The sequence below is a fragment of the Pedobacter sp. Bi126 genome, assembly GCF_918698245.1.
In the GTDB taxonomy this organism is placed as follows: Bacteria; Bacteroidota; Bacteroidia; order Sphingobacteriales; family Sphingobacteriaceae; genus Pedobacter.
The window spans coordinates 864,387-912,039 of record NZ_CAKKMS010000004.1 but is presented as its reverse complement, the minus strand read 5'-3'; the positions used below and the strand labels follow the sequence as shown (position 1 = coordinate 912,039).

Genomic DNA, 47,653 nt, shown 5'->3' with positions numbered 1-47,653 from the left:
GCTAATAGAGCAAATTTCTAAAACTGTAGTTGCGGTAAAGCCAACAAGAAGCTTTCCCAGAATTAAAGTTCGGCAAAATAAAAGCAGGTTGCACCAAGCATATAAATAGCTTAACTTAATAGCATTGGGGATGCTAAGACCAGATTGTGATAGTATGCGACATATCATCATTTCGAGCGAAGTGCAACGCAGCTGAGAACCACGAAGTGCTCAGCTAAGCTAAATCTACCTGGAGGGCAATTTGATTAGATCTCTCCGCTCCGCCATGCTCCGGTCGAGATGACGAACCTGTTATTAAAGACTTTTCTATTTAAAGTGCAGCTTTTACTAAAAATGGCAATATTTCTTTCTGGAAACTTACAAAGTTCTTACGAACGTCAGAATCGCTAACAGAGGTAAATGCAAATGAAAATACGATGCTCTTACTGGCTTTTAACAGAAAGGCCAATCCTTCCCTTCTGGCAGGGTTATTCTTAAAGTTATCCAATTGCAGGTAAGCAGCTAACAACAAAGCCTCTAGCTGATCTGATAAGTGTTTTAAGAATTCCTGAGAGTTTGCATTTTCACGAACAAAATCCCACCCGATAAATTCGTTACACGCAGTAAAAGATAAACGGCTGGTTTTCATCACCAATGCTTTTAAATGTTCTTCTTCTGATGCATAGCTTAATTTATTATGCAGGATTTCGTGAAGATTCTGATCAAGGTAATCCATCAGGATACTATCCAGCACCTGTTCTTTACTTTCGAAATATTTGTAAATTGTTGCTTTGGCAATGCGTGCCTTTTTGGCAATTTCGTTTACACTGGTTTTATGATAACCGTATTTTCTAAATAGTTCTTTGGCAGCCTTTTTTACTGTTTCTTTTATTTTTTCAGCTTCCATTTTAATTGCTTACGTGTAATAGTGTATTGCCCTGCAACGAAATATTATATGCTTTCAAACTTCTTTCTGCGGGTGCTTTTTGTGGACTTCCATCAAGCAGTGAAAATTTTGCGCCAGAACACGGATCGGTTGCGGTAAATCCACTATCATCGGGCACTACTTTACAAATTTTCTCTGGATTTACAGTACTACAACGATCAAATACGACATAACTGTTAGATGATATTCTCACAATAATTAAACCGCCAACACCCCGATCAGCAACTAGCATAACATTATCTTTTTGCTTAATGGAAAACTCTTGAAGTGTTACATTATAATTTACCGGCACATCAGGAATGTAACCTTCATCTTTACCACAGCCTGTGGCAATCAAGAGTACAAACAATATGCTATATAAATACTTCATCATTAAATTAAAGCAGATTTAAATTGCTTCAAGAAACGTACGTCGTTTTCAGAGAATAAACGCAGATCTTTAATTTCGTATTTCAGATTGGTAATGCGTTCTATTCCCATTCCAAATGCAAAACCGCTATATTTTTTCGAATCGATACCACAGTTTTCCAAAACATTGGGATCTACCATACCGCAGCCCAAAATTTCTACCCAACCACTGTATTTACAAAACTGGCAGCCTACTCCTTTACAAATGGTACATGAAATATCCATCTCTGCAGATGGCTCAGTAAAAGGGAAATATGATGGGCGGAAACGCACTTTTGTACCTTCTCCGTATAATTCCTGAACGAAATAAAATAAAGTTTGCTTTAAATCGGCGAATGAAACATTTTCATCAACATACAAACCTTCTACCTGATGAAAAAAGCAGTGTGCACGTGCAGAAATGGCCTCATTACGGTAAACACGGCCTGGCATAATTGCCCTGAATGGTGGCTGGCCCTGTTCCATCATGCGCACCTGCACGGAAGAAGTATGCGTACGCAGTGCAATATCGCCTTTTTCTCCACCTTTTTTAATGAAGAAAGTATCTTGCATATCTCTTGCAGGATGCTCTTCAGGGAAGTTCAGTGCAGAGAAGTTATGCCAATCATCTTCAATTTCAGGACCTTCTGCTACTGTAAAACCAAGCTTAGCAAAAATCTCTACAATTTCTCTACGCACTAAGGCTAAAGGGTGGCGCGAACCAATCTCGAAACCTTCACCCGGTAAAGTTAAGTCTTGTTGTGAACTTTCCGTTTTTACATCAGCACTTTCTGTAGATTCTTTTAAGGTGAGGTATTTTGATTCGGCAAGTTGCTTAAACTCATTTAAAACTTTACCTAACGATCTTTTTTCTTCAACAGAAACAGATTTGAATTCGTCGAAAATCTCTTTAATGATGCCTTTGCTTCCTAAATACTTGATGCGGAATTGCTCCAACTCGTCTGCTTTTTCAGTTACGAAAGCATTAATTTTATCGGTATATTGTGTTATTTTGTCCTGTAACATGGCTTCAAATATACGTCAAATTATCCAATAATTTTAGGGTTGATGGGTTCAAATAATCTGTTTACAATACCATTATAAAAGAAAATGAACCCATAAACTATAAAAGCCGCTTAAGCGGCTTTTATAGTTATCGTAGATATATAGGTTTTAAATTACACCCAATTCTTTCCCTACCTTAGTAAATGCGGCAATCGCTTTATCTAAGTGATGTTGCTCATGTCCTGCTGATAACTGTACACGGATCCTCGCTTTGCCCTGAGGCACAACCGGATAAAAGAACCCGATTACATAAATACCTTCTTCTAACATTTTAGCAGCAAATTGTTGTGCAATTTTTGCATCGTACAACATTACCGGAACAATTGGATGGAAACCTGGTTTAATATCGAAACCAGCCTCAGTCATTTTCTCACGGAAATACTTCGTATTGTTTTCTAGTTTATCTCTTAATGATGTGGTTTCGCTTAACATATCTAATACTGCGATAGATGCACCTGCAATTGCTGGTGCTAAAGTATTAGAGAACAAATAAGGACGTGAACGCTGACGCAACATATCGATAATTTCTTTTTTACCTGAGGTAAAACCGCCAGATGCACCACCTAAAGCTTTACCTAAAGTACCGGTAATGATATCGATACGGTCCATTACATTGAAGTGCTCATGTGTTCCGCGGCCATTTTTACCGATAAAACCTGTACAGTGCGATTCATCGATCATAATCAAGGCCTCGTATTTATCAGCCAGATCTGCAATTTTATCCAGCGGAGCAACTGATCCGTCCATCGAGAAAGCACCATCGGTAACAATAATTCTATGTCTGCAATCTTTAGCCGCGATTAACTGTTTTTCCAAATCTTCCATATCTGCATTTTTATAACGGAAACGTTGTGCTTTACACAATCTAACACCGTCGATAATTGATGCATGATTTAATTCATCAGAAATAATGGCATCTTCTGCATTAAATAATGGTTCAAAAACACCACCATTGGCATCAAATGCAGCAGCATACAAAATGGTATCTTCTGTGCCTAAAAATTTAGAAATTTTAGCCTCCAATTCTTTGTGTACATCTTGTGTACCACAGATAAAACGTACCGAAGACATTCCATAACCATGATCGTCGATCGCTTTTTTAGCCGCTTCTATCACCTTTGGATGAGAAGAGAGCCCTAAATAATTATTTGCGCAAAAGTTAACTACTTCAGCACCGCCACTTACTTTAATGTCGGCACCCTGAGGGGTAATAATAATTCTTTCGCGTTTAAATAATCCAGCGTTTTCGATTTCTTCAAGTTCTTTCTGAAGAACAGGTTGTAATGTTTTATACATGGCCTTTTGATATGGTTGATTTTACGCCCAAAGTTATAAAAAAAAGTCTTTACAGACCTAAAAAGGCAATTTTATACCTATATATTGCAGACAAACGTTTGATCAATTAATTAATTAACACAAGATTTATAGATTTTAAAAAAATTAGCACTACTATTATTTCCAAATCCGACAAAACCCATATCTTATCGAATGGTGCTACTAGTTATGGTCGCAAAAACTAATTACTATCCAATATGAAATTTGATGAATTATACTGGCACGACTCAGTAATAAAGAGAGTCGAAATAGATAGAACTAAACCAGGAAAACAAGATACTATCAGCTTTGAAATTGATTGGTACGACAGTGGAATAGGAAAACTTTTGTTTGAAGATGTATATTGGATGCGCATTGATATGAATTTTGGGATAGTAGCGGATGATTGTATTGATGATGCATTTATATCTTCGGCGGAAGATGTCGATCTTATCAGATTTAAGGGAAAATGGCGTGGATTAATTGATACCGATTTATCCTGTTATGTGATTAAAACTTCATCCACGGGAAGTGAATTCAAAATTATTTCTAAGGGATACCGATTAGAATAGCTTTTAAATAAATGAAAACAACTTCTTATAATAATCAACTGTTATTATTTTTTTCAATCTTAACAAACTTTAACACCCCCCTGTATGTATAGTCTTAAAAGTTATTCGATATTTATAGCTTACTAATCCAATTTATGATAAGAATTTGCGCGCTCCTATTTTTTTGTGGCCTCACCAATTTTGTTTTTGCTCAACAATTTACCATTACAGGTGTAGTTAAAGATACCAACGGACAGCCTGTTCCTTTTGCATCAGTTTATTTAAAAAACACCACTACCGGCACGTCTGCAAATGTTGACGGAAGATATTCGATGAAGCTAAAAACGGGAGAATACACGTTAAATTTCAGGGCAGTGGGCTATAAACAGCAGGAACACATCATCAACCTTACCGACGATATTTCGCTCAATGTAACCCTAACATCTGAAAGTTATACTTTAGAAAATGTAAACATCAGGGCAAATGCCGAAGATCCGGCTTATGCCATTATCCGCAAAACCATCAAACAGAGAAAAACCCATCTAGATGAAGTTAAGGAATTTAGTTGTGATGTTTACATTAAAGGCGTACAACGTTTAAGGGGTGCCCCTAAAAAGTTTTTCGGTCGGGATATCCAAAAAGTTCTGGAGCTCGATACCAATCGAAAAGGCATCATTTATTTATCAGAATCGCAGAGTAAGTTTAATTTCAGAAGGCCTAATGATGTGCACGAAGAAATGATTTCATCAAAAGTTGCCGGAAGAAACAATGCTTTCAGTTTTAATAAAGCATCTGATCTCATTATTAATTTTTATGATAATTACCTGCTCGAAAACAAATTAAGCACCAGGGGCTTCATTTCACCAATTGCAGACAATGCCCTGTTTTACTATAAATACAAGTTGCTTGGCGAAACCAAAGAGAATGGAGAACTGATCCACAAAATCGAGGTCATCCCCCGTCGTGAAAATGACCCTGTGTTTAGGGGAATTATTTACATTATTGATGGCAGCTGGAGAATTTACAATACCGATGTTTATTTAACTAAAAAATCGGGGATCAACTTTATCGATACCTTAAACATCAGCCAACAATTTACCAAGGTTAAGGAGGTTTATATGCCTACCGCCATCAATTTTCAATTTGCGGGTAATGTATTGGGCTTTAAAATCGCAGGCTATTTTGTTGGTATTTATAGCAATTACAATGTTGACCCTAAGTTTCCTAAAAACTTTTTCAATGGCGAAATATTGAAAATAACTGAAATGGTGAACAAAAAAGACTCTACCTACTGGACAAACAACAGGCCGATTCCTTTAACAGGTGATGAAAAGCTTAATTACGTCAAAAAAGATAGTATTGCTAAATTAAAGGAATCGAAAAAGTATCTCGACTCACTAGAAAAAGACAACAATAAATTTGGCATTGGCAAATTGCTGCTTAGAGGATATAGTGTTAACGATCGCTATGATAAGGAATATTGGTCTTTCGATCCGGTACTTAAAGCTATATTTTACAATACCGTAGAAGGTTTTGCAGTAAAATATGGGGTTACCTACAGAAAGGATTTCGAGAATAGAAGATCTTACTCTATCCGGCCTGAACTGAGGTATGGTTTTGCCAACCAAAAACTTACCGGAAGTTTAACCGGAAGTTACTATTACAATCCGCTTAAAAGGGCCAGTATAGGTGCATCGTTCGGAAATGGCATTTTTGACCTAAATAATCTGGGCTCAATGACTGCGTTAGGCAATACCATTAACTCATTGCTTTACGAAAAAAACTTCTCGAAATTTTACGAGAAAAGCTTCATTAACATTAACACAACCAGAGAACTGGCAACAGGATTGCAGGGAAGTGCAAGTGTAGATTACAGCAGGAACAAAAATTTAATCAATAACTCCACATTTAAGTTTATCGATGCCAAGGATAGGGAATTTACATCGAACAATCCTTTCAGTCCAACTGTAGAAACGCCACTTTTCCCTACGTACAACTCCCTAAGTGCAACTGTAAGTTTAACCTACACCATTGGCCAGAAATACATTACCCGTCCAGATGGCAAGTTTTATACCGAATCTCACTTTCCTAGAATTACGATATTATATAAAAAAGGATTTAACAACGTTTTAAATAGCGATGTTGATTACGATTTTGTAAAAGCAGAAGTTTATCAGGACAGAATTAGCTTAGGGTTATTGGGTTATAGTTCATTTTTGGTTGGGGCAGGAAAGTTTCTTAATAATGCAAAGATGTACTATCCTGACTTCAAACATTTTTCAGGTAATATATCTACCATCTTCCCTCCTAACATAAGGAAGTTTCAATTTTTAGATTTTTATCAGTTTAGCACCAACCAGCAATACTTCGAAGCGCATTTAGAGCATAACTTTGCAGGCTTTTTCACAAATAAAGTGCCGTTACTGCGTAAAGCTAAATTGGAAGAATTTATTGGAGGTGGTTATTTGTCTTCTCCAGAAAAAAGAAATTATAAAGAATTTTATTTCGGCTTCCAGCGTCTGGTACTAAGGGCCAGTTATGGCTTTGCTTACGACGGTGCCCGCAAATTAACACAAGGATTTAGAATAGCTTACACCTTGTAATATGGTTTAAGGAGGAGGGTATTAGGCGTAAGGTTTACTGAAACCAATTTTAGATGTTTTTCCTAAAAAAAGGAAGATTCTGAAATCGGGAGTTAAAAACCTTCCACCCTGCCTTCTACGTTCTACCTTTTTTTATTATCTTTGCCCCGCTTTAAACGCCGTTTGCAACGGTATCAACAGCGTTATGGAAAAATATCAAACACTACTTTACTATTGCTATAGTTACATAGCAGAGGCAGAACAATTTGCTGCCGATCACCTTAAATTTTGTAAATCATTAGGTTTAGTTGGCCGTATTATCGTTGCCGATGAAGGTTTAAACGGCACTGTTTCTGGTACGGTTGAGGCTTGCGACGCTTACATGAAAGCCGTACATGCCGATGAAAGGTTTGCAAAAACAGAGTTTAAAATAGATGATGTTGAGGAGCCCTCGTTCCTGAAAATGCACTGCCGTTATAAATCCGAAATTGTTCATTCTGGTTTAAGAGATACCTCGATCATTAATCCGAACGAAAAAACGGGTAAACATTTAGAGCCTGTAGATTTCATGAAAATGAAAGATGATGAGGATGTAATTATTCTGGATGTCCGCTCCAATTATGAGCACAATCTTGGTAAATTTAAAAATGCATTAACACTCGATATCGAGAATTTCCGCGATTTCCCTGAACAGATTAATCAACTTGCCCAATATAAAGACAAGAAAATATTAACCTATTGTACCGGAGGTATTAAATGCGAAAAAGCTTCTGCTTTGCTTTTACACCATGGCTTTAACGATGTTTACCAATTACATGGTGGCATTATTAAATATGGAAAAGAAGCGGGTGGAAAGGATTTTGAAGGTAAGTGTTATGTTTTCGACAACCGCATTGCTGTTGATGTAAATAAGGTAAACCCTACCATTGTTTCAGTTTGTTATAACTGTGGTAAAACTACCCCTAAAATGATCAACTGCGCCAACCCAGAATGTAATGAGCACATTACGCAATGCGATGAATGCGGCGATCAGCTTCAGGGCTGTTGCTCGGTGGAGTGCACTACCAATCCACGCAAGCGCCCTTACGATGGCACAGGCTATTATGTGAAGGTTCCGCAGCCGGTAGCAGTGAAAAGTTAAACCGTGCTTATTGCCTATTAGTTGATGGTTAGTAGTCTAATGGTCAATAGCCATATTTCGCAGCATATTCGTTAATAGTCAAAGAGTTAATAACTATAAAATTAAAGACATAAAGTTGAGAGAGATAATTATATTTATTTCAAATTTAACATTATGGCTTTCAAATTTGAAGAATTAAAGGTTGGCAGGTTTCATTTAAACTCAGTAACGAAATAGATATTATAGCAAAAAGCTTTCCTAGGATAGAACTTTTCAGTTTAGCTAATCAAATTAAGAAAGCAGCTGATTCAGTCAACCTTAATATTGCCGAAGGTTGCATGGGACAATCAAAAGCTGAATTTTCAAGATTCTTAACTTATTCTGTCCGTTCTGGATTGGAGGTGGTGAGTTGCCTATTTATGGCTTTCTCCAGAGATTACATTACAGAGACTGAGTTTAAAAGACTTTATGCTGAATACGAACAACTTTGTAAGATGATTTCGAAGTTAAAAAATTCATTGTGAGATTAAGTCAATATCTAACGGAAATGGCAAACAGCCATTAACTATGAACCATTGACTATCAACAAACAGATCTCGATCATTACCTATTAACCACCTTATTAAACAATTTTTCATTTACTTTGTGTATTAATGGCTTTACCTATTAACCATTTTATGCTAAACTATTTCCGGCTCGTATTATTATTATTATCCTGCTTCGCAATAAATGCCCATGCATCAGAAATTAAAAGCATAGGCGTTCCATATATAGAAAATTATCCAAAATCTGTTTATTCGTCAGGAAACCAGAACTGGAGTATAGCAAAAGATAAAAATGGTGTGATGTACTTTGGCAATGCTGAAGGACTTTTAACTTTTGATGGCCGCTACTGGCAGAAATATCAGATGCCCAACAGGCAAATTGTTAGATCGGTCGCAACAGATGATAAAGGAAGAATTTATACCGGTAGCTTTGGTGAATTTGGCTTTTGGTCGATTAAAAGCAACAGGTTAACCTATAGCTCACTTACCAATCTTTTGCCAAAAGGAATAAAAATCAATGATGAAGTCTGGAAAATCTATGTAGATCAGGATAGGGTAATCTTTCAATCCTTTTCGAAAATATTTCTCTATAAAAACAACAAAATCGAGGTTGTAAAATCGCCATCTTCCTTTCTGTTTCTTCATAAGGTGAACAAAAGGTACATAATTGAAGTGCTGGAAAAAGGTTTGTTCGAGCTCATTGGCAACAAGTTAATCCATATCCCAAGCAGTGAAAAACTTGGCAAAGAGGGAATTCTTTCTATCCTTCCTTATAAAACCAATGGCCTCATTATTGGCACCAGTAAAAACGGATTATTTACTTATGACGGAAAAGATTTTACGCCGCTAAACACACCAGCAAATGGCTATCTTAAAACCTACCAACTTAATAATGGAGTAAGTTTATTGGGTAAATATTTTGCTTACGGCACTATTCTTAATGGCCTCATCATTATTGATGAAAATGGAAGGGTCGTGCAACGGATCAATAAATCGAGCGGTTTACAGAACAATACTGTTTTAAGTTTATATGCCGATAATGAACAAAATCTTTGGACAGGTCTTGATAATGGGATCGACCGTATAGAACTTAACTCTCCCTTATATTTTTATTTTGATAAAACAGGTCAGTTTGGTACTGTTTACTCCAGCATTATCTTTAATAATAAAATTTATCTTGGCACCAATCAGGGCTTATTTTATAGCGAGTGGTCGCCAGATAACCTCTTACCCTTTAATTTTCGGTTAATCTCTAATTCGCAAGGGCAGGTATGGGAACTCACCATTATTGATAATGAGTTGATCTGTGGACACAATAGCGGCACATTTAAAGTAAACGGCGATAAAATCGATTGGTTATCGAGATCATCTGGTGGCTGGACAATTAAAAAGCTAAACTCAAATCCGAATTACCTTGTTCAGGGTACTTATACCGGTCTTTCGCTTTTTACAGGATCTCCGGCAGCAGGATTAAAGTTTGCTACAAAAATTGCAGGCTTTGATGCTCCGTCCAGATATGTAGAACAGGATAACAAGGGGGATATTTGGGTAGCACATGCTTATAAGGGGCTGTATAAACTAAGCTTAAGCCCTAACTACACGAGTGTAACCAGCACCAAATATTTTGATGAAAGAAACGGTCTGCCCGGCAATTACAACATCAATATATTTAACTTAGAAAACAAAATTGTCTTTTCTTCTGATGCAGGTTTTTATACTTATGATGAATTGAGCAATAAGTTTACCAAGTACGAAGCACTGAATAAAGAACTCGGTTCTTTCGAATCCTCCAATAAAATTATTAGCGCTGGTGGCAAAAAATATTGGTTTATTAATCACGGCAAAACAGCACTGGTTAACTTTAGCGAACCTGGTAAAGTAGAAATAGATTCGAATCAATTCAGCATTTTAGATGGCCGGATGGTGCAATATTATGAGAATATCAGCCGAATCAGCAATTCCATTTACCTGATCAGCGTTGATGATGGGTTTGTAATCTACAATCCTACGGCTCAACTGAGTTTGCAGAAACAAAAATTGCCCGCCGTACTGATCAGGCGTGTAGAAGATATTACCGATAAATTTTCGCTCATTAGCGAAGCTGGAAATGGTGAAGAAGCAACCGAGATTGAAAATAGCCGCAACAATATCCGCATTTCTTATGCATTACCCTATTACCGACAGGCTAAGGTTAAATATCAGTTTTATTTAGAAGGATACTCTAAGGCCTGGTCTGATTGGAGTTATGCTACACAAAAAGATTTTACCAATTTAAGTGCCGGGAACTATGTTTTTAAAGTTAGGGCAAAAATCGATGATACTTCAGTAAGCGGGGAAACCGTTTATTCGTTTACTATTTTGCGTCCATGGTATTTAAATAATTGGGCCATTTTGTGTTATGTAATTCTATTTGTGGTGGTATTGATTCTGGGTAAGAAAATCTACGAAAGAAAACTACAGCGGGACAGTCAAAAAATCAGCGACCGATTACAGGCCGAGCAAGAAGAGATCCTGAAACAGGAAACGGAGATCAACGAAAAGCAGATCATCAAGCTGCAAACAGAAAAATTACAGGCAGAACTCGCCTCGAAAAATAGAGAACTGGCCAACTCAGCCATGACCCTTGTTTATAAAAACGAACTGCTCCAAAAGCTGAGTGATGAGATCACCAAATTAAAGGATGAGAATGGAAAAAAACTCTCAGATGATCAAACACGAAAAATCCAGAAAGTAATTAATGATGGTATGAATGATGAGCGTGATTGGCATTTATTTGAGAATAGTTTTAATGAGGCACACGAAAGTTTCTTTAAAAAATTAAAGGCACAACATCCCGATCTTGTTCCGAATGATTTGAAACTCTGCGCCTACCTCAGGATGAACATGAGTAGCAAAGAAATGTCATCACTGTTGAACATTAGTTTAAGGGGGGTTGAAATACGCAGGTATCGCTTGCGCAAAAAACTCGAAGTACCCCACGATAAAAACCTGACAGAGTTTTTAATGGAACTTTAAAATCAAACCTTCTTCAAAATATTTCAACTTACCACAGTAAAAACCGGAGGCAAATAGTTTCGGGAACGATTGCATAAAAACCGAATTTTAAGATTATTTTCTATTCAAACTCAAATCGGGCACTACATCATTACCTCTCATAGCCTCTTTCTACGCCCCACAAAACACTTAGTGTATTTTCTACACTTTTGTATCTGTTAATATGATGTTAAAATCTCAAAAACTGCGTTTTTAGCCTAAAATAGCATTTGGTTTATTCAATAATTAAACCAAATGGTCTTTCATGATGTATTAATGTAGAGGTAAAAACGCTTGCACATCAGCAAAAACAACCTCACATTTAACTAACAATTAAACTAAATTTATAATAAAGCATGAAAAGAATCTTTACAAGAATTTCTGTTCTCGCTGCATTTTGTTTGCTAACAATTAACGTAGCATTAGCGCAAAACATTACCGTAAAAGGTAAAGTAATTGATGGAGGTGACAAAACACCTTTACCTGGCGTAACTATCTTAATTAAAGGAACACAAAATGGTACGCAAACAGATGAGAACGGCAACTACTCCATTAGTGCGCCGGCAAATGCCACATTAGTATTTAACTTTGTAGGCTACACAGCATTAGAGCAAGCTGTAAATAATCAAACTACACTTAATGTATCCTTAGCTTCATCAACACAACAACTAGAGCAGGTTGTGGTTGTGGGGTATGGTACGCAAAGGAAAATTGATGTAACGGGATCGGTAGGAACAGTAAAAGGTGAAGATATTTCAAAACAGGCCTCAGTAAACCCGGTAAGTGCATTACAGGGCAAAGTTGCCGGGGTATCGATTACCAATAATGGTACTCCAGGTTCTTCTCCACAAATTACTATACGTGGTACAAGTACAATATATGGAAAAACAGGACCATTATACGTAGTAGATGGTGTGTGGTATGATGACATCAATTTTTTAAATCCGGCAGACATTGCTAATATCAGTATTCTAAAAGATGCATCGTCACAATCGATCTATGGTATCCGTGCAGCAAATGGTGTTGTTCTGGTAACTACCGTAAAAGGTAAAAAGGGAAATGCAGTAATCAATTACAATGGATCTGTGGGCGTTCAAAAAGTAACCAATCAGGTAGAAATGGCCAATGCAAGTGAATATGCAACTGCTGTAAATGAGGCATACAGTCTTCAAACCCCTCCTGCAGCACCCTTATTTGCCAATACAAATTTAGGTGCCGGAACCGACTGGTACAATCAGGTACTTAGAACCGCGATGGTAAATAATCACCAGTTATCTATAAGTGGAGGTGCAGAAAAATCAACGTACAATTTCTCTTTGGGCTATCTTGATCAGGATGGAATTGTTAAAAACAATAATTATAAACGGTATACCGCAAGGTTGGCTAATGATTTCCAAATTTTTGAGCCATTAAAAATCGGCTATAATGTTGCAGGAACATATAGTAAGTCAAAAGATGCTCCTACAACTATTTTCAGGGCCATGTATGCGGCATCGCCTGTTGTGCCTGTATTTAATACAGATGGCAGCTATGGTGATCCAAATGCCTTTAATTTGGGGAATGGCAGCAATATGAATCCCCAGGCCACATTAGATTTCTTTAATCAAAACACCACCAAATATAAAATTAACGGTAATGTATATGCAGAGTTAAAATTCCTAAAAAACTTTACCTTCAAAACCAGTATTGGTGGAGATTTTGGGCAGGAAGAAGTAAGGGGTTATGTACCAAAGTATAAAGCTACAAACACGCAGCTGAGCACTATAAGTAAACTTGATATAGACCGGATTGAGAATAGAAACTGGCTTGTTGAGAATACGTTAACGTTTGATAAAAAGTGGAATGACCATAGTTTAACCGTATTAGCAGGCCAAACTGCACAACGGAATAAGATGTACACTATAAATGCTGACGCACAAAACGTTCCTTACACTTCAGAGGGAGACCTTTACCTGGCTTTAGGTGATGCAGCAAGTAGAAGTATTATCGACAAAGGGGAATTAAGTACATTTTCATCTTACTTTGCAAGGGTTAATTATGGTTACAAAAACAAATATTTATTAAATGCTTCAATCAGAAGAGACGGTGCATCTCAATTTTTTGGATCTGATAATGTTTGGGGTAACTTCCCTTCAATCGGAGCAGGCTGGGTAATCAGCAACGAAGAATTCATGAAAAACCAGAACATTTTCAGTAATTTAAAACTAAGAGGAAGCTGGGGTAAAGTGGGTAATGCGGGAGTTCCATTTAATCCGTCAACCCAAACTGTTGATCAAACTGCCGCTTTAATCGCAATTTTTGGAGGTATTCCTTACACAGGTGCGAGTATTAGAACCCTTGTACCTCCAACCTTATTTTGGGAAAGAAGTGCAGGAACTGACATTGGCCTTGAAATGGGTTTCTTAAAAAACAGGTTAAATGTTGAATTGGATTATTACAACAGAAAAACAGAACAGGCGATATTTGATATCCCGGTTCTAGGAAGTTTAGGAACAGTAAACAGTTCTATCATTGCAAATCAGGCCGACATTCAAAATCGTGGTTTCGAGTTTTTAGCAACATGGGCTGATAAAACATCAGGTGGGTTAACCTATTCGATAAGTGGAAACTTAGGAATAAATGACAATAAAGTATTAAACGTTACTTCTGGAGCAAATCCTATTTATAAAGGTGGTGCTGGCTTAACCAGTGGATATGTATCTACGAGAACTGTTAACAATAGACCTATTGGGGAATTCTATGGCTATCAGGTTGCCGGTATATTCCAAACGGATGCAGAGGCCGCAGCATGGCCTGGATTTAAAAAAGGTGATTTTAAATATGCAGATATTAACGGTGATGGATTGATCGATTTAAGAGACAGGGTTGTTCTTGGTAATCCAAATCCTAAATTCACTTATGGATTAAATACCAACTTCGCTTACAAAAACTTCGATTTAACATTAGATATTCAAGGTGTAGCCGATGTAGATGTATTTAATGCTAATCTAAGTAGCAGATTTGGTAACGAAAACTACACTAAGGATTTCTTTGATCACCGTTGGACCGGTCCTGGTACTTCAAATACCTATCCTTCTGCAGATTTAGCTGGAGGCCTTAACAATGCGCCAAACTCATTTTATGTAGAAAAAGGCGATTATATCAGATTAAGAAATATCCAGCTCGGCTATAGCTTACCATCAGCAATTGTTAATAAATGGAAAATGCAACGCTTAAGAGTATTCTTAAACGCACAAAATGCGGTTAACATTTTTGGATACAAAGGATTTAGCCCAGAGGTAGGTGGAACACCAACTAATGCAGGTATTGATACTAATGTATACCCTTTGTTCGCTACCTACAACTTTGGAGTTAACGTAACTTTCTAATCGACTTAAAATGAAAAAATATATAAATACACAATCATTTTTTGCTGCAGCTGCAATTAGTGCAGTACTTTTAACTGCATCGTGCAAAAAAGATTTTCTAAATGTTCCGCCTCAAGCTCAGCAACCATCAGTAACCTTTTGGAAAACTCCAGAAGATGCTTTAAAAGGTGTAAACGCAATTTATGCTAACTTGCGCAGCTGGAACAATGTTGCTTTTAATGCAATAGCCATTGAAAGTACGGGTTCTGATGAGGCAGATAAAGGGAGTACACCTACAGATGCTACCTTCTTCAATCTTTACGATCAATTCACGGTTACATCCACTCATGGCACACTTCTAGATTTCTGGACAGGTCAATATCAAAATATCAACCTTTGTAATCAGGTTCTTGATAATATCCCTAATATCAGTATGGATGAGAGTCTTAGAAACAGATACCTTGCAGAGGCCAAATTTGTTAGGGCATATTCTTATTTCAGGTTGGTTCGTGCCTATGGCAACGTGGTACTAAGGTTACACGTACCTAAAGATAATAGCGAATATAATCTACCTCAATCGGATAAAGCTACTGTTTATGCCCAAATCGAAAAAGATTTGAATGAAGCTGCTGCAGTTTTACCTCAATCTTATGGCGCAGCAGATCTAGGTAGAGCAACTAAAGGTGCTGCTATTGGCCTACACGCTAAAGTTGCCATGTATCAAAACAAATGGGCAGATGTACTCTCATTAACCAATCAGGTAATGACAATGGGATATGATTTATTCCCAGACTTTGAAAAAGGTTTCAGAACTCAGAATGAAAATAACATCGAATCTTTATTTGAAGTACAGGCAGAGTTAGTTCCTGGTAATCCTGATGCCTCAACATCGCAATACAGCCAGGTTCAAGGCGTAGCCGGGATAATGGGCTGGGGCTTTAACACACCATCAGAGGTATTAGCTAATGCTTTTGAGGCCGGAGATCCACGTAAAGATGCTACAATTTTGTTTAAAGGTGAAACTACTCCACAAGGCGATTTAATTCCTAATAGTGTACCAAACGAAAGATACAATCAAAAATCTTATGTCCCATTTGCAATGCGGGTATCTGGATTTAACGAAGGTGCGCAGCAGAATTTTAGGGTGTTAAGGTTTGCTGATATTCTTTTAATGAACGCAGAAGCTGCTAACGAATTGGGCAATCCTTCGCAAGCATTAACCTCACTAAATAGGGTTCGTGCACGTGCAAGAGGTGGAAATAATAATATCCTTCCAAATGTTATCACCACAGATAAGGATGCATTACGTCAAGCGATCTGGAAAGAAAGACAAGTAGAACTTGCTATGGAAAATGATCGTTACTTCGACGTTATCCGTCAAGGAAGAGCCGCAACAGTTTTTGGTCCTAAAGGTTGGAAAGCCAACAAAAATGAAGTTTGGCCAATTCCTCAGAATGAAATTGAGTTAAGTGGAAATCTGTTAAAACAAAATCCAGGTTACTAAAATTTAAATCTTTTAATAAAGGTTGTCGGTTAATACTGACAACCTTTCTTTCCTTTGCTCCGTACTATGTTGAAAACAGATCTAAAGAAAATTACACTTATACTGGTAGCCACACTCTGCTCCTTTTTGCTTGTTAGCGCTTGTACAAAAAATAAAAACGGCAAGTATAACCCCGATCTCTCCATTAAAAAGAACCTATCAGATATTGAACTATTAGATCTGGTTCAAAAGCAAACCTTTCAATATTTTTGGGATGGTGCCGAACCTACCTCAGGCGCAGGTAGAGAACGCTTTCATGTGGATAACGTATACCCAGAAAATGATAAGAACACAGTGGCAACTGGTGCAACTGGTTTTGGCTTGATGGCCATTTTAAGTGGTATTGATAGAGGTTATGTAACAAAAAAAGAGGGATTAGACAGATTAAACAAAATATTGGATTTTCTATCCAAAGCCGATCGTTTTCATGGCGCATGGTCGCATTGGATAAATGGTGAAACAGGGAAAGTACGTCCATTTGGGCAAAAAGATAACGGAGGCGATCTCGTAGAAACTTCTTTTGTTGCACAGGCCTTAATCTGTATTAACGAATATTATAAAAATGGAACGGGTGGTGAAAAAGCATTAGCTAAAAAAGCTGATGAACTTTGGAAAGGAATTGATTTTAACTGGTACCGCAATGGCCAAAATGTATTGTACTGGCATTGGTCGCCAGCATATAAATGGGAAATGAATTTTCCGGTTAAAGGTTATAATGAATGTTTGGTTATGTATGTAATGGCCGCTTCATCCCCTACGCATGGTGTCCCTGCAGAGGTGTATCACGAAGGTTGGGCAAGAAACGGGCAGATTAAAACCAATTTCAAATTTTACGGACATCCTTTTACACTTGATTATCAAGGCCAGAAAAATTCAGTAGGACCATTATTTTGGGCACATTACTCCTATTTAGGTCTAAATCCGAAAGGATTAAAAGACCGTTATGCCGATTATTGGGAAAATAACGTAAACCACACACTTGCCATACACGATTACTGTGTAGCCAATCCAAAGAAATTTAAAGGTTATGGAGAAAACAACTGGGGTTTAACAGCCAGTTATTCGGTAAAAGGTTATGCAGCACACAATCCTCAGGAAGATTTTGGCGTAATCTCTCCTACTGCAGCTATATCATCAATCCCATACACGCCAAAAGAATCGATGAAAGTAATCAGACATCTTTATGAGGATCTAGGCGATAAAGTTTGGGGCAAATATGGTTTCTATGATGCTTTTTCTGAAACCGATAACTGGTATCCGAAAAGATATTTGGGCATCGACCAAGGACCAATGGTAGTGATGATCGAAAATTATAGATCAGGCCTACTTTGGAAGCTTTTTATGGGAAACAAAGATGTTCAAGATGGATTAAAAAAACTGGATTTCCAATTTAAGCCATAGTATTCAGTAGTATATAAATGTTTAGCCATCATATATTTCAAATTAAATCTACAGAACCATGAAAAGAATAATTTTAATATTAACAGCAATGATAGGGCTTGTAATCCTAAATTCGAGCTTCACTACCGTACCGGGCGCAAAACATAAAACCATAAAATCAAAGTTTGCAACCGTAAATGTAACCGCAACAAATTCTACCAGCGATGGCGTGTATGTTACACTAGAAAACAATACCAGTGGTGGTGTTTATTCTTTCTTTATCCCGCCAAACTCGCCAAGCGGAACAGTAATCGGGCAAATACCAGAAAACGGAGACATTTACACTGTAAAATTAACTTCAACAGGTGGCGCACATGATATGTGGGTTTACTGGGAGCATCAATCGCACGTTACCGGATTAAGCGTTAGCGGAATGGCAATTGGCTGTTCGAGCTGCGCACGAATAAACATTTTTAATTAACCCCATAAGAATAATGGCTAAACATTTATTCAAAATATTTCTAATTTCATTGCTATTCTGCGGTACTTATGCTGCATACGCTCAGCAAAAAACGTATTGCAACCCAATCAATATAGATTATGGTTATACACCATTCGAATCTTTTACCGAATGGGGGAAACACCGTGCCACCGCCGATCCGGTGATTGTAAATTATAAGGGCGATTTCTATCTTTTCAGCACCAACCAATGGGGTTATTGGCATAGTGCCGATATGCTGAACTGGAAATTCCATGAGAGAAAATTTCTCCGTCCATGGAACAAAACAAAAGATGAACTCTGTGCACCTGGGGTAGGCATTGTTGGCGATACCATGGTCGTTTTCGGGAGTACTTATACTAAAAACTTCACTTTATGGGGAAGTACCGATCCCAAAGGGAACAAATGGTTTCCATTGGTGGATTCGCTAGAAATTGGTGGCTGGGATCCGGCCTTTTTTACCGATGACGATGGCAAATTTTACATGTATAACGGAAGCAGTAATAATTACCCCATGTATGGCGTAGAATTAGACCGCAAAACTTTTCAACCTAAAGGCACCCGCACACCAATGTACCTGCTTGAAAGCTGGCGGTATGGCTGGCAGCGTTTTGGCGAATATATGGACAATACATTTCTTGATCCTTTTGCCGAAGGTGCATGGATGACCAAACATAATGGTAAATATTACTTTCAATACGGAGCACCAGGAACCGAATTTAGTGGTTATTCTGATGGAGTGGTGGTTGGAACCAAACCTTTGTTTTACGATAGTCCATTCACTCCTCAATCTGATCCTTTAAGTTATAAAGGCGGTGGATTTTCGCGTGGTGCAGGGCATGGTGCAACCTTTCAGGATAACAGTAAAAATTACTGGCACATTTCTACGAGCATTATCTGTGTAAAAAACACCTGGGAGCGCAGAATGGGTATCTGGCCAACCGGTTTTGATAAAGACGATGTGATGTGGACCAATACTGCTTTTGGAGACTATCCCCTCTATCTACCTTCTGAAAGAAAAGAAGATGGTCCGGCAGGTCCAGGTTGGATGCTCATTAACTATAAAAAACCCGTTACGGTTTCTTCAACTTTAGGAAGCTTTAATGCCAATAATGCTGTTGATGAAAGCATTAAGACTTATTGGAGTGCAAAAACCGCAAACAATGGAGAATGGATCCAGACCGATCTGGGCAGCCTGGCAACCGTTAATGCCATCCAGATTAATTATGCTGATCAGGATGCAGAATTTATTGGTAAACAGATCGGAATTTACCATCAATATAAGATTCTATCATCAACAGACGGTAAAAAATGGACTATCCTGGTTGATAAAAGCCAGAACAAAACCGATGTACCGCACGATTATATTGAACTGCAGAAACCGGTAAAAACCAGGTTCATCAAAATGGTAAACATCCACATGCCAACCGGAAAATTTGCCATTAGCGGCTTACGTGTTTTCGGCAATGGAAATGGAGAAAAACCAACAAATGTTAAAAACTTGATTGTATTGAGGACAGAAAAAGATAAACGCAGCGCCTATATTAAATGGGAGCCTGTTGATAATGCATTTGCCTATAATCTTTACTACGGTACCGCGCCAGATAAGCTATACAATTGCATCATGATCCATGATTTTAACGAGTACTGGTTCAAAGCAATGGACAGCCAAAAAGCCTATTATTTTGCCATTGAAGCGATAAATGAGAATGGTGTATCCACAAAAACGGAAATAAAGAAAGTTGATTAGAATAATGTTCGTGCTCGTTTGTGACGAGTGTGAAAATAAACCAATCGCTTTTAGCGATTAATGTTAAAACACGATAAAATCGTAAAGCTATTTAGCACTCGTTGCGAACGAGCGCCAGCTAATAAAAAGAATAAAACACACATATAATGAAGAGAGCGAATATCCTGGTTGTTTTTTTAACCTTGCTTGTACTGAACGGATCAGCACAAACAAAAAAAACTGTTTCGGCAGCAGATGCAAAGATGAATACCTTCATCAGCAATCTGATGGCGAAAATGACAGTTGAGGAAAAAATTGGTCAATTGAACCTGCCAAGTTCTGGCGATATCACCACGGGACAGGCTAACAGCAGCGACATTTCTAAAAAAATTAGAGATGGGCAAGTTGGTGGTTTATTTAACATTAAAGGAGTAGATAAGATAAAGGCAGTTCAAAAGATTGCAGTAGAAAACAGCCGCATGAAAATCCCATTGCTTTTTGGAATGGATGTAATCCATGGCTACAATACCGTTTTCCCCATTCCTTTGGGAATGAGTTGCGTTTGGGACATGAATGCAGTACAAAAATCGGCAAGGGTTGCTGCAATAGAAGCCAGTGCAAGTGGAATTAACTGGACCTTCTCTCCTATGGTTGATATTTCCAGAGACCCGCGTTGGGGCCGCATTTCGGAAGGAAGTGGCGAAGATGCTTATTTAGGGTCGCAGATTGCCGCAGCCATGGTGAAAGGTTATCAAGGTAAACTTCAGGCCAATAACGAAATTTTAGCCTGTGTAAAACATTATGCACTTTATGGCGCTGCTGAAGCTGGCAGAGACTATAATACTACCGATATGAGCAAAGTGCGCATGTACAATGAATATTTCCCTCCTTACAAAGCCGCTGTTGATGCAGGAGCAGCCAGTATTATGGCCTCTTTTAACGAAGTTGATGGCATTCCGGCTACAGGAAGTAAATGGTTAATGACCGATGTTTTACGTAACCAATGGGGCTTTAAAGGGTTCGTGGTAACTGATTATACGGGCATCCCTGAAATGATTGCCCACGGCATGGGCGATTTACAAACTGTTTCTGCCCTGGCTTTAAATGCTGGCATTGATATGGATATGGTGGGCGAAGGCTTTTTAGGTACTTTAAAAAAATCATTGGCAGAGAAAAAAGTTGGCATGGCACAAATAGACAGGGCATGCCGATTAGTGCTTCAGGCAAAATATAAATTGGGTTTATTTGCTGATCCTTATAAATTCTGTAATGCAGAAAGAGCAGAAAAAGAGGTTTTTAGTCCAGCTAACCGTCAGGTTGCACGTGAAATTGCAGCTGAAAGCTTCGTGTTACTAAAAAACAACAATAATATACTTCCATTAAAAAAATCAGGTACTATCGGCTTAATCGGCCCACTGGCAGATAATACCGCCAACATGTACGGTACCTGGAGTGTTGCTGCACTTTTTGATAAATCGGTAACAGTACTTCAAGGTTTAAAAAATGTTTTGGGTGATAAAGCAAAAATTTTAACCGCACGCGGCGCTAATTTTTTAGCAGATTCTGCTATGGAGCACCGTTATGTAAACATTCACAATCCTACTTACAAACGCGATCCACGAACCGAAGCAGAAATGATCAGGGAAGCACTAGAGGTTGCTAAAAAATCGGACGTTATTGTGGCTACCATTGGCGAAGGTTCTGAATTTACAGGCGAAAGCAGCAGTGTAACCGATATCCAGATTCCTAAAACGCAAAAAAACCTGCTAAAAGCACTGGCTAAAACTGGCAAACCAGTGGTACTGGTGTTGTTTACAGGCCGTCCGTTGGCATTAAACTGGGAGCAGGAAAATATTCCTTCCATTTTAAATGTTTGGTTTCCGGGTAGTGAAGCAGGAAATGCAATTGCCGATGTACTTTTTGGCGATGTTAATCCTTCAGGTAAACTGAGTGCAACTTTCCCTCAAAATGTAGGTCAGGTGCCTTTGTATTATGCACATAAAAACACTGGTCGACCGTTGGCAGAGGGTAAGTGGTTCGAAAAATTCCGTTCCAACTATTTAGATGTAAGCAACGATCCTTTATATCCATTCGGTTTTGGCCTGAGCTATACCACGTTTAATTACAGCGATGTTAAATTAAGTTCAAACACCTTAACCAAAGGAAAATCGATCACCGCATCGGTTACGCTAAGCAATACGGGCAAATATGATGGCAAAGAGGTTGTTCAATTGTATATCCAGGATCTTGTGGGAAGTATTACCCGTCCGGTTAAAGAGCTAAAAGGTTTCCAAAAGATTAATTTAAAAGCCGGAGAAAGTAAAACCGTCACTTTCAACATTTCCGAAAATGATCTTAAGTTTTACAATGCTGATCTAAAATTCGTGGCTGAACCTGGCGATTTTAAAGTATTCATTGGCACAAACTCACGCGATGTAAAAGAAGCATCTTTTACACTGAAATAAAGACAATTAGGTTTGGTTATGAACCCTGTGCTATTGTAAAGTAGCCAGGGTTTTCTATTTTTGTTAAATGAAACCATCATAATTTATCAAAACACACCTTGAAATAACAAATCATGATAGCTCCATCAACTTTAAAATAATATAAAACGGATGAAAAAGATTTTTTTTACCATCTGCATTCTTTTTTCTGTACTCTTTTTAAACGCTCAAGACTTTAAAAAATACGACAAGGGAAGCTATATCAAAGGGAAGGACTCTATTTATTACAGAATCCTGTTTCCCGAGAATTTTAATCCCGACCAAAAATATCCGATCATCTTCTTCCTCCATGGAAGCGGCGAAAGGGGGAATGACAATACCAGTCAATTGGTACATGGTGGAAAATTGTTTTTAAAAAATGATTTACGCAAAAATTTCCCTGCTATTGTTGTTTTCCCACAATGCCCATCAAACGACTTTTGGGCAAATGCCAATTTTGAGAAAGATGCAAAAGGTAAAAGGAGAATCAGTTTTGTGGAAGGTGGCAAGCCAACCAAAATTATGCATGCGTTACAAGGCATGGTTAAAAACTTCCTTAATAAACCTTATATAAACAAAGATCAGGTGTATGTGGGCGGTTTATCAATGGGGGCAATGGGTACTTATGAGCTGTTAAGAAGGGAACGCCACAAATTTGCCGCTGCCATTGCCATCTGTGGTGGCGATAACACCAACAATATTAAAAAATATCAAAAAATACCGCTTTGGATTTTCCATGGTGCAAAAGATGATGTAGTTGATCCGGCTTTTTCGATTGCCATTGCCGAACGTTTGAAAACGGTTGGTGATGAGGTGAAGTTTACGCTGTATCCAAATGCCAACCACAATAGCTGGGACAGCGCCTTTGCAGAGCCAGAATTGTTAACCTGGCTATTTTCACATAAGAAATAGTAGAACGATCCGCCTTACTGAACTTGTTTCAGTATCTATCTTCCTCTCGTCTTAGCGTCTCGCTAAGACGAGAGGAGTAACCTAGACCCGACAAAATGAAAAGCCCGGAGGTTGAGGAACGAGACCGAAGACTTGAAATGATGGCGGGACTGCTGTAACCGAAATACACAGGTTTTGCTCTTCAAAAAAATAAAAACCATAAAAAAGCCTGAAGAAAAAATCTTCAGGCTCTTGTAAAATATTCCAATTGATATTACTCCGCCATATTATGGTAAACAGCCTGCACATCATCATCTTCCTCTAACTTATCGATCAATTTCAAAACGTCAGCAGCTTGTTCTTCTGTAACCTCATGGTGAGACAAAGCAATACGCTCTAGTTTTGAGCTCTTTAACTCAATGCCTTTTTCTTCTAAAGCTTTTTGTAAAGAACCAAAGTTTTCGAAAGCACCTTGAGCAACAGCGATATCGTTGCCTTCTTCATCAGCCTCTACGTACAATTCTTCTAAACCAGCATCAATGAGTTCAAACTCTAACTCTTCTAAGTCTAAACCTTCAGCCGGTACAAAACGGAAAACAGATTTGCGGCTAAAAACGAAATCTAACGATCCGGTTTTACCCAAAGAACCATCCGTTTTGTTAAAATAACTACGAACGTTTGCTACGGTACGGTTGGTATTATCTGTAGCTGTTTCAATTAAAACTGCTACGCCGTGTGGTGCATAACCTTCGTATACAATTTCTTCGTAATTGGCCATCGATTTATCAGATGCACGCTTAATAGCTGCCTCTACCCTATCTTTTGGCATGTTTACCGCTTTCGCATTTTGCATCGCCGTACGTAAGCGCGAGTTGGTTTCCGGATGAGGTCCGGATTCCTTAACTGCCATTACAATATCTTTACCAATACGCGTAAACTGAACCGCCATTTTGGCCCAACGCTTAAATTTTCTCTCTTTTCTAAATTCGAATGCTCTTCCCATTTTTCGAGTATTGAGATATAAGATTTGAGATAGGAGACCTTATGCCTTCAACCTTTCAACCCTCTACCTTTATATTATTTTTTTAAATTATTCAACATATCAATTGTCAGTTTCGATAAATCGAATTCTGGTTTCCATCCCCAATCTTTTGCAGCGTAGTTATCGTCGATAGAACGTGGCCAGCTATTTGCAATTTGCTGACGGGGATCATTAGCAGCGTAAGATAATGTAAAATCTGGAATATGTTTTCTGATTTCGGCTGCTAAAACCTCAGGTGTAAAACTTACCCCACCAAAATTATAGCTGCTACGCACCGAAATCTGATCTGCCGGTGCATCCATCAGTTCAATTGTTCCGCGGATCGCATCATCCATATACATCATTGGCAACTCCGTTTCTGCATTTAAGAAACTCTGATAACTGCCTTTTTTCAATGCATCGTGAAAAATATGGATTGCATAATCTGTTGTACCACCACCTGGAGCAGCTTTCCAGCTGATTAATCCTGGATAACGGATACTCCTCACATCTAATCCGTATTTTTGGTTATAATATTCGCACCAGCGCTCGCCTGCCAGTTTACTGATTCCATAAACGGTATTCGGATCCATTACACAATATTGCGAGGTATTATCTTTTGGCGAATTCGGGCCAAATACAGCAATAGAACTTGGCCAATATACCTTAGCGGTTTTATATTCTAAAGCTAAATCTAAAACATTCAGCAAGCCGTTCATATTTAAATCCCAGGCTAATTTTGGATTCTGCTCACCTGTAGCCGATAATAAAGCTGCTAAAAGGTAAACCTGTGTTGGTTTGTATTTGTGAAAAATACCATTGATCATTTCTTTATCAAGCACATTCACAAATTCAAACGGTGCAGAGTTTTTGATATCATAATCTGGTCTGCGAATATCGCATGCAACCACATGATCATCACCATATATTTTACGTAACATGGTTACCAACTCGGTACCAATTTGCCCGTTAGAGCCTAAAACAACAATTTTTTCTTGCATAATTTTTTTGAGATTGAGCAAAGGTAAAAAAATGAGATAAAAGGCGATAAAATATTTATACTTAGTGTATAGAATAGTGGTTAATTGTATAAACTAGTTAACTGTTAACCGGATTGTTTAATTGTTGCATTGCTAACTGCAAATTGCCAACTGAAAACTGTTAACTGATATCTCAGGTATTTGAACCTTTCAACAATGAGATCATACAACAATCAAACTTGATTACATTTCAACATTAATTTTATTACATTTACTACACTTACCTGCATAACCAAATAACAAATGACTCACGCTGAGCCTGAAAAATCTGATGATTTACTTGATCGCTTACAACTGGGCGATAAGCAGGCTTACGAAAAAATATATTTCACTTATAGTAATGAGCTTTTATTGGCAGCCTACAAAAAAACAGGCGACAAGGTAATTGCTGAAGAACTGGTGCAGAACATCTTTATCTCCCTTTGGGAAAAGCGGCAGGAAGCAGTGATTAATAACCTCCAGGCTTATTTGTTCGGAGCCTTGAAGTTAAGTGTGATTAACCACATCAGGAGCCTGGTTATGGAGAATAAGTACATGGAGTACCAAAGCCTAACCTATTCAGAAAACCATCAGGATACTACGAATCTGGTCGATCTTCACGATCTATCTTCCATCATTGAAGAAGGTATCAACTCCCTTCCAGAAAAAACACAGGAGGTTTTCAGGCTGAGCCGCTACCAGCACCAATCTACTAAAGATATTTCTGCTGGTCTAAATATCTCCGAAAAAGCGGTAGAATATCACATTACCCGCTCAATTAAAAGGATTAAAGAATATATTAAAAATTTCTATATCTTTTTATAGCTGACTATCAGATAATTACAAATTATTTTAGCTTTTTTTACCTCCTACCTTTAGGGGTTTGCATTCATTGTGTTACTTGTATAGTATAAAGCCAAATATTCTTTCTTATGGACCAGAAATCATTTTACGATTTACTAAGCCGTTACGAAAACGGAAATTGTACCGAAGCCGAAAAGCTTTGGGTAGATAAATGGTATCATAACTTAAATAGCAGGAATTTTAAAGATCTATCTTCAACCGCACTGGAGGAAATGCAGGCCAATACCTGGCTAAACATCAATAATATTGAACGCAAACCAGCACCAACATTAAAGGTTAAAAGGCTTTGGCCAAAATTTGCAATCGCAGCAGCTATATTGGTTGCCTTTTTTATCGGGGGATTGTACCTAACGAACTACAACCATGCTGAACAATCTTTTATTGATGAAAACAGCAATTTAAGCTTAATCAGCAAAACCAATGATACTGATCGTCCCATCATTATAGCGCTTAGCGATGAAAGCACGGTAACACTTAAACCACAAGCCAATATTATTTATCCAAAAGTTTTTGCTGTCAACAAAAGAATGGTTTATTTAAAAGGAACAGCCTTCTTTTCGGTAAGCAAAAACCCAAAGCGGCCGTTTTATGTATATAATCAAAAACTGGTTATACGTGTTTTGGGTACCAGCTTTTGGGTAAAATCGTCAACAGATAAACTTCCCGCCCAGGTTGCCGTAAGGACTGGAAAAGTTCAGGTAGAAGAAAATCAAAAAAATTCGTTATTTACTTTCGTTAAAGAAAAACCGGCTAAACCAATTCTGCTTACGCCAAATCAAAAAGGTGTTTTTTCCAACCACAAATTAAATAAAACATTGGTAAGCAAGCCTATTCCATTGGCCGAAGCTTATAACATACCCTCAAGCTTGAGCTACAATTTTAAGGAAGAAAGCATTAAAGAAATTTTCAAAACTTTATCTGAAGCATATGGGATAGAGATAAAATCGGATAATGAGCAGATTTCGACCTATACTTTTACCGGAGATTTAAGCAAAAAAGGGCTATATGAGCAGCTCGACCTGATCTGTGGAACCATATCAAGCAAATATTACATCCAAGGAACCACCATTGTGGTTTCGAATAAAAACTAACCAAATATATAAACATGATGAAGAAGAACCACAACACCAACAGCCCGTAACCGCGGCGCCATTTTCCATAATATTTTTCTAAAAAACAAAGCCGACAATGTGGGGCATTGCCGGCGAGTTAAATACATTAGAAATGTATTCATGGTATTTCTATGTCCAATAAATCCAATCATTTAATGAACAATAACCAAATTTATGAAAAAAAATCAACTTATTTCGCTGGCGATATATGCAATGAGAGTTTCGATTTACCAAATACTTGCAATAATAATTTTTACTTGTGGTGCTTTTGCCAAAAATGTCGACGCACAAGATTTTCTGAATAAATCAATTTCGATCAAAGCTGATCAAACAGATATTAAAACCATTATAGAAAAAACAGAACACTTAGCCAATGTTAAATTTGTTTACAGCCCACAATTAATAAACTCCAACCGTAAAGTTTCTATTAATGTGGTTAACCAAAAGCTTAAATACTTTCTTGAGAATTCGCTAAAACGTTATGACGTGGGATATAGGATAGTTAAAGATCAGATTCTGCTCTATTCTATTCCCGCCAATAACAACCTCGAACTACTAAAAACCTTTGAAGGCATTGTTACTGGAAAAGTAACCGACAGTAAAGGCAATGCTATCCCTGGCGTATCAGTTACCGTTAAAGGAAAATCAATCGGGACCACAACCGACGAAAATGGTGCTTTTGCACTAAAAGGCTTAACTGTCGACAGCCGTGTAATCGTGGTAAGATACGTAGGTTTCATTTCCAAAGAAGTAAACCTATCACCTGGCAATGCCGACGAAAACCTGAGTATCAGCTTATCAGAAGATAACCTACAATTGGAAAGTGTGATGGTAACCGGCGGTAATCCTAAGAAAAAATTAGAAAGCAGTGTGGCCTTAACTTCAGTGAGTAATAAAGATATCACCAACCGGGCACCTTTAAACAGTACCGATTTATTAAAAGCCATACCAGGTTTAACGGTAGAAAGTACAGGTGGCGATGGTCCGGGAAATGTTTGGGTAAGGGGTTTTCCGCAGCAGGGCGGATATATCTTCCTGGGTATACAGGAAGATGGTTTACCACTTTTGCCAACAGGTTTCAACACCAACCCATCTGTAGATCAATATTATAAAACAGATCTGACTATCCAGAACATAGAAGCCATCAGAGGGGGTAACGCCTCAATTGTTCAGGCCAACACACCAGGTGCGGTGGTAAATAACATCAGCTATGTTGGTGCAGATAAACAATATGGTCAATTTAAGCTTACAACAGGCTTTTCGCAAGGTTTGTACCGTGTTGACGGCAACACCGGAGGCAAAATAAATGACCAGATTAAATACAATATCGGTGGTTTTTACCGTACCGATAACGGTGTGGTAGATCAGGGTTTTAAGCCAGCTAATGAGGGTGGACAGATTAAAGGGAACATGACTTTTAATTTTAAGAACAATAAAGGATTTTTTAGGGTGTATGGTAAATACCTGAATGATAAAGTTCAGTTCTTACTAACGAGTTATTACCCTTACGATGGTACCGGGAAACCAACTACTTACCGCGATTATGATATGGCTTCTCAATCGATTACGCCAACTCAAACAGAATGGAGTTATAACGATCCGGCAGCAGGAAGCCATAATTTTAGTTTAACAGATGGAATTCACACCAAATTAGGATCGGGCGGTTTTCAGTTCAACTACCTAACCGACAGTGGCTGGCAGATTGTTAACAATTTCCGTTATCAAAATACCCATACCAATTCTACCTATACTGCCCCTGCAGGAATTGTAGCGAGAACAGCAGCAACGCCTTATTACTACCCTGGTGGTTCAGTGGCACCTTTTGTAGCTGGAGATTATGTAATTACCTCTAATGCACAAGGACAAATTAATAGTGATGTTCAGATTGTTGATTACCTGGATTTAAGAAAGAAAGTAAAAAACCATAGTCTTAACATCGGATTGGGCATCCACCAGTATAACCGGGATGATTTACGTTATGCTTTCCGTTCATTTACTGAATTTAAAGAACACCCTAGCATTTTATTACAATCACCAACGGCTGCAGAGCGTACCATCCAGACCAAAAACACTTTTATTGGCGATACGAGAACCCTATCCTTGTATGCCGGAGATGAGATTAAAATATCTGAAAAATGGCGTTTAGATATTGGTGCCCGGATTGATAATCAAAATGTTAAAGGCGACAGACCTTATTATGCATTAAATGCAAATGGTACGGTTAATACAACCGCCAGTGCAAACCCGAATATCTTAGGCTACACGCATTATGATGAAACTTTAACCAACTGGGCAGCTTCAGTAGGAGCAAATTACAAAATAAACACTACATCAAGTATTTTTGCAAGGGCTACAAAAGCTTATAACGCACCAAACATTGGCGACTATAATGCATCAGCCTATAACGCCGTAAACATTAAAAAACGCCCGGTTTATTTAGGTGAAGTAGGTTTTAAATATGCTAAAAACAACTTGGCCATTTTTGCATCTGGAAGTTATTCGGCAATTAAAAACACATCATTAACCATTAATGTGCCAACAGTTGCTTCAGGTTTACAGGCATTGGTGGCATTTGGCTCTACACGTACTTGGAGTGCCGAGTATGAGGTTTCTTACAAAATCGCTAAACCACTAAGCTTACGTTTAACCGGAACATTGCAAGACTCCAAATACACCGATTACGAAGCAAACACGAGTAACAATGCTGCTGTTGCAGCCGAATTCGGCAATCGGATCTATAGCTTCACCGGCAAAAGGACCGAACGTGTTCCTGTACTCAACACCGAACTTGGCGCCAATTACGACTACAAAAACTTTAACTTATATATTGCAGCAAATTACGTAGGCAGCCGCTTCACCTCTCCTAGCGATAGCTATAAACTACCTGCTTATGTAGTAATGAAAGCTGGGGCAGGATATAATTTTACTAAAAAGATTTCAATAAGATTTTGGGCAGACAACTTGTTAAATGCAAAAGTGTTGACAGAGGGCGATGTTCGAGGAGATCAGTTCAGAGATTTCTCAACCATAACCCCTGGCACATTAATGATTGGCAGAACATTACTTCAACGTACTTTCTGGGGATCATTAGCTTATTCATTCTAACAAATAAAACCGGAGTTTACGCTCCGGTTTTTTAATTCTAAACATCATGACAACAAGAAGATCATTTTTACAAAAGGTAAGCCTTGCTGGTGCAGCAGCTTTTTTAAGTCCATCATTAGTTACAACAGCCTTAGCTGAGTCTGCTAAAGTTTCAAAAATCGGAATCGGACTTTTCACTTTAAGGGAGCAGTTAACTGCAGATGTAAAAGCCACAATAGAACAGGTGGCTAAAATCGGTTACAACCAGGTAGAAACCTATTATGGTTATCCTGGCAAATACGAAGTGAAAGGTTTTTGGGGTTTGGAACCCCAAGACTTTAATACCTTATTAAAAGCAAATGGCCTTACTTCTCCCAGCGGCCATTATAACCTAACTGAGTTTTTATCCTCAGGCGACGATAAAGTACTAAAATCGCACATCGAAACCGCAGCCACCGTTGGCCAGAAATATTTCGTTATCCCAGCTTTGCCTACCAATATCAGGGCCAATGGAACATTAGATGATTACAAGCGCATGGCCTCAAAATTTAACCAAGCGGCCGAGCTTTGCCAAAAGTCAGGATTGAAATTAGCTTACCACAACCATAACTTCGAATTTAAAGATCAGGGCAATGGAGTTACAGGCTACGAAATCCTGCTCGCCGAAACCGATGCCAAACTGGTCGGCTTTGAACTCGATATCTTTTGGGCGGTAAATGCAGGTTTAAATCCTGTTGATATGTTCAAGAAAAATCCAGGCCGCTATAAAATGTTCCATGTTAAGGATATGGATAAAACTGACAAAACAGTTTTCGTGGAGGTGGGTTCTGGCAGGATAGATTTCAAACGCATTTTTGCTGCTTCTAAATTAGCTGGAGTAGATTATATTTTCACGGAACAGGACATCATCAGGAAAGCACCTTATGAGAGTATAGCAGAAAGCTACAACTACGTCAAAAAAAACCTACTTTAAGCAGATTTTCTCCTTAAAAAACCGGTGTTTTTAGATTTATTAGTAAATAATATGCTTACCTATACTAAATGTACTTTTTACACCAAGTAAAATCGACATAAAAACATCGTTTAAGCTACAATAAAGCAATAAAAAGTAATTTATTTAGAACAATTCTACTCAGTAACAATCACATTGCATACCGATAATTTAACTTAAAAAAGTTATTCTTTCCGTTATATTTTTTCTAATATTACTAATTCAACACATAAGTAACCAATATATAAAATCATAAAGACGATGCACAGAAGAGAAGCACTCAAAAACGTTGCATTTTTGCTGGGTGGAGCAATCTCAGCAAGCACAATGGGCGTTTTATTTGAAAGTTTTACGCTACCGGAAAACGAAAAGAACTTTGTCCTCTATTCACTGGAAGACGAAAAAATTTTTGCTGAATTCGCTGATATTATTGTTCCCACTACCAAATCATCTGCTGGCGCCAAAGCTGCAGGTTTAGGGAAATTTATCCCGATGATGATGAAAGATTGTTACCCTGCCACCATGCAAACCTCATTTGCGCAAGGGTTTAAAGATCTTCAGGCTAAATCGATGAAAGATTTTGGAAAAAGTTATATCACTTTAACACCAGCCGACCGTAAAAAACTAATGATCGATTTAAGGGCAATCGCACTTGCCCAAAAAGCGAGCAAATCAGAAGAGAATAAAGATTTAGCTTACTTTTTTATTACTGCAAGAGATTTAACCCTACTTGGTTATTATTCTTCAGAAATTGGTTGTACCAAAGCACGCGAATATGTGCTTATTCCAGGCCGATATGATGGCAATGCGCCATTAAAACCAGGTCAAAAATCTTGGGCAACCTAATTTCTAAACAACAACAAAACATCATGAATTTAAATACAAATTTAAAAGCAGAAAATACTTACGATGCTATTGTTATAGGATCGGGAATTAGCGGTGGCTGGGCTGCCAAAGAACTAACAGAAAAGGGCTTACGCGTGTTGATGCTCGAAAGAGGAATGAACATTGAGCACATTACCGGTTACGAAACGGCAATGAAAAATCCATGGGATTTTAAACATGCCGGAAAACTTACCGAAGAGCAAAAACGTACGCACCCGGTACAAAAAAGAGATTATCCTTACCAAGAAGCAAATGAAAAATGGTGGGTAAACGATTTAGAATGCCCGTATACGGAAGATAAACGTTTCGATTGGTACCGTGGTTTCCACGTGGGTGGAAAATCGTTAATGTGGGGCCGCCAAAGTTATAGATTTAGCGATCATAATTTTGAAGACAATGCAAAAGATGGACACGGAGCCGATTGGCCTATTCGTTATGCAGAACTTTCTCCATGGTACGATTATGCAGAACGTTTTGCAGGGATCAGTGGTTCAAAAGAAAACTGGTCTACCTGCCCTGACGGGCAATTTTTACCGCCAATGGATTTAAATATCGTAGAAAAATCCGTTAAAGCACGTATTGAAGAGCACTATAAAAGAGAACGGATTATGATGATTGGCCGTGTTGCCAATCTAACTGTGCCACATAAAGGCCGTGGCAATTGCCAGTACAGAAATTTATGTAGCCGCGGCTGTCCGTTTGGTGCATATTTCAGTACTCAGTCTTCTACGCTGCCCGCAGCTATGGCAACTAAACGTTTAACTTTAAGGCCGTACTCTATCGTAAATCATATTATTTATGATAAAGACACTAAAAAAGCCAAAGGTGTAATGGTTATTGATGCCGAAACCAACAAAACAATGGAATTTTATGCTAAAATCGTTTTTGTAAATGGTTCTACATTAGGTTCAACCTTCGTTTTGTTAAACTCTACATCAGAAGCACATCCAAATGGATTGGGTAATGGAAGTGGTCAGCTAGGACACAATTTAATGGACCACCATTTCCGTTGCGGAGCATCTGGAGAGGCTGAAGGTTTTGATGACAAATACACTTACGGCCGCCGTGCAAACGGAATCTATGTACCTAGGTATCAGAATATCGGCAACGATAAACGCGATTATCTGCGCGGTTTCGGTTATCAGGGTGGTGCAAGCAGAGCAAATTGGCAAGATGATGTTGCTGAATTGTCTTTCGGAGCAGATTTAAAACAAAAAATGACCACTCCAGGCAAATGGTCTATGGGCTTGGGCGGTTTTGGAGAGATGTTACCTTATTACGAAAACAAGGTATACATCGATAAAACCAAAAAAGATAAATGGGGACAACCCGTACTGGCTATCGACTGTGAGTATAAAGAGAACGAGAAAAAAATGCGTGTGGATATGATGAATGATGCTGCCGAAATGTTAGAAAAGGCTGGCATGAAAAACATCAAAACATTCGATAATGGTTGTTATCCAGGTATGGCGATCCACGAAATGGGTACCGCAAGAATGGGTAACGATCCAAAAACTTCTGTACTGAATAAATGGAACCAAATGCACGAAGTAAACAATGTTTTTGTAACTGATGGATCTTGTATGCCATCAATCGCTTGCCAAAACCCATCGTTAACATTTATGGCTTTAACTGCCCGTGCCTGCGATTACGCTGTAAAAGAATTAAAGAAAAAGAACATCTAGACAAGGTAAAAGGCGTAGGGTTTAAGGTATAAGGGAAATTGCCCTAAGCCTTACACTTTACGCCTCACACCTTTTATAAAAATGAAAAGAAAATTAAGAATGGGCATGATAGGCGGTGGAAAAGACGCTTTTATCGGTGCCGTACACCGTTTGGCTGCCAATATGGATGGCCTTATTGAATTATCTGCCGGAGCTTTAAGTGTAAATCCTGAAATTGGATACGAATCTGGAAAACTACTTTTTCTTCCGGATAACAGAATCTACACCAATTACGAAGAAATGCTGACAAAGGAAAGTGAATTGCCAGCAGATGAAAGAATTGACTTTGTAACCATCGTTACCCCGAACTTTGCTCACTTTGCTCCTGCAATGATGGCTTTAGATAAGGGTTTTAACGTGGTGATTGAAAAACCAATGACTTTAACTTTGGAAGAAGCAAAACAGCTAAAAGCTAAAGTAGAAGAAACTGGCTTAACACTATGTTTAACACATACCTACTCTGGTTACCCAATGGTTAAACAGGCTAAACAAATGGTTAGCGAAGGTGCTTTAGGTGCAATCAGAAAAATCATGGTCGAATATCCTCAAGGCTGGTTAAGCACCTTATCAGAACGCGAAGGAAATGCACAGGCAGCCTGGCGTACTGATCCATCTAAAACCGGAAAAAGCGGTAGCATGGGCGATATCGGTACACATGCCGCTCATTTAGCAGAGTATATTTCTGGTTTAAAAATCACTAAAATCTGCGCTGATTTAAGTATTGTTGTTCCAGGTAGAGCTATTGATGACGATGGAAACGTATTGTTAAAATTCGATAATGGTGCCAATGGCGTTCTTGTGGCATCACAAATTGCTGCCGGAGAAGAAAATGCATTGAAGATTAAAGTATATGGCGAAAAAGGTGGCATGGAATGGCACCAGATGGAACCGAATACCTTAATTGTGAAATGGTTAAATGCTCCTGCTCAAATTTACAGAACAGGCAACGGTTATATGGGCAGTTTCGCACAGCACAATACCCGAACCCCTGGTGGTCATCCTGAAGGTTACTTAGAAGCATTTGCAAATATTTATAAAAACTTTGCATTAACAGTAGATGCGAAGTTGAATAACGAGCAACCTACTGCTGAAATGTTAGACTTTCCAAGTACTGAAGATGGAATTAGAGGAATGGCATTTATCGAAAATGTTGTGGCTTCTAGCCAATCGGACCAAAAGTGGTTAGATTATAAATTATAACAATCAAGCATGACAACGATAAAAGGACCAGCAGTATTTTTAGCACAATTTATAAGCGACGAAGCCCCATTTAACTCCCTGGACAGTATTTGTAAATGGGCAGCAGGTTTAGGTTTTAAAGGCATTCAGATGCCAACCTTAGATACAAGATTTATTGATCTTCAAAAGGCTGCCGAAAGCAAAACCTATGCCGATGAACTGAAAGGAAAAATTGCTTCTTATGGCTTAGAAATTACGGAACTTTCTACACACTTACAAGGTCAATTGGTTGCGGTACACCCTGCTTACGATGATCTGTTTGATGCTTTTGCACCAAAAGAAGTACATAAGAATCCAAAAGCAAGAACAGAATGGGCTGTACAACAAATGAAATATGCTGCTAAAGCCTCTCAAAACTTAGGTTTAAATGCGCATGCCACATTTAGCGGCTCATTATTGTGGCAATATTTCCACCCCTGGCCACAACGCCCGGCAGGATTGGTTGAAGAGGGTTTTGCAGAACTGGCAAAACGCTGGACACCCATCTTAAACGAATTCGACCAATGTGGCGTTGATGTTTGCTACGAAATACACCCTGGTGAAGATTTATTTGATGGCGAAACCTACGAAATGTTCCTCGCTGCGGTAAATAATCATCCTCGGGCATGCTTATTGTATGATCCATCGCACTTTGTGTTGCAACAATTGGATTACATTCAATACATCGATTTTTACCATGAACGCATAAAAGCGTTCCATGTTAAAGATGCAGAATTTAACCCTACAGGCAAACAAGGCACTTTTGGTGGATACCAGAGTTGGGCAAACCGAGCCGGTCGTTACCGCTCACCAGGTGATGGTCAAGTTGATTTTAAAACCATTTTTAGTAAATTGGCGCAATATGATTTTAAAGGTTGGGCCGTTATGGAATGGGAATGCTGTATCAAAAACCAGCAAGATGGTGCCCGCGAAGGCGCAGAATTTATTAAAAAGAATATCATTAACGTAACCGATAAAGCATTTGATGATTTTGCAGCATCGGGTAGTGATAGCACTTTCAATAAAAGAATATTAGGATTACAAGAATAACAAAACACAAAACACACACAAGATGAAAAAAACATTTTTAGCTTTAGGCGCAATAGTCATTTTTATGGCGTCGTTTTCAAAAGCCGATTTAGCGAAGGAGAAAACCGTGGTTGCAGCTGCAACAGTAACAAGCCATGCGGCTTTTCAATCAAATCCAGGCGAAAAACTGATCAACAAATCAGACTGCCTGGGTTGCCATAACAAGACCAACAAAATTATTGGTCCTGCATACGTAGAAATCGCAAAAAAATATCCGGCTACCGAGAAAAACATCAACATGTTAGCCGATAAGATTATTAAAGGTGGAACAGGGGTTTGGGGCAATATGCCGATGACTGCTCATGCTACCCTTAAAAAAGACGATGCAAAATTAATGGTAAAGTATATCTTATCTTTAAAGAAAAAATAATCGACCCGAGTTAGCAAATCGATTTACTTATATGAAAACAGAGCAAGAAAATAAAAACACGAGTAACCGCCGTGATTTTATTAAGACCACAGCTATTGCCGCTGCTGCGTTTATGATCGTGCCCCGCCATGTTTTAGGTGGCCCCGGTTATCTGGCACCAAGCGATCGTTTATTGGTTGCCGGTATTGGTGTTGGCGGAAAAGGCCAAAGCGATTTAAGCATGTTTTACAAAAGCGGAAAAGCAGACATTGCTTTTTTATGCGATGTAGATGATCGCCGTGCGGCAAATAGTGTTAAAGCTTTTCCTAAAGCAAAATACTATAAAGATTGGCGCGAAATGTTAGATAAGGAACATAAAAATTTTGACGCTGTGTCTGTTTCTACTCCTGATCATAATCATGCTATCCAGGCTTTAGCAGCTATGCAATTGGGCAAACACGTTTATGTGCAGAAACCTTTAACACATGATATTTATGAGGCGCGGATTCTAACTGCTGCCGCAAAAAAATATAAAGTGGTAACCCAAATGGGAAATCAAGGTGCATCAAACGATGGTCCACGCCAAATGAAAGAATGGTACGAAGCTGGTTTAATTGGCGATGTACACACGGTTTATGCATGGACTGATAGACCGGTTTGGCCACAAGGCATTCCTCGCCCAACAAAAAAAGCCGAAATCCCTGCCGAATTGGATTGGAATTTATGGCTAGGTACTGCGCCTGAAAAAGATTACATTGACAAACTGGTTCCTTTTAACTGGCGTGGCTGGTGGGATTATGGCACTGGTGCCTTGGGCGATATGGGCTGTCACTTAATCGAAGCCCCCTTTAGCGTATTAAACTTAAAATATGCAAAAGAAGTTCAGGCCAGTGTAGGTTCTGTTTATGTTGATGAATTTAAACGTGGTTATTTCCCTGAAAGCTGCCCTCCATCAAGCCATGTTACCTTGAAATTCCCTAAAACGGACAAAACCAAAGGTGATGTTACTTTACACTGGATGGACGGTGGCATCCAACCAGAACGCCCTGAAGAATTAGAAGCAAACGAAACTTTTGGCGATGGTGGTAATGGTACCTTGTTTATTGGAACTAAAGGTAAAATGATGTCTGAAACCTATAGTGCAAACCCCAAATTATTGCCTTTAAGTAAAAACAAAGACATTAAGGTAGCACCAAAATACACTCGTGTACCAGATGGCGCAAACGGGCACTATAAACAATGGGTTGAAGCCGCAATTGCGGGTTATGGCAAGCAAGAAGTAAGTTCGCCTTTCGAAATTGCCGGTCCATTAACAGAAGCTTTACTGATGGCAAATCTGGCAATCAGAAGTTTCGATATCCAAAAAACGGTAAACGGTAAAACTACTTACCCAGGCAGGTACACTAAAATGCTTTGGGATAACGACAATATGAAAGTTACCAATTTTGACGAAGCCAACCAGTTTGTAAAACGCGAATACCGCAAAGGCTGGAACAATTTAACGCTTTAATAAAAACACATCTACAAACCTCGCAGGTTTTAAAAACCTGCGAGGTTTAAATTCAAAAAAATGAAAAAAATCTTTCTTTCTGCTTGCATTTTGTTAAGCTTAACACAAATATCAAAGGCTCAAAAGGGCTTTAAGCCACTTTTTGATGGTAAAACAACAACAGGCTGGCATACTTACAACAAAACTACGGTTGGTAGCGCCTGGCAGGTTCAGGATGGTGCCCTTCATTTAGATTTGGCTACCAAAGGTAAAGACGGTGGCGGCGATTTGGTTACCGATAAGGAATACGGCGATTTCCATTTAAAATATGAATGGAAAGTGGCTCCAAAAGCAAATAGCGGTTTAATTTTTTATGTTCACGAAGAACCTAAATACCATGCCACCTATTCTACTGGCTTAGAAATGCAGGTTATTGATAATGATGGTCACCCAGATGGAAAAATCACTAAACACCGTGCCGGCGATTTATATGATCTGGTAAAAAGTTCATCAGAGCCAGTTAAAGCTGTTGGCGAATGGAACAAAGCAGAAATCATCAGTAAAAAGGGTAAACTAACACTAGTTTTAAATGGTGTTGAAGTAGTGAAAACCAGCCTTTGGGATGATAACTGGAAAAAGATTGTTGCAGGCAGCAAATTTGCAACATGGGAAAATTGGGGAACTTTTAAAACAGGCAAAATTGCCTTACAAGATCACGGAGATGAAGTTTGGTACAAAAACATCTCTATTAAAGAACTATAATAGAGGTTTAAGGCGTAAGGTAGAAGCTAAAGGTTTCTTTTCTTTCGCTTAAACCAGACATTTGAGTTAGAAAGCGGGAAAGCATAACGTTTATCCGCTTTCGCATTAACCTTATACCTTTAACCTTATACCTTAATACAACCTTATATAAGCCAAATGAATAGCACTACTCGCTTTAAACTCTCTGCCATGATGTTCCTGGAATTTTTTATCTGGGGCGCCTGGTTTGTAACCATGGGAACTTACCTTGGTAAAAATCTTTTAGCAAATGATGTACAAATTGGTTCAGCCTATAGTACACAATCACTAGGTGCTATTATTGCACCATTTATTATCGGATTAATTGCAGACAAATTTTTCTCTGCGCAAAAAGTGTTAGGCGTATTACATTTAGTTGGAGGTGTACTCTTATGGGTTGCTGGAACGTCTTTAAATTTTGATAGTTTCTTCCCTTTCATATTAGGATATATGATTGCTTACATGCCTACTTTAGCATTAGTGAATTCAATATCCTTCAAACAAATGCAAGATCCAGGGAAAGAATTTCCTTCCATCAGGGTATTCGGAACAATTGGATGGATTATTGCAGGGTTAGTAATTGGATGGTTAAACTGGGAACAGAGCGGTAACTTAGTATTTACATTCAAAATGGCATCCGTTGCTTCAATCATTTTAGGATTGTTAAGTTTCTTTTTACCAAACACTCCTCCAGTTAAAAAAGGAGAAAAAACAACTTTTGGCGAGATCATTGGCTTAGATGCTATTGGCTTGTTAAAAAACAAATCATATCTTTTATTCTTCTTAGCATCCGTTGCTATCTGTATTCCACTAGCATTTTATTACAATTTCACCAATCCCTTTCTTAATGAAGTTGGCATGAAAGGCGCGGCAGGGGTTCAATCATTAGGGCAGGTATCTGAAACCCTATTTATGTTATTAATGCCTCTATTCTTTGCTCGTCTTGGTGTAAAAAAAATGCTTGCAATTGGTATGATTGCATGGGTTGTTCGTTACCTTTTCTTTGCATTTGGAAATGCAGATTCAAACTATTGGATGCTGATCGGTGGAATTGTTCTACATGGCATTTGCTATGATTTTTTCTTTGTTACCGGACAAATTTATACTGATAGATTGGCTGGAGAAAAATTCAAAAGTGCTGCTCAAGGCTTTATTACTTTGGCAACCTATGGCGTTGGTATGTTAATTGGTTCGATCATCTCAGGTATGGTAGTTAATAAATATGTTGTAGAAGGTGGCCATATTTGGCAAAGCATATGGATTATCCCAGCAGCTATAGCAGGATTAGTTGCGCTACTATTCTTATTATTCTTCAGCGATAAAAATAAACCAGTTACTGAAGCTAACCCGATATAATTATGTCTACAAAACTGGATAGAAGAAATGCTTTAAAGAACATCATCGCAGGAACTGCTGCGATTGGTGTTTCTTCAGGATTTTCAGCATTAGCAATGGATAAATCAGAATCAGATCAGCCACTAAGGCTAAAAGGAAATATCAATCATGCCGTTTGCCGTTGGTGTTTTAGCGGTTTAGATGTAGAAAGGCTTTGTGTTGAAGCTAAAAAAATCGGCATTAAAGGCATTGATTTAGTTGGACCAAAAGATTGGCCGACTTTAAAAAAACATGGCTTAGAATCGACCATGTGTAATGGTGCGGAGATTAATTTAGTGGATGGTTTTAACGACGAAAAATTCCACGAAAAGTTAATTCAGAACTATACCGCAATGATTCCGCTTGTTGCCGAGGCAGGTTACAAAAACTTAATCTGTTTTAGTGGAAACCGCCGGGGTAAAGATGACGAAACAGGCTGGAACAATTGCGTTAAAGGGTTGAAGCAATTAATCCCATTGGCCGAAAAACACAATGTTGTGTTGGTAATGGAGTTGTTAAACAGCAAAATTAACCATAAAGATTATCAATGCGATAGAACTTCATGGGGAGCGGAACTTTGCAAACGCTTAGGATCTGAAAATTTCAAATTGTTATACGATATCTACCATATGCAGATTGATGAGGGCGATGTAATTAGAAACATTAGAGATAACCATCAATACATAGCCCACTACCACACCGCTGGTGTTCCGGGCAGAAATGAAATCGATGATACGCAGGAGTTATACTATCCTGCAATAATGAAAGCCATTGCCGAAACTGGCTTTAAAGGTTTCGTTGCACAAGAATTTATACCTAAAAATGCAGATAAAATAGCCTCGCTAAAAAAGGCAGTTTCCATTTGCGACATCTAAAAATATACCTATGTTATCAAGAAGAAGTTTTATTTTAAACAGTAGTATGGCTGCAGCTGCAGCACTTTTGGTTCCATCATTTGCTTGTGTGGCTTCCGATAAAAAATCAGTTGGTCTGCAGTTATATTCTTTAAGAGATGAACTTCCGAAAGATGTAAAAGGAACCATAGCTAAAGTGGCAAAAGCCGGCTTTAAAGAAGTTGAAACCTATGGTTTTTCGATAAAGGATCAATTTTGGGGCTTAACACCAGCCGAATTCAAAAAATTGCTTGATGATAACGGATTAACTGCACCAAGCGGTCACTATGGTTTAGGCAGCTATTTAACTGATGGAAACACTGAAGAATTAAAAGCGGCAATTGCTGCTGCTAAAGTGCTTGGAAGCGAATATGTAACCATTCCCTGGTTAGATGAAAGCATTAGAAAAAGTGCAGACGACTACAAAAAAATTGCGGTTAAAATTAATGAAGCCGGAAAATTGGCAAAAGAAGCGGGTATCAGGTTAGCTTACCACAACCACAATTTCGAATTCGACAAACAAGGTGATACCACTGGTTACGAAATCCTGCTAAAAGGAACCGATAAAAATCTTGTTGATTTTGAACTTGATTTATATTGGGTAGTACGTTCAGGAAACGATCCGATCAAACTATTTAAAGAAAATCCAGGTCGTTTTACCATGTGGCATGTTAAAGATATGGATAAAGCAAATCCAGCGTTAAATGCTGAGGTAGGAACAGGTTCTATCAACTTCAAACCTATTTTTGCTGATGCCAAACTTTCGGGCATGAAACACTTCTTTATAGAACATGAAACCAATTACAAGCCAAACCCAATGGAATCTGTTGCAGCTAGCTGTGCATACATTAAAAAAGAAATTATTTAAATTTTAAATGATGAATTCAAGAAGAACTTTCTTAAAACAGGCAGGATTAGCCGCAGGAGCGGCATTATTAGTCCCGTCGTTTGCCTTTGATAAAGCAAGTAAAAATGTTGGTTTGCAATTGTACTCCTTACGTAATGAACTACCTAAGGATGTAAAAGGTATTATCGAAAAGGTAGCACAGGCGGGATATAAAGAAGTAGAAACCTATGGTTTTTCTAATGGAAAATTTTGGGGCTTAACCCCTAAAGAATTTAAAGCCTTGTTAAATGCGAATGGTTTAAAAGCACCAAGCGGCCATTATCATATGGATGATTTTGTAAAAACCGGAAAAACAGACAGATTAAAAGCCGATGTCGAATCTTCAGCTGCCATTGGCGGTAAATATTTTACCATTGCCGGTGCGCATGTAGATATGAGCAAAGGTGTAGATGGCTTTAAGAAAACCGCTGATGATTTTAATAAGGTTGCCGAAATTGCAAAAGCATCCGGATTAAAATTCGCCTACCACAACCACGATTTCGAATTTAAAAAATTAGGTGATACCACTGGTTACGATGTTTACTTAAGCGAAACCGATAAAAATCTGGTAAATTTCGAATTGGATTTATACTGGGTGGTACGCTCAGGTAACGATCCGTTAGCTTTGTTTAAAAAATATCCTGGCCGTTTCCCAATGTGGCACGTTAAAGATATGGACAAAGCCAAACCTGAATGGAATACCGAGGTAGGTAAAGGTTCTATTGACTTTAAAAGCATTTTTGCTCAGGCAAAACTTTCAGGCATGCAACATTTCTTTGTAGAGCACGAAACCAATTACCAACCTGATCCACTTGGTTCAATCAAAACAAGCTGTGATTATATCAAAGCCAATTTGATTTAAATTCATCCAAACCTCGCAGGTTTCGAAAACTTGCGAGGTTTTCTGCACTTATCGTCATCTCGACTGAAGCATAGCGGAATGGAGAGATCTATCTCCAAAACAGCAAACCTTCAATTCTTCAACAATATATTTTAGGTTAGAACTGCTGATCTGAGTTATTTAAACCTGATAGTAACGGAAAGCCCTTAACGCAGTGGAGGCTTGAAGTGGATAGCAGGACTTTCGGAACCGATATACACAGTAACATGCTTTCCAAAACAAAAACATCAAGCAATCCGCTAACGGAGTGTTGAATAGGTTGTCGTTTACAAACGATAAAATCGTATAGCTATTAATGCACTCGTTAGGAAACGAGCGCAAACGGCATTAATACCTACGAGCCCTTCCTAAATCGAATTATGCCTAATCTTTTTAACCTTATTTTCTACTGAAAAAGTAAGATTTTAAATATTAAAAGCAAATTTAATTGGTAACAATGGGGATATAAGCTTAATTTTTAGCATATTTGGACTTATATCAAATGTTTAATAATATATAATTAAAATTTAAAATGAAAGTAGCAGTAGTAGGTGCCACCGGATTGGTAGGCACTGTCATGTTAAAAGTATTGGAGGAAAGAAATTTCCCTTTAACAGAGTTGATTCCCGTAGCATCAGAAAAGAGTGTTGGCAAGGAAATTACTTTTAAGGGTAAGAAGTTCCCAATTGTTAGCATGGATACTGCAATCAGCATGAAACCAGATATTGCTTTGTTTTCAGCAGGTGGAAATACTTCATTGGAGCATGCTCCACGCTTTAAAGAAGCTGGAACAACCGTTATCGACAACTCTTCTGCATGGAGAATGGATCCTGCAATTAAATTAATTGTACCAGAAGTTAATGCACACGAACTTTCTATCGATAATAAAATCATTGCTAACCCGAACTGTTCTACCATTCAAATGGTAGTGGTTTTAAAACCTTTGCACGATAAATACAAAATTAAACGTGTAATTGTTTCTACTTACCAATCGGTTACGGGTACAGGTGTTAAAGCCGTTGAGCAATTAATGAACGAGCGTAAAGGCATTGATGGCCCTAAAGCTTATCCATACGAAATTGATTTGAATGTTCTTCCTCATATTGATGTTTTCACAGATAACGGATATACCAAAGAAGAAATGAAAATGGTTAAGGAAACGAACAAAATCATGAGTGATGATAGCATAAAAGTTACCGCTACTACAGTTCGTATCCCGGTAATGGGTGGTCACTCAGAATCAGTAAACATCGAGTTTGAAAATGATTTCGATTTAGCTGAAGTGCGCAGTATTTTAGAAAAAGCACCCGGCATAATCGTTGTTGATGATGTTGCCAACTTAAAATACCCAATGCCAAAAGATGCTCATGAAAAAGATGAAGTTTTTGTAGGCCGTATCCGTAGAGACGAATCGGCACCTAAAGCTTTAAATCTTTGGATTGTTGCAGATAACTTGCGCAAAGGCGCTGCAACCAATGCCGTTCAGATTGCCGAATATCTAATTCAGAAAGAATTAGTTTAATCAATAACCTCAAGAGAAGTCCCCCGGTGTAAAATCGGGGGACTTTTTTTATACCCGCTCTCCACCATGATACATATTCCAATCGCTTTAATATATTCCAGGTTACTGATTGGTTTTATAATAATTCTATTAAGCTTTTTCCACGTCAATCACTATTCTTTTCTTGCAATCACATTATTATCGATCGGTTTATTAACAGATGTATTTGATGGAATAATAGCTAGAAAACTCAACATCTCCTCCGAAAAATTAAGACGTTTAGATTCCAGTATTGATCAGGTATTTTTTATCTCGGTTGCGGTTGCTACTTATATCCAATGTCCTGATTTCTTCAAAGTCAACTTGGTAAAACTGATTGTCCTTGGTGCTTTCGAAGCTTCAACCTATGCATTAAGCTATATCAAATTCAGAAAAGAAATCGCTACACATTCTATCGGCGCTAAAATCTGGACGTTGACTATATTCGCCACTTTGGTCGAAATTATAGTGCATTGCGACTCGGTTGTATTATTTGAAATTTGCTTTTGGCTCGGATTGGCAACCCGAATAGAAATACTTGCCATCGTTTTCACGCTAAAAAAATGGACCAACGATGTACCAACCATTTATCATGCAGTAAAATTGAGACAGGGGAAGGAAATTAAACGCAATAAACTGTTTAATGGCTAAAGTGTATTAACCCAAAAATATAAATTTAGAGATCGTAATCACTAAATTATATACAAAAAAGAGATTGTAATCACTAAATTATATATAAAAAAGAGATTTCGTTTAAATTTTCATTACATTTGTCATTAAATATGATATAATGAAATGATAATTAGAAGTCTGCAAACGCACATAGAATCAAAGTTTTTTAAACAAAAAGCAATTATAGTTACCGGTGCAAGGCAGGTAGGCAAAACCACCATGTTAAAGCAATTGGTAAATAAAACAGGATTGCCTTTTGTTTTTCTTAATTGTGATGAAGCCAATGTTCGAACCACATTGACAGACATCAGTATTGAGCGGCTAAAATCAATTATCGGCTCAAACAAATTTATTTTTATCGACAAAGCCCAACGGGTTACGAATATCGGCTTAACATTAAAATTGATCGTAGATAATTTTACCGATGTGCAACTTTTGGTTACAGGCTCTTCATCATTAGATCTGGCTGTTGGTATAAAAGAATCGCTAACGGGAAGAAAATTTGAATATCATCTTTTTCCTTTTTCGGTAGCAGAACTTGTTGATGATACCAATATCCTTACTGAAGAACAGGCATTGGAAAAAAGATTGATCTATGGCTCTTATCCCGATGCAATTAATTATCCAGGAGAAGAAAAAGAACTCTTAATGAACTTGGCCAATAGTTATCTTTTTAAAGATATTTTATCACTTACAGGCATCAGAAAACCTTTACAGCTCGAAAAATTAGTGCAGGCCTTAGCCTTGCAAATTGGTAATGAGGTTTCGTATACCGAGCTTGGCCAGATGATTGAAGCCGATAAACTAACAGTTGAGCGTTATATCGATTTATTAGAGCAGTGTTTTGTTGTATTCAGATTAGGTGCATACAGCAGTAATCTGCGGAATGAAATAAAAAAGAGCAAAAAAATATATTTCTATGATACCGGCATCCGCAATGCCGTGATCGAAAACTTTAGTATGCTTGCGCTGAGGCAGGATGCTGGTCAGCTCTTTGAAAATTATATTATTTCAGAATATATCAAAGCCAGTAATAACAAGAGAAAGCATGCTAAATATTATTTCTGGCGAAGCTTTCAGCAACAGGAAATTGATTTAATCGAAGAAATTGATGGAAAAACAAATGCCATAGAGATAAAGTGGAACGAGAATAAAAAAGTGAGGTTTCCATCAACGTTTTTAGATGCATACCCTACAAATAATACAAACGTTATAAACAAGTCTAACTATACGAGTTTTCTGATATAAAATAATCTTTGCCTTACATGAAATTTTTCAAAATATTAACCTTATTTCTTTTCTCAGGTATAACCGCAATTGCCCAAAACCGAATTCAGAACCTCGAAAAGGCCTTCAATAATTTATTAAATGATGAACAGGCAAAACATGCTATTGTTTCTCTTTGCGTTTTAGATGCCAATACAGGTAAAACGCTTTATGTCAAAAATGAGCAAATCGGCCTGGCTACGGCCTCAACCTTAAAAACCATAACTGCAGCCACGGCTTTCAGTATTTTAGGGAAGGATTTTCAATTCCAAACTACATTGGCCTATACCGGAACAATTACTACAGATGGAATATTAAAAGGAAACCTGATCATTATTGGCAGTGGCGACCCAACTTTGGGCTCCTGGCGCTATCAAAATAAAGAGAATGCTGTTTTAACACAATGGGTTACTGCAATAAAATCTGCCGGAATCAAAAAAATTGAAGGCACAATAATTGGCGACGATCGCATTTTTGGCACACAAACAACACCTGAGGGTTGGGTTTGGCAGGATATTGGCAATTACTATGGTGCCGGGACTTCTGGCTTAGCCTGGCGCGAAAATCAATTTGATATTCATTTGAAACCTGGAAGTAGTACAGCAGATGAAGTTAAGGTAATAAAAACAGTTCCGGCAACGCCTTATGTGCAGCTCATAAATGAACTAAAAACCGGAAGTCCGGGTTCTGGCGATAGAAGTTATGCTTTTCTTCCACCTTACAGTAATGTTGCTTACCTCCGCGGAAGCTGGGGAATAGGCATTGCCAAAACAGGCATTTCTGTAGCCCTCCCCGACCCTGCTTTTGATTGCGCTTACCGCTTACAGGATACTTTGAAAAGATTAGGTATTTCGACTGGCCAGCAAGCCACAACGGCAAGATTAATGACCTTGAACAATCAGGTCATTCCTTCGGTTACACAGAAAATAAGCATCATCAGTTCGCCTAGTTTAAGCGAGATGACTTACTGGTTTTTAAAGAAAAGCATCAATTTATATGGCGAATCACTGTTAAAAGCCATTGCGATAAAATCAGGCAAAGCAGGTACAACAAGTAAAGGAGCGGAAACCGAAGTCAATTTCTGGGCCGATAAAGGCATTGATAAAACGGCATTAAACATTAT

37 protein-coding genes (1 of these 37 running past the window's edge) are annotated in these 47,653 nt (G+C 38.2%); 31 read left to right on the top strand and 6 right to left on the bottom strand.

Translation table 11 applies throughout. The features are described from left to right. Window positions 1–310: 310 nt before the first annotated feature. The 4 genes from LQ201_RS18685 to kbl form a co-directional block, all read right to left on the bottom strand. Complete coding sequence (locus LQ201_RS18685) at window positions 311–886, bottom strand: TetR/AcrR family transcriptional regulator (protein ID WP_029274048.1); 576 nt, start codon at window positions 884–886, stop codon at window positions 311–313. A gap of 1 nt (window position 887) precedes the next feature. Beyond that, window positions 888–1,298: a hypothetical protein gene (locus LQ201_RS18680; RefSeq protein WP_230146327.1), complete on the bottom strand. Its 411-nt coding sequence runs from the start codon at window positions 1,296–1,298 to the stop codon at window positions 888–890. Further along, entirely contained in the window at window positions 1,298–2,338 is a 1,041-nt protein-coding gene (pheS, locus tag LQ201_RS18675) for a phenylalanine--tRNA ligase subunit alpha (RefSeq protein WP_230146326.1), read from the bottom strand. The genes LQ201_RS18680 and pheS overlap by 1 nt, the downstream gene beginning before the upstream one ends. A gap of 147 nt (window positions 2,339–2,485) precedes the next feature. Beyond that, window positions 2,486–3,673, bottom strand: a complete 1,188-nt coding sequence (kbl, locus tag LQ201_RS18670; protein WP_230146325.1) for a glycine C-acetyltransferase — start codon at window positions 3,671–3,673, stop codon at window positions 2,486–2,488. Between the two features lie 236 nt (window positions 3,674–3,909). Between kbl and LQ201_RS18665 the strand changes: the two genes are divergently transcribed. The 12 genes from LQ201_RS18665 (at window position 3,910) to LQ201_RS18610 (ending at window position 23,415) form a co-directional block, all read left to right on the top strand. After that, the gene (locus LQ201_RS18665) at window positions 3,910–4,263 is read left to right on the top strand and encodes a hypothetical protein (RefSeq protein WP_230146324.1); all 354 of its coding nucleotides are present in this window, start codon (window positions 3,910–3,912) and stop codon (window positions 4,261–4,263) included. A 134-nt stretch (window positions 4,264–4,397) separates the two neighbouring features. Then, window positions 4,398–6,845 (top strand): DUF5686 and carboxypeptidase regulatory-like domain-containing protein, encoded by a 2,448-nt coding sequence (locus LQ201_RS18660; protein ID WP_230146323.1) that lies wholly within the window; start codon window positions 4,398–4,400, stop codon window positions 6,843–6,845. A gap of 184 nt (window positions 6,846–7,029) precedes the next feature. After that, window positions 7,030–7,965: a rhodanese-related sulfurtransferase gene (locus LQ201_RS18655; protein WP_230146322.1), complete on the top strand. Its 936-nt coding sequence runs from the start codon at window positions 7,030–7,032 to the stop codon at window positions 7,963–7,965. A 173-nt stretch (window positions 7,966–8,138) separates the two neighbouring features. Then, window positions 8,139–8,468: a four helix bundle protein gene (locus LQ201_RS18650; protein ID WP_371823056.1), complete on the top strand. Its 330-nt coding sequence runs from the start codon at window positions 8,139–8,141 to the stop codon at window positions 8,466–8,468. 129 nt (window positions 8,469–8,597) lie between these two features. Further along, window positions 8,598–11,504, top strand: coding sequence for a triple tyrosine motif-containing protein (locus tag LQ201_RS18645; RefSeq protein WP_230146321.1), 2,907 nt, complete (start codon window positions 8,598–8,600; stop codon window positions 11,502–11,504). Window positions 11,505–11,878: 374 nt separating this feature from the next. Then, entirely contained in the window at window positions 11,879–14,890 is a 3,012-nt protein-coding gene (locus tag LQ201_RS18640) for a TonB-dependent receptor (protein WP_230146320.1), read from the top strand. A gap of 10 nt (window positions 14,891–14,900) precedes the next feature. Further along, a complete protein-coding gene (locus LQ201_RS18635; RefSeq protein WP_230146319.1) occupies window positions 14,901–16,373 on the top strand; it encodes a RagB/SusD family nutrient uptake outer membrane protein in 1,473 nt (490 codons plus the stop codon). Between the two features lie 66 nt (window positions 16,374–16,439). Next, window positions 16,440–17,813 (top strand): glucoamylase family protein, encoded by a 1,374-nt coding sequence (locus LQ201_RS18630; protein ID WP_230146318.1) that lies wholly within the window; start codon window positions 16,440–16,442, stop codon window positions 17,811–17,813. 58 nt (window positions 17,814–17,871) lie between these two features. Continuing rightward, window positions 17,872–18,273 carry a lactonase family protein gene (locus LQ201_RS18625; RefSeq protein ID WP_230146317.1) on the top strand — a complete coding sequence of 134 codons (402 nt, stop codon included), beginning with the start codon at window positions 17,872–17,874 and terminating at the stop codon, window positions 18,271–18,273. 13 nt (window positions 18,274–18,286) lie between these two features. After that, on the top strand, window positions 18,287–20,041 hold the full coding sequence (locus LQ201_RS18620) for a discoidin domain-containing protein (protein ID WP_230146316.1): 1,755 nt from the start codon (window positions 18,287–18,289) through the stop codon (window positions 20,039–20,041). A gap of 146 nt (window positions 20,042–20,187) precedes the next feature. Beyond that, on the top strand, window positions 20,188–22,485 hold the full coding sequence (gene bglX, locus LQ201_RS18615) for a beta-glucosidase BglX (protein ID WP_230146315.1): 2,298 nt from the start codon (window positions 20,188–20,190) through the stop codon (window positions 22,483–22,485). 150 nt (window positions 22,486–22,635) lie between these two features. Further along, entirely contained in the window at window positions 22,636–23,415 is a 780-nt protein-coding gene (locus LQ201_RS18610; protein ID WP_230146314.1) for a prolyl oligopeptidase family serine peptidase, read from the top strand. Window positions 23,416–23,668: 253 nt separating this feature from the next. Here LQ201_RS18610 and LQ201_RS18605 read toward each other — a convergent pair whose 3' ends face one another. Both LQ201_RS18605 and LQ201_RS18600 read right to left on the bottom strand, forming a co-directional pair. Then, entirely contained in the window at window positions 23,669–24,397 is a 729-nt protein-coding gene (locus LQ201_RS18605; protein ID WP_088299327.1) for a YebC/PmpR family DNA-binding transcriptional regulator, read from the bottom strand. 74 nt (window positions 24,398–24,471) lie between these two features. Beyond that, entirely contained in the window at window positions 24,472–25,416 is a 945-nt protein-coding gene (locus LQ201_RS18600; protein ID WP_057933983.1) for an NAD-dependent epimerase/dehydratase family protein, read from the bottom strand. 282 nt (window positions 25,417–25,698) lie between these two features. Here LQ201_RS18600 and LQ201_RS18595 point away from each other — a divergent pair, with 282 nt between their 5' ends. The 19 genes from LQ201_RS18595 to dacB form a co-directional block, all read left to right on the top strand. After that, on the top strand, window positions 25,699–26,259 hold the full coding sequence (locus tag LQ201_RS18595) for a sigma-70 family RNA polymerase sigma factor (RefSeq protein WP_230146313.1): 561 nt from the start codon (window positions 25,699–25,701) through the stop codon (window positions 26,257–26,259). Between the two features lie 107 nt (window positions 26,260–26,366). Next, window positions 26,367–27,389: a FecR family protein gene (locus tag LQ201_RS18590; RefSeq protein WP_230146312.1), complete on the top strand. Its 1,023-nt coding sequence runs from the start codon at window positions 26,367–26,369 to the stop codon at window positions 27,387–27,389. A gap of 195 nt (window positions 27,390–27,584) precedes the next feature. Then, window positions 27,585–30,515: a TonB-dependent receptor domain-containing protein gene (locus LQ201_RS18585; protein ID WP_230146311.1), complete on the top strand. Its 2,931-nt coding sequence runs from the start codon at window positions 27,585–27,587 to the stop codon at window positions 30,513–30,515. A gap of 46 nt (window positions 30,516–30,561) precedes the next feature. Beyond that, entirely contained in the window at window positions 30,562–31,467 is a 906-nt protein-coding gene (locus LQ201_RS18580; protein ID WP_230146310.1) for a TIM barrel protein, read from the top strand. 279 nt (window positions 31,468–31,746) lie between these two features. Continuing rightward, on the top strand, window positions 31,747–32,331 hold the full coding sequence (locus LQ201_RS18575; RefSeq protein WP_029274024.1) for a gluconate 2-dehydrogenase subunit 3 family protein: 585 nt from the start codon (window positions 31,747–31,749) through the stop codon (window positions 32,329–32,331). Window positions 32,332–32,354: 23 nt separating this feature from the next. Next, window positions 32,355–34,055: a GMC oxidoreductase gene (locus LQ201_RS18570; RefSeq protein ID WP_230146309.1), complete on the top strand. Its 1,701-nt coding sequence runs from the start codon at window positions 32,355–32,357 to the stop codon at window positions 34,053–34,055. Window positions 34,056–34,136: 81 nt separating this feature from the next. After that, window positions 34,137–35,294 (top strand): Gfo/Idh/MocA family protein, encoded by a 1,158-nt coding sequence (locus LQ201_RS18565; RefSeq protein ID WP_230146308.1) that lies wholly within the window; start codon window positions 34,137–34,139, stop codon window positions 35,292–35,294. A 9-nt stretch (window positions 35,295–35,303) separates the two neighbouring features. Next, complete coding sequence (locus LQ201_RS18560; RefSeq protein ID WP_230146307.1) at window positions 35,304–36,362, top strand: sugar phosphate isomerase/epimerase; 1,059 nt, start codon at window positions 35,304–35,306, stop codon at window positions 36,360–36,362. Window positions 36,363–36,384: 22 nt separating this feature from the next. After that, complete coding sequence (locus LQ201_RS18555) at window positions 36,385–36,771, top strand: c-type cytochrome (RefSeq protein WP_230146306.1); 387 nt, start codon at window positions 36,385–36,387, stop codon at window positions 36,769–36,771. Between the two features lie 31 nt (window positions 36,772–36,802). After that, a complete protein-coding gene (locus LQ201_RS18550; protein WP_230146305.1) occupies window positions 36,803–38,260 on the top strand; it encodes a Gfo/Idh/MocA family protein in 1,458 nt (485 codons plus the stop codon). Window positions 38,261–38,320: 60 nt separating this feature from the next. Further along, window positions 38,321–39,001 carry a DUF1080 domain-containing protein gene (locus LQ201_RS18545; RefSeq protein ID WP_230146304.1) on the top strand — a complete coding sequence of 227 codons (681 nt, stop codon included), beginning with the start codon at window positions 38,321–38,323 and terminating at the stop codon, window positions 38,999–39,001. Between the two features lie 156 nt (window positions 39,002–39,157). Then, window positions 39,158–40,375, top strand: a complete 1,218-nt coding sequence (locus LQ201_RS18540) for a nucleoside permease (RefSeq protein ID WP_230146303.1) — start codon at window positions 39,158–39,160, stop codon at window positions 40,373–40,375. A gap of 2 nt (window positions 40,376–40,377) precedes the next feature. Continuing rightward, complete coding sequence (locus tag LQ201_RS18535; protein WP_230146302.1) at window positions 40,378–41,268, top strand: hydroxypyruvate isomerase family protein; 891 nt, start codon at window positions 40,378–40,380, stop codon at window positions 41,266–41,268. Window positions 41,269–41,278: 10 nt separating this feature from the next. After that, window positions 41,279–42,154 carry a sugar phosphate isomerase/epimerase gene (locus LQ201_RS18530; RefSeq protein ID WP_230146301.1) on the top strand — a complete coding sequence of 292 codons (876 nt, stop codon included), beginning with the start codon at window positions 41,279–41,281 and terminating at the stop codon, window positions 42,152–42,154. A gap of 10 nt (window positions 42,155–42,164) precedes the next feature. Continuing rightward, the gene (locus LQ201_RS18525) at window positions 42,165–43,034 is read left to right on the top strand and encodes a sugar phosphate isomerase/epimerase (RefSeq protein ID WP_230146661.1); all 870 of its coding nucleotides are present in this window, start codon (window positions 42,165–42,167) and stop codon (window positions 43,032–43,034) included. A gap of 550 nt (window positions 43,035–43,584) precedes the next feature. Further along, window positions 43,585–44,574 carry an aspartate-semialdehyde dehydrogenase gene (locus LQ201_RS18520; protein ID WP_029274013.1) on the top strand — a complete coding sequence of 330 codons (990 nt, stop codon included), beginning with the start codon at window positions 43,585–43,587 and terminating at the stop codon, window positions 44,572–44,574. 66 nt (window positions 44,575–44,640) lie between these two features. Next, window positions 44,641–45,243 (top strand): CDP-alcohol phosphatidyltransferase family protein, encoded by a 603-nt coding sequence (locus tag LQ201_RS18515; protein ID WP_230146299.1) that lies wholly within the window; start codon window positions 44,641–44,643, stop codon window positions 45,241–45,243. A 144-nt stretch (window positions 45,244–45,387) separates the two neighbouring features. Continuing rightward, entirely contained in the window at window positions 45,388–46,512 is a 1,125-nt protein-coding gene (locus tag LQ201_RS18510) for an ATP-binding protein (protein WP_230146298.1), read from the top strand. Window positions 46,513–46,529: 17 nt separating this feature from the next. Further along, window positions 46,530–47,653, top strand: the 5' portion of a protein-coding gene (gene dacB, locus LQ201_RS18505) for a D-alanyl-D-alanine carboxypeptidase/D-alanyl-D-alanine-endopeptidase (RefSeq protein WP_230146297.1). It continues 283 nt past the right edge of the window; only the first 1,124 of its 1,407 coding nucleotides appear in the window; the start codon lies at window positions 46,530–46,532; the stop codon falls past the right edge of the window.

Coding starts and splice junctions, on each gene's coding strand:
- LQ201_RS18605 (WP_088299327.1), bottom strand. CDS start 24,397: ATGGGAAGAGCATTCGAATTTAGAAAAGAGAGAAAATTTAAGCGTTGG.
- LQ201_RS18645 (WP_230146321.1), top strand. CDS start 8,598: ATGGCTTTACCTATTAACCATTTTATGCTAAACTATTTCCGGCTCGTA.
- LQ201_RS18685 (WP_029274048.1), bottom strand. CDS start 886: ATGGAAGCTGAAAAAATAAAAGAAACAGTAAAAAAGGCTGCCAAAGAA.
- LQ201_RS18625 (WP_230146317.1), top strand. CDS start 17,872: ATGAAAAGAATAATTTTAATATTAACAGCAATGATAGGGCTTGTAATC.
- LQ201_RS18565 (WP_230146308.1), top strand. CDS start 34,137: ATGAAAAGAAAATTAAGAATGGGCATGATAGGCGGTGGAAAAGACGCT.
- LQ201_RS18585 (WP_230146311.1), top strand. CDS start 27,585: ATGAAAAAAAATCAACTTATTTCGCTGGCGATATATGCAATGAGAGTT.
- LQ201_RS18600 (WP_057933983.1), bottom strand. CDS start 25,416: ATGCAAGAAAAAATTGTTGTTTTAGGCTCTAACGGGCAAATTGGTACC.
- LQ201_RS18520 (WP_029274013.1), top strand. CDS start 43,585: ATGAAAGTAGCAGTAGTAGGTGCCACCGGATTGGTAGGCACTGTCATG.
- LQ201_RS18575 (WP_029274024.1), top strand. CDS start 31,747: ATGCACAGAAGAGAAGCACTCAAAAACGTTGCATTTTTGCTGGGTGGA.
- LQ201_RS18555 (WP_230146306.1), top strand. CDS start 36,385: ATGAAAAAAACATTTTTAGCTTTAGGCGCAATAGTCATTTTTATGGCG.
- LQ201_RS18610 (WP_230146314.1), top strand. CDS start 22,636: ATGAAAAAGATTTTTTTTACCATCTGCATTCTTTTTTCTGTACTCTTT.
- LQ201_RS18545 (WP_230146304.1), top strand. CDS start 38,321: ATGAAAAAAATCTTTCTTTCTGCTTGCATTTTGTTAAGCTTAACACAA.
- LQ201_RS18525 (WP_230146661.1), top strand. CDS start 42,165: ATGAATTCAAGAAGAACTTTCTTAAAACAGGCAGGATTAGCCGCAGGA.
- LQ201_RS18635 (WP_230146319.1), top strand. CDS start 14,901: ATGAAAAAATATATAAATACACAATCATTTTTTGCTGCAGCTGCAATT.
- LQ201_RS18570 (WP_230146309.1), top strand. CDS start 32,355: ATGAATTTAAATACAAATTTAAAAGCAGAAAATACTTACGATGCTATT.
- LQ201_RS18510 (WP_230146298.1), top strand. CDS start 45,388: ATGATAATTAGAAGTCTGCAAACGCACATAGAATCAAAGTTTTTTAAA.
- bglX (WP_230146315.1), top strand. CDS start 20,188: ATGAAGAGAGCGAATATCCTGGTTGTTTTTTTAACCTTGCTTGTACTG.
- LQ201_RS18660 (WP_230146323.1), top strand. CDS start 4,398: ATGATAAGAATTTGCGCGCTCCTATTTTTTTGTGGCCTCACCAATTTT.
- LQ201_RS18535 (WP_230146302.1), top strand. CDS start 40,378: ATGTCTACAAAACTGGATAGAAGAAATGCTTTAAAGAACATCATCGCA.
- LQ201_RS18620 (WP_230146316.1), top strand. CDS start 18,287: ATGGCTAAACATTTATTCAAAATATTTCTAATTTCATTGCTATTCTGC.
- LQ201_RS18560 (WP_230146307.1), top strand. CDS start 35,304: ATGACAACGATAAAAGGACCAGCAGTATTTTTAGCACAATTTATAAGC.
- LQ201_RS18655 (WP_230146322.1), top strand. CDS start 7,030: ATGGAAAAATATCAAACACTACTTTACTATTGCTATAGTTACATAGCA.
- pheS (WP_230146326.1), bottom strand. CDS start 2,338: ATGTTACAGGACAAAATAACACAATATACCGATAAAATTAATGCTTTC.
- LQ201_RS18550 (WP_230146305.1), top strand. CDS start 36,803: ATGAAAACAGAGCAAGAAAATAAAAACACGAGTAACCGCCGTGATTTT.
- LQ201_RS18540 (WP_230146303.1), top strand. CDS start 39,158: ATGAATAGCACTACTCGCTTTAAACTCTCTGCCATGATGTTCCTGGAA.
- LQ201_RS18640 (WP_230146320.1), top strand. CDS start 11,879: ATGAAAAGAATCTTTACAAGAATTTCTGTTCTCGCTGCATTTTGTTTG.
- kbl (WP_230146325.1), bottom strand. CDS start 3,673: ATGTATAAAACATTACAACCTGTTCTTCAGAAAGAACTTGAAGAAATC.
- LQ201_RS18595 (WP_230146313.1), top strand. CDS start 25,699: ATGACTCACGCTGAGCCTGAAAAATCTGATGATTTACTTGATCGCTTA.
- LQ201_RS18590 (WP_230146312.1), top strand. CDS start 26,367: ATGGACCAGAAATCATTTTACGATTTACTAAGCCGTTACGAAAACGGA.
- LQ201_RS18530 (WP_230146301.1), top strand. CDS start 41,279: ATGTTATCAAGAAGAAGTTTTATTTTAAACAGTAGTATGGCTGCAGCT.
- LQ201_RS18630 (WP_230146318.1), top strand. CDS start 16,440: ATGTTGAAAACAGATCTAAAGAAAATTACACTTATACTGGTAGCCACA.
- LQ201_RS18515 (WP_230146299.1), top strand. CDS start 44,641: ATGATACATATTCCAATCGCTTTAATATATTCCAGGTTACTGATTGGT.
- LQ201_RS18680 (WP_230146327.1), bottom strand. CDS start 1,298: ATGATGAAGTATTTATATAGCATATTGTTTGTACTCTTGATTGCCACA.
- LQ201_RS18580 (WP_230146310.1), top strand. CDS start 30,562: ATGACAACAAGAAGATCATTTTTACAAAAGGTAAGCCTTGCTGGTGCA.
- LQ201_RS18665 (WP_230146324.1), top strand. CDS start 3,910: ATGAAATTTGATGAATTATACTGGCACGACTCAGTAATAAAGAGAGTC.